Raw genomic sequence first — 57,671 nt, 5'->3', positions numbered from 1 at the left:
CCATTCTCGGATCGCCTTGTTCTGCTCGCGGTCCACTGTCGCGCGGGGTGCGGTAGCGCGGATGGGTCCGCGGCCGGTGCCGAGGCTGTAGCGACCCAGCCGGGTTCCGGCCTCCTGGAACTTCACCAGCGCATCACGCAGTTCCTTGGCATGCGCGGCAGAGAGGTCGATCTCGTAGGCGTTCCCGTCGATCGCGAACTTGACCGTCTCGTCGGCATTGCCCCCGTCGATGTCATCGACCAGCAGGACCCGGGTTTTCTTGGCCATTACGAACTCCTTGGCATCGGGGACAATATATGCGTGCATGCTAGCGCACCACAATTCCGTCGAGGATATTCCCTCGGTCTCCTGAATCATGCGTCCTATTCCGAAGGCTGCGGCGTCACACATTTCCAACGGCAGTGCTGCCACTCTTCGCATTCAGGATGCTCCCGAGACGAGGCCTCAAAGTGCAGTGCTGACTGGTTGCGCATGAGAACTCCCGAGCTGCGACCGGTCTGGTATGGCTTCGAGTTCAGTCGGCGTGAGGTGTCACGGTGGCGTCCATGGTGACCTCGTACACCTCAATTTTGAGCATCTGGCGGATCCGGGGGGCACGTTGCGCGGCCCGGAATGTGTCGGTGAGAACGATGAGGGCGTATCGAGTCTGGGCAGAGTGTGTGGTCATGCGGTGCAGGAGTTAGCCGTAGCCGGTGTCGATGTCCAAGCCCGCGTTTGCCATGTGGCCCTCGGCTGCCCCGATGACCCCTATCCTCCTCAGACGGCTTCGATGTCAATCCGATGGTCGGCCGGTGCCATGATTGTCTGCCCGCGATGGACAAGCCACTGCTTGAACGTCGCGATCACCTGCGTTTCACTGCGAACCGCGACGGGCGGCAGCTCGGCGACCGGGTCGAGAAGGCGACGGATGGCAGCGAAGTCGTCCTCCTGTTCCGGCGAAGCCGCTCTCAGGCATCGACGGCGAGGTCCGGGAAGGCGTCGCTCATGCTCCAAGGAGTCGTTGCTTGTGCCGATCGAAGTCGTCTCGAGTGATGAGCCCGCGGTCCAATAGGTCCGCAAGTTTGGAAAGCTCGTCTATGTTCGAGGACTCGGTGTTGCCGTTCGGAGTCGAGCTTGAATCGGAGCCTAGCCCTGAGCGGGCCACTGCTCGACGCAGCTCAACTTGTTCTTTGCGGCCGAATGTGGCCCGAAATTGCACGACTTCCCAGCCTTGCGCCGTGTATTGACGGATGGCCTGTTCGCGCTTGCGGTAATCAAGCCCACCGGTCCACTTCGTAGTAGGTTTGGGGACCATGACGGTTTTGTGTTCATATGTCGGAGAATTCATGTTAACTCACCTCGGGACGCATGAGGCTTTCGTCGCTAATTCAAATGATAGATAGATTTCTCCGGAGTGCGAGGTTTTCTAGTGAATGCGGGGCCGATCGGAATAGCGCTAAGGGTTGTCCCGTAAGCGGTGGGTGGGGCCTTGGTCAGTGCGCTTCTGGGGGGCTTCCGGTGGCGCCAGCATCGCGCAGCGACTTCCCCAGCGGTCCGGTGAGGATGCGGGGATACCGGCGCCACCACCACCAGTCGGGCTCGCGGAGCTTATGGAACTGGGAGAGCGCTGCGCCGTCGTCGGCGATGGTCGCGGCCGTGAAGCGGTTGTCCAGGGCCATCAGCCGTGGTGTCCAATCCTGGACGACGAAGTCGTGGAGCAGCCCGGATGCCTCCCGGAGCCAGTTCCGGCTGTAGAGGTCGTTGGTGTACTCGTGGATGGTGTGGCGGTAGCCCTGTTCGACCTCGCCCACCAGCCGCTCCCACTTGTCGACCATCTCAGCGACGGTGAACGCCTTCCGCCAGCCGCGCTGATGCAGTTGCTCGCCCACCTCAACCTCGCTATACGTACTCATCGCGACAGGTTCTCACAGACATCCTGCAGATCGAACGGGTATCTCGCCTGGTGAGCGTGCGACCGCTCGCTCATCTCGAACCTCCCGAATCGGATGCCGTTGGAACGCAATAGATCATGATGTTGTGTCAGGAGTGATCGCGGCGAGGGACGAATCGATGGTGCTTCTGTTCAGCGGGCTGAGTCCTGGCCGGTTCGCCAAGCTGGTCCGCCAGCTTCGCCGCGATGGCGCCGATCCTGCGCTCCGGGGCCGACCTTGGAAACTCACCTTCGAGGATCGAGTGCTGCTGGTCGCGGCTTACTGGCGTACCAACCTCACGATGCGCCAGATCGCGGCGTTGTTCGGCACGTCGAAGTCGGCTGCCGACCGGATCATCGATGACCTTGCGCCGAAACTCGCGCTCCGACCCCGGCAGCGGTATGCGCCGGAGACGGTGTTGATCGTCGACGGCACTCTGGTTCCGACCAACCTTCGCGAAGATGAAGGTCTGGAAAGTGCTGCGCGACTGCCGACTGCGCGGTCATGGATCCGCCGATGCGATGGCCGGCATCGCACGGCTCCACAACCTCATCCTCGAAGACTGACAGCCGCGAGCACTGCAACGGAACAGGCAGACAGTCAATTTACGGGACAACGCCTAGTCACAACCAGGTGAAGAAATTAGGTCTTACCAGTTGCGGCCATCGGGACGCCGGTCTAGATCGGTCTCAGTGACCCAAACGATTGAGCGTTCGGCGGCGTCTTTGAGCGACGTATAGAAGCGTTCCTCGGGCGAGCCGGGTTCAAGTGAGGCAATGATTGCACTGGCGCGGTCTCGGATTTCGATGTCCTCGGAGTCCGGCTTTCCAGTGGTTCGGATTCGAGCCTCACCGTGGAGGGAGGACTGTAGGCTTCCTGCCGCTGTCCGGAATAGCTCGTCGGACAATCGTGCCGCCGTACGCAGTGACTCGACCACGAAGGGAACGGCCGACCAGACCAGGTCCTTATCAGCAGCTCGAAGAAGAATGCAAGCCGCTCGTTGTTCAGCATCATTCCCGTTGTGCAACCAGCGAATAAGGAGGTCTTGCACGTCGTGGTCGAAGGGACCGGCAGCGAGCTTAAAAATGTCCGGGCCGTAGAAGGAGCGATGTGCTGCTGATCGCGTGTTATATTCGGCCTCTGCCACCCATCCATGGATCTCAGTCAGCAACTCTATCCGTGAAGAATGGGTCTCCCGGTCCATCGGAACGCTCCAATGGAAGGGGATGGGAGTGTACGCTGACCGGTCCTGAACGCCTTCCCAGTGTTCAACTCGACGAATCAGCAATCGCAATACATCTGCGCTGTCGTGGACTCCGATTTCTCTCAGCAACTGTTGAATGGTGAAGTCTTCGAAGTGGGGAACTTCAACCAGCTGAGAGAGGACTCGCTGAGACTGGTTTGGCGTAAGCTCTGACCAGTTCAGCCAGCCGAACAACGTCACTGCTCGAGCCAACTCTTTTGCAACAACGATCGATCCGTGCAGCGGGATCGTAGAAACAAGTTTGATGGCCTCCGAGCGGTCGCTGGATGCCAAGTTCCGGGCAGCTCGCGCAACAAGCTGTCGTACGACCGGATCTGAATGGTCGGCCAGCCCGTGGCAGAGTTCAGCCAATACCGCTGGAGGAATCAAGGGGCCAACCTTGGAATCGGCGAGCGTAGCGGCCACTGCTCGTGCCATGCCTGCCTGACGAGACGCAATCAGGTCCCTTGCTTGAATGCGACCTTCTTCGGGGTGCTTTCGTAGCAAGACGGCAAGGCAGGACGGTAGCATGATTTCTATTGCTCGTGATGAGGCTGACGTTCCTCGTGCGCACACGTACTCGGCAAATGATGTATTGCTCTCAGTCAATTTACTGATAAATGGCGAAGCGTGCTCCGCCCCCTGATCGAATACAGCACAACCTACCTCTAGCAAGGCCTCAATTTCGTGATAGAGGTCTTCCGTACGCCATTGAGTCACCTCGGCAGCAACGCGAGTGAGTTCGCCGTCCCAGTGTGCTTGTGCTTCCTCCTGGGCAGCGCCGTCCCGATCGTCTTCTACCAGGGACCACCAACTGCTGTGGAGTACGCGGGCAAGGTCGTATACCTCGGTTTGAGGAAGGGCCTCAAGGACTTCGTGTACCAGCGCTTTTGCCGTCACAGAGCCGAAACTGCGGAGGAAGTACAGAGCATGTTGGATCCCGAGGGCGGTGAGCGGGTCGGGGGAGGTCTGACCGACCTGGTCGCGAAGTTCCTCCAGCATCTCGAGGGTGTACTGCTCGCTGATCGCTCGGGATCGCCGAAGCGCTTCCTCGAGTGTGCCGGCGGCAGGGACCGAACGATATGGGTCACCCGATCCCAGCTCGGAGAAAACCAGGTCTAGGGCCTTCCGTCGAAGCTGTTGCACCTGTGTGTGGGGAACGGGGTGCTGCGAGATGACCAGGCGCCATCCGTCCTGGGTTACCTGTTCTGCCTTGGCGTCGAAGATCGGATCAAGCAACTCCAACGGCATCCGGCGATGTACCGAGCTCGACCTGTCTGCAGCAATCCAGCGCTGTACCGCGCTGATCACCGCGTCCTGATGCGCCAGCGGTTTGTCGAGCTTGTAGGAGGCAAGGTTGGTGAGTGCCCGCAAGGGGTGTTCGGGGGCCGAGTTGAGAGGTCGCTTGTCGTCCCGGCCTAGTTCCCACAGTAGGTCGCACACATCATCGATATTCGCGTTGCCGTAGGTCACAGCTTCTAGGACGGGCGCCAGTTCCAGTCGAGGAGCACCGCTCGGCTGGCTCGTATGGAGCCAGTACAGCAGGCGGAACACGCGTTCAGGTTGGAAGGGCGCGATTCGGCGAAGCATCGGGAGAAGCTCAGCCTGAACCGAGGCTTCGGCCGACTTGAAAGTCGATTCGAGCGACTCCCAAAGACCATCAATCAACGAAGGTGCCCTGGGTTCGTCAATCTTCCACTGCCACTCGACTCGGCTGGCGTTTGCGAGCGCGTTGAGGAGTGGTTCCCCGTGGCCGACGGCCGTGTATGCCTCCTCCAGGAAGCCGGTGGAAGCGACTGCTGAGTGCAGGATTGCTGCGTCAGACAGGATGATGTCGCCAAGGAGATCGGGGACGATCCGGAGTGCTGTCCCTCGGCGAAGCAGAACACCATCGTCTTCCAGGGCTTTCAGGTGTGGTGTCAGGGTGTGGAACCTCTGCCGTGTCAACGCGGCGATCGCCTGCTGGAACGTTGGTACGTTCTCGCGAAACGGTTGCAGCAGCGAAATTGCGCGAAGCACCTCGATGACGGTGGGATCTTCGTTCACACGACCCGCGGTTGCTGACCGCAAAAACGCGTCAACAACGAGCCGACGGATCTCGTTGTCGGACCCCAAGCTGTGAGTGCTTAGGCGCCCTTCTCTGATCTGAACCGCACCGGCAACCAGCAGGAGTGGGCAGTCTCGAACAGCCTGAGCCAGACGTGCTGCAATCGGCTGATGCCCGCCGCCAAGTGCCTCCGTCGCGAGGGCAGTGGCCTCGGTTTGCGACAGTTCTGACAGTTCCCATGTGGGTACGGTCGCGTCGTCGACCCCGAGCTTGCGGAGCACGGTCCGAATCTCTGGCAACGCGTAGCGTCGTGTCGCGAGGACTACCTTGGCGTCGGGGTGCTCACCTAGTACTCCGGTCAGAAGCGGACGGAGGCCGGCGCCGTGCTCGTGCGCGTCCTCAACGATCAGAACCAGGCGTCCCGATGCCGGGAGTAGGGCAAAGTCTTCAGGACGTACCGGTTCGCGTGGCGCGACCCGGATGGTGAACGTCGGATCGTTGCTGAGGTTCTCGCTGAGGGCCTTCAACAGTCGACTCTTGCCGACTCCGGCCGCTCCGACGATCATGCCAAGTTGGCCCAGCTCGCCGTCATTGACCATGAACTCCGTGATCTCCCGCAGTTCGCTCGACCGCCCGACGAGGGTCCACCGGTGGGAGAATCGGTCGCCTTGTGTGAAGCGGTCGAAGGCGTCTGCAGGCTGCTCCCAAGGGCTTGGTTTGCTGATGCCCAGGAACGGTTCTCGAAGCCCAGGGAAGTAGCGGTCGACGATTCGGAGAGCGGCTTCCTTCGGGAGGCCGTGCACCTTCCGGGCCAGTACATCCCCGTCCCAGATCTGCCAATCAGGGAACGAAGCGGCCCGCTGCTGAACCCGGACGGTTGCGGATGAGGAAAGGAACAGGAGACACCGGTCGATCCCGGCCCCGTCGCGATCGAGTTCTGATAGCGCCTTATCGAAGCTCGCCGGGTGGAACTTGCGCATGTGCTTGCACTGCACCCCGATGCGTTCGCCCGAATCGGTGACTACGCGGACGTCGATGCCATGTTGTGTCTCGCCGCGACCCCCGAACCGGTTGACCGCCGCGCGCGGATAGAGCTCAGCGATCAAGTCGGCGGAGAACGACTCGAACTGATACTCGTCCAGGTTCTCGAACGGCAACCGGGTCACCCGGGGGAGTCCAAGCTCAGACTCGGGAGTGCGGGCCGCGACGGACTCGAGCCCGAGCAGCACGGCGACGCGCTCCAACATCTCGCCGTCCGGGGTACGCCCTCGCTCCCAGCCACTGACAGCCTGCTGTCCGACACCTGCACGCCGGGCGAGCTCTCCCTGTGACCAGCCCAAAGTCGTGCGCGCGGCCCTGACGCGCGCCCCGAAGTCCTCCATGGGTATAATATTACGCACCCCCGGCGTGAAAGTTCAATCGCCGGGCTTCTGGCCCGTCGCTACGGGCAAGCCTAAAGGAGAGACCGAGCTCATGAACCGCCAATCCCTCCCCATGTGGGTCGCGCTGAGCGCGATCATCGCCCTGCTGGTGGGCACCGCTGCGGGCTTCCTCACCCACGTGGATGACGCCTCTCCTGCGCAAGCCCTGCTGACCGCCGGGGCCTGGGCGGGCGGCTGCTTCCTGGGGGCGGTGGCCCTCATCACGCTTCTCCTCCCCAAGGGCTGAGGGATGCTTAACAAGTGACACGCGACAGGGGGTGACGGGCTTCCCTCTCGGGTCTGGATGGGCGTCAGTGTTCAGTCTTGGTTGCGGGGGCATGCCGGGAACTGGTCAGAAACCTCAAGTCTGCCGACGATCTTTGGTCGCGCTGGTTTGGTGGTATTCCGCCCGGGGGCACTCTGCCTCGGCCCGCCGGAGAGCGGAGCTCCTTCACCATCACGAGGGGGCGCCGTGCGCCTCGGGGCCATGACCGCCGCGCCTCGCGCGGCGGTCTTTCATTGGCTGATACTTTCCGAAAGTTTCGATATTTCAGAGGGTCCCCGTTTGCCAAATATCGGCGATCGGCGGTGGCGCGATTTGCGAAAGGTCGGATACGCACGCCTGTGATCAGCGTATTTGCCCCAATTGTCGCTCGCGGGAAAACCGATAAAGTTCCGATAGTTTTCCGAAAGTTATTGACACCCCTTCCTTTGCGGTCCACGATGGTGTCATCGCAAGAGATAGACGTCTCTCGATGCGGTCCGTCGCTTCGCGGACCGGTCCTCACCCCCTCAGAAGGAGGAAGGATGTCCAAGGACAATTCGTCCGGTCCGTTCAGCCGCCGGAGCATGCTGCTCGGCGGCGGCGCCGCCCTGGTGTTCACCGGCGCCGGACTGCTGGCGCCCGGCACCGCCAACGCGCAGCAGACCATCACCACGAACCAGGAGGGCACCCACAACGGGTACTACTACTCGTTCTGGACCGACACCCAGGGCGCGGCCTCGATGACCCTGGGCTCGGGCGGCAACTACAGCTCCCAGTGGAACAACGTCAACAACTGGGTCGGCGGCAAGGGCTGGGCCAACGGCGGGCGCCGCACCGTGGACTACAACGGCTGGGTCAACCACGGCAGCAACGGCTACCTCGCCCTCTACGGCTGGACCGCGAACCCGCTGGTGGAGTACTACATCGTCGAATCCCACGGCCCGTACAACCCCAGCAGTGGCGCTACGAACCGCGGCACGGCCAACATCAACGGCGGCACTTACAACCTCCTGCACTCCATGCGCTACGACAAGCCGTCGGTGGAGGGCACCAGGACGTTCGCGCAGTACTGGAGCGTCCGCCAGGGCGCCCGCAGTTCCGGCACCATCGACACCGGCGCCCACTTCGACGCGTGGGCCCGGGCCGGCATGAACCTCGGCAGCTTCAACTACTACATGGTCATGGCCACCGAGGGCTACCAGTCCAGCGGCAGCTCCAACATCACCGTCGGCAGCACCGGCGGCGGTGACGACGGCGGAGGCGACGACGGCGGTGGCGACGACGGTGGCGGCGGCGCCTGCACGGCGGCCCTGTCGGCCGGCCAGCGCTGGGGCGACCGGTACAACCTCAACGTGAACGTCTCGGGCTCCAGCGACTGGAGGGTCGTCCTGAACCTCCAGGGCGGCTCGCGCGTCAGCAGCTACTGGAACTGCAACGCCAACTGGCCGACCGCGACGCAGATGGTCTGCACGCCGAACGGCAGCGGCAACAACTTCGGCATCACCGTCATGGCCAACGGCAACTGGAACTGGCCGACGGTCTCCTGCGGCTGACCCCGGCAGACCCCCCTTCGCGGCCCCGGCATAGGATCGCCTCATGCGATCGCTGCCCCTGGTGCTCAGTGCACTCGTCCTCGTCGCCGCCGGAGCCTGCTCCGGCGAGGAGACCCCGCCCGCCGAGGACGTCATCCCCGAGGCCGCCGAGGCCATGGCCGAACTCGAGTCCCTCCGCTTCGACCTCGCCGTCGAAGGCGACGTGGAGGGCCTGTCGGTCAAGACCGCCGAGGGGGTCGTCACCGCCGACTCCGCCGCCGAGGGCACCGGCACCATCACCGCCCTCGGCATGGACCTCGAGGTCGAGTACGTGATCCTCGGCCCGGACGCCTACGTCAAGGGCCCCACCGGCGGCCACCAGCGCATCCCCGTCGGCGACGAGATGCTCCCGTACGACCCGACGATCCTGCTCGCCCCCGACCGCGGCATCCCGGCGCTGCTCGAAGCGGTCGACTCGGCCGAGCCCCAGGACACCGACGTGGTCAGCGGCTTCGACACCTACCGGTACGCGGTCGTGTTCGAACCCAGCGTGTTCGCCGACTTCATCCCCGCCGAGGGGAACTGGAACGAGGCGACCGTCTGGTTCGACCAGGAGACCGCCCGCGTCGTCAAGGCCGAGTTCACCCAAGGCGACGCGGTCATCACGATGCTCCTGTCCGACTTCGACGACCAGGTGACGATTGAAGCCCCCTGAGCCGGCCCCCCGGCGCCGGCTCGCGATCGGCGCCGCGGGCGCCGCCGTCCTCCTCGGCGCGATCGACGCCTACGTCCTCGTCTCGGTCCTGGTCGACATGGTCCAGGAGTTCGAGATCCCCGTGAACCACCTGGAGCGGGCGACGCCCCTCGTCACCGGCTACCTCCTCGGCTACACCGCCGGGATGCCGCTCCTGGGGCGCCTCTCGGACCGCTTCGGCCGCAAGCCCGTCATCCAGCTCTGCCTGGCCGCCTTCGCGGTCGGCTCGATCATCAGCGCCGTCGCGACCGACCTGGCCCCGCTCGTCGTCGGGCGCGCCCTCCAGGGCCTCGCGGGCGGCGCCCTGCTGCCGGTGACCATGGCCCTGGCCGCCGACCTGTTCGCCGCCGAGCGCCGCCCGGTCGTCCTCGGCTGGGTCGGCGCCGCCCAGGAGCTCGGCGCGGTCCTCGGCCCCCTGTTCGGCGCGGGCGTCGCGGCCCTCATCGGCTGGCGCGGCATCTTCTGGATCAACCTCCCGCTGGCGCTGCTCGCGGCCCTGGCCGTCCACTACGCGCTGCCGCCGAGCACCGCGAGGCGCGACGCCGGACGCGTCGACGTCGTCGGCGGCCTGCTCCTCGCGGCCGCCCTGGGGCTGTTCACCATCGGCCTCTACAACCCCGACCCCGAACGCGCGGTCCTGCCCTCCTGGGGCCCTGCCGCGATCGCCGCCGGTCTCGCCGCGCTCGTCGCGTTCGCCCTCCAGCAGCGCCGCTCCCCGGTCCGCCTGCTCGACCCCGCCGGGGTCCGCTGGCGGCCCTTCGCGGCCGGGCTCGCCGCGAGCCTCGCCGCGGGCGCGGTCCTCATGGTCACCCTCGTCGACGTGCAGCTGCTCGCCCAGACCCTCCTCGGCCGCGACTCGGCCGGCGGCGCGCTCCTGCTCCTGTGGTTCCTGGCCGGGCTTCCCGTCGGCGCCCTCGCGGGCGGCGCCCTCGCCTCCCGCTACGGCGAGCGCCTCCCGGCCCTGGCCGGCTTCGCCGCCGCGGCCGCCGCCTACGTCTGGATCGCCCGGTCCCTGCCCGAGGTCGCCCCCGGCGGCCTCGCGCTCGCCGGGGCCGCGCTCGGCGCCACGATCGCGCCCCTGTCCTCGGCGGCCCTGCGCACCACTCCCGAAGGCAGCCACGGCACCGCGTCGGCGGCGGTCGTCGTCGCCCGCATGATGGGGATGCTCGTCGGCGTCGCCGCCCTCACCTCCTGGAGCCTCCACCGCTTCCAGGAGTCCACCGCCCACCTCGACACGCCGCTGCCCTTCGGCGTCTCGGAGTCCCAGTACGCCGAGCGGCTCGCGGTCTACCAGGAGGCCCTGAGCGCCGCCCTCGCCGCCCAGTACGCAGACGTGTTCAACGCCGCCGCGCTCATCTGCGTCGGCGCCGCGGCCGTCTCGGCCGCGCTGCCGGGGCGCGTCCGGGCGCGCGCGCCCCGCGCCGCCTGAACGTGTGCGAGAGCGCACTCCGAACCTCGCTGGCGGCGCCCCGGACTGGATATGGTTGCGCCATGGCGGATCTTTCTGTGGTCGAGAATGTCGACGAGCACCGGTACGAGCTGCGGGACCAGTCCGGGACCGTGCTCGGCTACCTGGAGTACCTGAGCCGCGAGGACTTCGCGGTCCTGCCCCACACCGAGGTCGACCGGTCCCTGCGCGGCAAGGGCTGGGGCGACCGGCTCGTGCGCCACGCCCTCGACGACCTGCGCGCCAAGGGCGTCAAGGCCTACCCGACCTGCCCGTTCGTCGACCGCTGGATCCAGCGCCACGAGGAGTACGAGGACCTCCGCTACCAGCCGTAGCCCGAGCCCCGGGCCGGGGTGGTTCCTGAGCGGCGATCGCGCGAACAGGCCCCGTCCCGATCCTGGGGCATCCGGACGCTGCGACCCTCTGAAGGACAGCGGGACTCCGACTCGGCGGGTGGTGTCCGGCGCCGCTCGCGCGGTCCGCCCGGAGCCGGTGGACGGAGCCCCGGGCCCGTCTGCCGCGGATTGTTCACCTCCGCTCCAACTCCGGGTTCACTTGTCGTTCACCTATGGATGAAGCATCTTCAATATGCGTCTCCCGGCTGCCCGCACTCGGTCTCCCCACCGCCCCTTCGCGAACGGGGGCCGCTGATGCTGTCCGCGCTCATCCTCCTGCGCCACGTGTCCGAAACCGTTCACGTCCCCGAGACCTCCACGGACGCAAGGCCGTCCGACTCGCCTGTCCGGCCGTCCGGCGCGCGCCTCACGGACGCCCAGTCCCGCCGCGCCTGGGCCCTCGCCGACTTCCTCCAGCTCTACAACCCGACCGAGCTCCTCGCCGGCCCCGGCGCCTGCTGCGCCGAGACCCTCGCGCCGCTCGCGGGCCGCCTCGATCTGCGCGTCACCGTCGCCGACGACCTCGGCGCCGCCGCCCCGAAGCTCCCCGGCCCCGCCCACGCGGCCGTCTGGACCGCCGCCCGCGCCCTGCGCGCCCTGCCCGACCCGCGCCGCACCACCGTCGTCTGCGCCGAGAGCGCCGTGCTCGCCGCCCTCCTGGTCGCCGTCGCCGCCTGCGACGGCCACGACCTCTCCCGCTACGAGCACCCGATCCCGCTCGGCCCCGACGACCCCGCGGCGCTGCGCCCCGGCGCCGGCTGGGTCCTCCACCGCGACGACGGCCTCCTCATCGACGTCAAGCCCCTGGCCGTGCGATAGTCCGCCGCATCGAGATCTCGGCGGGGCGTGACGTCAAGCCCCCGGCCGTGCGGTGACCCGCCGCATCCGCGAGGCCGCAGAGCAGGAAGCGGCGCCTGATCCACCGCTCCGGCCACACCCCCGCGACGGCGGCGCCCCCGCGGTAATTCGGTTGCCTCCGCGGGCCCGCTCCGCGTACGCTCGACGGCTCGCCCGCTTCCTGCACCGATCCACCGGGAGAGCACTGTGCCCGCCGACAGCACCGCCGAAGCCGAACTCCAAGCCGAGAAGGACCACCACGAGCGGGCCCGCCGCCACATGGCCGCCATGCGCGAGACCACGCTCGCCATCCACCGCACCTACGCCGGGGAGCTCGACGAGTCGGGCAGGAACCTCGGCATCGGCGACGTCGGCATCGACCAGCACTTCGGCTGGGTCATGGCCAACTACACCGTGCCGCGCCTGGCCGACCTCACCGACCGCGACATCGCCCTGTTCTTCGGCCGCATCTGGATGGACGACGGCGAGGACTTCCACATCGGCCGCCGCCACATCCGCGACGAGCGGGGCGATCCCCTCGTCCTCGACTGGCGCGCACCGCTCTCCGAGCAGTACTACCGGGCCTCCCCGCACGACCGGCGCGACGTCGCCAGGCGCCGCCGCTTCGGCTTCCAGGGCGCCCGCATCACCGGCTTCGAGGACGAGGACCTCCTCGCCGGCGAGGACTTCGGCTCCGACATCCTCACCGCCGAGATCGAGCGCCCCCGCACCGGGCCCATGCGCGACATCGCCGCCACCATCCAGCCCGAGCAGGACGAGCTCATCCGCCGCGGTGCCGCCGCCAACCTCTGCGTGCAGGGCGCCCCCGGCACCGGCAAGACCGCCGTCGGCCTCCACCGGGCCGCCTGGCTCCTCTACAACTACACCGAGAAGCTCGACAAGTCCGGCGTCCTCGTCGTCGGCCCCAACGAGGGCTTCCTCAACTACATCGCCAACGTCCTCCCCACCCTCGGCGAGACCTCCGTCTGGCAGGTCACCGTCCACCAGCTCACCGGCGCCCACACCGCCACCGCCGCCGACTCCCACGAGGCCGCCCTGCTCAAGCACGACGCCCGCATCGCCGACGTCTGCGAGCGGGCCGTCTGGGGCCACGTCGGCACGGCTGCCGCGGCGGGCGTCACCGCCGAGGAAGGGCTGCTCATCGCCGACGGCGGCTGGCGCTGGCGGCTCGGCCTCGCCTACCTCGACGACGCGGTCGCCAACGCCCGCAAGCACACCCGCACCTACACGGCCGGTCGCAAAGCGGTCGAGGACGCCATCGTCCAAGGCGTCCGCCGCCAGGCCGAGATCCGCTCGGGGCACTCCCCGGACAACAAGTGGGCCACCGCGATCAAGCGCACCCCGGCCGTCCGTGGCTTCCTCGACCGCGTGTGGCCCAAGCTCAACGCCAAGACCGTCATGAAGAAGCTCTACAGCGACGCGGCCTTCCGCGCCGACGCCACCAGGGGCATCCTGTCGGAGGACGAGGCCGCGCTGCTGACCGGGAAGCCCGCGAAGCCCACCGCCGCCGACCTGCTCATCACCGACGAGGTCGAGTCCCACCTGAAACTGCGCGACCCCTCGGCCTCCTTCGGCCACATCGTCATCGACGAGGCCCAGGACCTCTCCCCGATGCAGTGCCGCGCCATCGCCCGCCGCTCCGGCAAGGGCTCGGTGACCGTCCTCGGCGACCTCGCCCAGGGCACCACCCCGTGGGCCGCCGCCTCCTGGACCGACCAGATGCGCCACCTCGGGAAGGACACCTCGACCGGGAGGACCCCCCTCGAAGGCGGCACCGCTCTTGAAAACGGTTCTGTCGAGTACACCGAGCTGACCACCGGCTTCCGCGTCCCGGCGGTCATCATCGGGCTCGCCAACCGGCTCCTGCCCCATCTCGGCGTCGACGTCGCCCCCGCCCGCTCCCTCCGCTCCGACGGCTCCCTCGACCGGGTCGAGGCCGCCGACCTCGCCGCGGGCACCGCCGCGGCGGTCGACCGGGCCCTCGCCGAGGAGGGCCTGGTGGGCGTCATCGCCGCCGACGGCCGCGCCGACGCGCTGCGCGAGCGCTTCGAGGGGACCGACCGCGTCGAGGTGGTCGCCGCGAGCCTCGCCAAGGGCCTCGAGTTCGACCACGTGGTGGTCGTCGAGCCCGCCGAGATCGTCGAGGCCCCTGCCACCGCGGCCGACGGCACGTCCGGCGGCGGCGCCGCGGTCGACCGGGTCGGCCTGCGCCACCTGTACGTCGCCCTCACCCGCGCCGTCTCGGGCCTCACCCTCGTCCACGCCCGCCCGCTCCCGCACGAGCTGGGGGAGTGAACCGGCGGCGGGGACCGGGCCTCTAGGGCGCCTTTCCTCCGTTTTCATATCGATTCGATCACGAATTTCGAACACCGAGGTGAACGTCGAGAATGTCGGCGAACGCCCGGAATCGCATACTTCCCTTACGGAACATCCGCAATCCACCCGCTACCAGCGGGAACATCCGCCCCATATGCCACATCCGTGCCCTGTGGACGGTCAATGAGGACAGTTCGGGCGTGTTGGCATCACATGCTCATATTCGCTCAGAGCCATGCGAATCATTTCGCGCAGCGCTCCGCGAACCCTTCGCGCCGAGCCTCGCGAAACGTTTGCACCGCGCGAATCATGAGGAGAACGATGTTGCAAGGCAGACGACCGGCGGCCGCCGCGATCGGCGTGGGCGCGGCCCTGGTCATGGTCGCCGGCGGGACCACCGCCTGCGGGACGGGCGACGAGCCGGGCAGCCCCGGCTTCCAGGAGTGCACGACCGACCCGGTCGCCTGCAACTCCGGCGAACGTGCCGACGGCGGCGAGATCACCTGGGGCATGGACGGCTCCTGGACCGGCTGGAACCCGAACACCAGCGCCGAGTACACCACGTACACGCTCCAGGTCACCGCCCCCTACTGGCCCGCGGTCGGCCAGTTCGACCAGAACGGCGAGTTCATGCTCAACCGCGGCGTCTTCGCCGAGGAGCCCCGGCTCGTCAACGAGAGCCCCATGCAGGTCGAGTACACCCTCGAACCCGGCGCCAACTGGGGCGACGGCACCGCGATCGACGTCGACGACTTCGTCTACAACTGGTACGCCCGCTCCGGCAGCGAGGCGCTCTGCCAGGGCTGCACCCCCGCGGCCGCCACCGCCGCCCAGGTCGCCTCCATCGAGGAGGGCTCCGGCGCCGACAAGATCGTCGTCACCTACGAGGACGGCTACTCCTCCTCCGAATGGAAGTACGAGCCGGTCCTGTCCAACCCGGCGCACATCGCCGAAGCGGCCGGCTTCGACTGGAGGAACGACCCCGCGGCCATGGCCGCGGCCGAGACCCACTTCTCCAAGACCGTCCCCACCTGGTCCACCGGCCCGTTCAAGGTCACCGCCGCCGACACCGGCGACTACGTCGTCTACGAGCCCAACGGCGACTGGAGCGGCACCACCGAGGTCACCCTCGACAAGGTCACCATCCGGTCCTTCGACTCGGTCGACTCGATCATCACCGAACTGCGGCAGGGCACCGTCGACGGCGCCAGCCCCAGCGCCGTCAGCGCGGAGAACGTCGCCCAGCTCGCCGGCGAGCGGTCGATCGCCTTCCACATCGCGCCCGGACCCGGCTGGGGCCACATCGACCTCAACACCAAGAACGAGTTCCTCGCCGACAAGTCCCTGCGGACCGCCGTGTTCCAGGCCATCGACGTCGAGGAGCTCATCGCGCGCACCTACGCCAACGTCCAGTCCGACGCCGCGCGCAAGCTCAACCACCTCTTCCGCAACGACGACGCCGACTTCGAGGACCACCTGACCACGACCGGCCAGGGCGCCGGCGACACCGAGCTGGCCCGCAGCACGCTCGAGGCGGCCGGCTACGAGTGGGACGGCGACGGGACCCTCCGCAGCCCCGAAGGCGAGAAGGTCGCGCTCGACTACCGGTACGCCGACGGCAGCAACGACCGGCAGACCATGGCCGACCTCATCGCGTTCAACCTCGACGGCCTCGGCATCGAGGTCGAGCTCAAGCCGTTCCCCGTCACCGACCTGGGGCCCACGCTCGCCGGGTCCGACTTCGACATCATCAACTACGGCTGGACCTCCCAGCCGGTGTTCGTCTCCAGCGCGACCCAGTGGTGGGACTCGGGCTCGTCCACGAACTTCGGCCAGAACGAGGACCCCGAGCTCGACGCCCTGCTCGCCGAGCTCGGCTCCGAGAGCGACCCCGAGAAGGCCGCCGAGATCGCCAACGAGGCCGTCGCCCGCGTCGTCGACGACGCCTACGTGCTGCCCACCGTGGACACCCCGGTGGCCGTCATGATCGGCGAGGACCTCGTCAACGTCCGCGACAACTGGGCCTCCCAGCAGCGCGCCCTCTACAACATCGCCGAATGGGGCCTCCGGGCCGAGAGCTGACCAGAGAGGCCCGTGGCCACGGCCGAACGGGGCCTCCGGGCCGAGGGCCGGCCGGAGACCGCGGCGCCGGGCCCCGGCGGAAAGGCGGCCCGCGCAGCGGGACGGACCCGGTCCGTCCCGCTGTTTGTCCGAATCTGCCTTGAATCGACCGTTCCAGGTGTAACGATGTTCCAGTCGCGGGTCCGCCGCAACGCGGTCCGACGGGATGCCTACACGGGGGGAGTGGTCATATGCGACCTGGACAAGCGAGGGCGTGCGCCCTCGCCGGGACTGCCGCGCTGGCCGCGGCGGCGCTCGGCGCCTGCGGCGGAGGCGGCGACTCGGGCGGCGGCGACGGCGACGTCACCTGGGCGATCAGCTCGGGCTGGGAGTCGTGGAACGAGAACACCGCCGACGGCAACAACTCGTACCTGCACCAGGTGCTCACGCCCGGCGCCACCACCCTCGGGGACTTCGACCCGGACGGCAAGTGGGTCTACAACGACGCCCTCCTCGCCAAGGCCCCCGAGCTCACCGGCGAGTCGCCGATGACCGTCGAGTACACGCTCAACGACAACGCCCAGTGGTCCGACGGCGAGGCCTTCGGCGTCGACGACTTCACCTACGTCTGGTACCAGATGTCGGGCGACGCCGAGCGGTGCGACCAGGACGCCTGCACCCCCGCCTCCACCGACTGGGGCGCCAACGTCGCCTCCATCGAGGCCACCGCCGACGACGTCGTCACCATGACCTACGTGGACGGCTACCTCGACCCCGAGTGGGAGTTCTTCTCCTCGCCGATGTACCCGGCCCACATCGCCGCCGACAACGGCTTCGCCGACTGGAAGACCGACCCGGCCGTCATGGGCGAGAGCGCCACCTGGTTCGCCCAGAACGCGCCCACCTGGTCCACCGGGCCGTACACGCCCGTCGACGCCGTGCTCGGCGACTACGTCGTCTACGAGCCCAACGAGAACTACCAGGGCTCGACCGAGCCCGGCCTCGAGAAGCTCACCCTCAAGGTCGTCGAGGGCACCGAGGCGATCGTCACCGAGCTGCGCCAGGGCTCCATCGACGGCGCCTGGCCCTCCGAGTTCAGCCAGGAGGAGCTCGACAAGGTCGAGGGCGACGACGCCATCACGACCGAGGTGTACGAGGGCTCGATCTGGCTCCACATCGACACCAACACCAACAACGAGTTCCTCGCCGACCAGGTCCTGCGCCAGGCCGTGTTCACCGCGATCGACAACGCGGACGTCATCGCCAAGGCCTACCCGGACACCGAGGTCGAGGCGCGCCGCAACCACTTCTTCAACACCGGGTCCGAGTTCTTCACGGACACCCTCGGCCAGACCGACCCGGAGCAGGGCACCGGCGACGCCGACGCGGCCAACGCGCTCCTGGAGGGCGCCGGGTACACGACCGGCGACACGCTCACCACGCCCGACGGGGAGCCGGTGACGCTGACCCTCCGCTACGGCGAGGGCGACGCGACCCGCACCCTGGCCGGCGAGCTCGTCCAGTCCTACCTGGCCGAGATCGGCATCGACGTGAAGCTCACGGCGATCCCCGACGGCGAGCTGGGCACCGTGCTCGCCGAGGCCGACTTCGACCTGGTCATCTTCGGCTGGTCGGGCACGCCCGCGTTCACCACCGCGCCGCAGCAGTACTTCGGCTCGGAGTCGTCCTCGAACTTCGGCAGCTACACGCTCGACGGGCTCGACGAGGCCATCGCGAAGGTCCGCTCGACCACGGACATCGCCGAGTCGGCGCAGTTCGCCAACGACGTCGACGCCATGGTCATGCCCGCGGCGTTCACCCTGCCGCTGTTCGACGAGCCGCAGTCGACGATCTACAACGGCAACCTGCTCGCCGGGATCACGGTCAACGGCAACAGCCAGGCCGGCCCGCTGTGGAACGTGCGGGAGTGGAAACCCGCGTAGCATCGGGAGCCAACCGGGGGCGGCCGACGGGCCGCCCCCGCTGTTGCGTATCGGTCGGGTAACAATGATTCGCCAGTTTCGTACCGAGCCGTTCCGCAACCCACTGCGACGTGGAAACGTTTGACCCAGCACTGCCGAGGCGGCTTCCCAGCCCCTCTGCGACCCCGGTGCGGCGACGAGCCCCCCGCGGCCAGCAAACGGGCGGCCCGCCCTCGGCCGGACCCTATGGAGGAGACACAGCAATGGCTCTGACTCGTAGAGCACTCGGCGGCCTGACCATCGGCGGGTCGTCCGCCCTCATGCTGGCCGCCTGCGGCGGCGACGAAGAAGGCGGCGGCGAGGCCAGCGGCGAACTCGTGTGGGCGGTCTCCTACCCCTGGGAGTCCTGGAACGAGAACACCAGCACCGGCAACAACTCCGCCGGGCACATCGCCATGACGCCGATGATCCCGCTCGGCCAGGTCGGCTACGACTTCGACCCCGAGGGCAACGTCGTCTACGACGACGCGATCTTCGAGGGCGAGCCGCAGCTCATCGGCGAGGCGCCGATGCAGATCCAGCTGACGCTCAAAGAGGGCGCCCAGTGGTCCGACGGCAAGCCCGTCCGCGTCGAGGACTTCGTCTTCCACTGGTACAGCGTCTCGGGCCGGGACGACCACGCCAACCAGGAGCTGGCCATGCCGGCGGGCACCGCCTGGGGCGAGACGATCGAGAAGATCGAGGCGGGCGAGGGCAACACGGTCGTCATCACGTTCATCGAGGGCCGGACCAGCCCCGAGTGGCCCTTCACCGGCGGCGTCTACCTGCCCAGCCACTACGCCGAGGAGAACGGCTACGAGAACTGGGCGTCCGACCCCGAGGTCATGGGCCAGGCCATCAAGTGGTTCAACGAGAACCTGTGGACGGTCGTCACCGGCCCGTACAAGCCGGTCGACAACAAGCTCGGCGAGTACATCGTCTACGAGCCCAACGAGAAGTACCAGGGCTCCAAGAAGGCCAAGTTCACCAAGCTCACGATGAAGCCCGTCACCGGCATCGAGGCCGAGGTCACCGAGCTGCGCCAGGGCACCATCGCCGGGTGCTGGCCGAACGACTTCAGCCTCGAGGTCCTCCAGGAGCTCGACGAGAACCCCGAGGCGTGGAAGTACGAGACCTACGCCGGGGCGACCTGGTCGCACCTCGACTTCAACGTCGGCAACGCGTTCCTCAAGGACGCGGCCCTGCGCCAGGCGGTCTTCACGACCATCAACGTCGAGGAGATCAAGGAGCGGGCCTTCCCCGGCACCGAGGTGCCGTGGCTGGGCAACCACTTCTTCACCGAGGACAGCTCCTACTACCAGGACTACCTGACCCCGGCCAACTACGGCAAGGGCGACATCGACGCCGCGAAGGCCATCCTCACCGAGGCGGGCTACACCTGGAACGGCGAGGGCAAGCTGGAGAAGGACGGCGAGCTGGTCGTCTTCAACTTCCGGTTCGCCACCTCCAACGAGATCCGCAAGCTCACCGGCGAGGTCATCCAGGCCCAGCTGGTGGAGCTCGGCATCGACCTGGAGCTCAAGGGCTTCGGCGACGAGGACTTCGCGGGGACGCTCGACAGCGGCGACTTCGACATGATCGTCTTCTCCTGGGTCGGCAGCCCGGAGTTCACCTCGTCCCCGAGCCAGTTCTTCTTCAAGGACTCCTCGTCGAACTACGGCGGCTTCGAGGACGACGTCATCGAGGGGCTGCTCCCGCAGATCACCTCCACGTTCGACCTGGACGAGGCGGCCGACTACGCCAACCAGATCTCCGAGCAGGCCGTCGCCCAGGCGTACACCCTCCCGCTGTACTCCAGCCCGCTGTCCATCATCTGGAACGCGGAACTGGTGACGGGCCCGGCCGTGAACCCCAACAGCCAGGCCGCCTCGCTGTGGAACATCCGCGAGTGGGACAAGCCGTAGGCGGCGCCCCTCCGAGCGGGCGGGAATCCGCCTTGCGGCGGCGGTCGATACGCCACCTTCCGTCCCGATAATTCAGTGAATTCCCCCGTGGGGCCGATGCCGCATCGGCCCCACGGTCCATTCAGACCACATGCCGCAAGGCGCAAAGTCACGAATACATCACGAATAAACCCCAGTTGGTGACTCGGCCATGTCAATCGCCTCACGTCTGTGCCAGTGTTTGTCACAACACCGCCGAGGGCTGCAACGCCTTCCCCACGCCCGTCAGTCGGGTCGCGAGGCATCGGCGCCCATCGCGCCCGCGCGGAGGCCCCTCGGCATCGATATCTGGAGGAGAACGACTCATGGCTCTGACTCGTAGAGCTCTCGGCGGCCTGACCATCGGCGGTTCCGCCGCCCTGACCCTCGCCGCCTGCGGCGGCAACGACGGCGAAGGCTCCGGCTCCGGCAAGAAGGAGATCATCTGGGCGATCTCCTCTGGTTGGTCTTCCTGGAACGAGAACACCCAGTCGGGCAACAACTCCTACGGGCACCAGGCGATGACGCCGATGACCCCGTGGGGCCAGACCGGCGGCGAGTTCGCCCCCGACGGCGAGTACCACTACGACGACGCGATCTTCGCCGCCGCCCCCGAGCTGGTCTCGGAAGCCCCGATGCAGATCAAGTACGTCCTCAACGAGAACGCCCAGTGGTCCGACGGCGAGCCCGTCCGCCTGGAGGACTTCATCTTCCAGTGGTACTCGGTGTCCGGCAACGCCGACCACGCCAACCAGGAGAAGGCCCTCCCGGCCTCCACCGACTGGGGCTCGCAGATCGCCTCCATCGAGCAGGCCGAGGACGGCTCGATCCTCGTGAGCTACGTCGAGGGCTACTCCGACCCCGAGTGGCTGTTCTCGTCCACCGTCTACCTGCCCAGCCACATCGCCGAGGCGAACGGCTTCGCCGACTGGCAGACCGACCCCGAGGTCATGGGCGACGCGATCCAGTACTTCGAGACCACCCCGCCGACCGTCGGCACCGGCCCGTACAAGCCGACCGACAGCAAGCTCGGCGAGTACATGGTCTACGAGATCAACGAGAACTACCAGGGCTCGGTCAAGCCGACCATCGAGAAGCTCACCCTCAAGGTCATCGAGGGCACCGAGGCGATCGTCACCGAGATGCGCCAGGGCACCATCGACGGCGCCTGGCCGAGCGAGTTCTCCGAGGAGGAGAACGCCAAGATCGCGGAGAACCCCGACTTCCAGATCGAGACCTACGCGGGCGCGGTGTGGCAGCACTTCGACGCCAACACCCAGAACGAGTTCCTCTCGGACGTCGAGCTGCGCAAGGCGGTCTTCACCGCCATCAACGTGCAGGACATCTGCGACAAGAACTACCCCGAGACCGGCGTCAAGCAGAAGCTCAGCCACTTCTTCCTGGCCGACAGCCCCTACTGGGTCGACCACGTGGGCCCGACCGGCCAGGGCTCGGGCGACGTCGAGGCCGCCAAGGGCATCCTCACCGCCGCGGGTTACGAGGTCGGCGACGTCCTCAAGACCCCGGACGGCAAGGAAGTCAAGTTCAACATGCGCTACGCGGACACCAACCCGGTTCGCAAGCTCGCCGCCGAGCTGGCCCAGGCCAGCCTGGAGCAGATCGGCATCGAGCTCGAGATGGTCGCCATCCCCGACGGCGAGCTCGGCAACGTCCTCGCCGAGGCCGACTTCGACCTGATCATCTTCGGCTGGATCGGCTCCGCCGCGTTCACCGTGCAGCCGAGCCAGTACTTCGAGTCGACCTCCGGCTCGAACTACGGCAAGTACAGCAACCCGGTCGCCGACGAGGCCATCGCCAAGGTCCGCTCGACCTTCGACATCGACGAGGCCGCCCAGTTCGCGAACGACGTCGACGCGATCGTCACGCCCGACGCCTACACGCTGCCCCTGTTCGATGAGCCGCAGGTGTTCTACTCGAACCCCGCCGTCCTCGAGGGCCCGGTCACCAACCCGGCCAGCCAGGCCGGCCCGCTGTGGAACATCCGCGAGTGGAAGATCGTCTAAGGGCTCGGTAAGCGCAGCTCACCGAGCGAAGCGGCGGGGCCCCCGGGGTCCCGCCGCTTCCCGCGTTCAGCGCCCGGTTCCAGGGTGCGACCGGGCCGTCGCCGAGCGCCACCGCGCTCCCGGACCCCACCCCCGCTCCCACCCCGACGTGTCCGGTCGCAGCGTTGCGACCCCGAGCCGAATCACGGCGGAAGGCCGCGGCCCGCCGGCCGAGGCCTCCCGGGTTTTCGCTGGCAGACAGTGAAAATTCCGTCTTTCGCCGCCATTCCGGGAATGAACGTCACGGGAACATAACGAACGAAACTCATCTCTGGTTCGTTCGTTCGAAACCCCCGATTCCCGTGGAAGGCTGTACCTCGCGTCACCCGACCCGAAGGCCGGGGGCGAGGCCCAGCCGCCGACCCGACCAGTCGCGGCCCGACCTCGACCGGCCCCGCGCGCGGAGGCCCGCCGCCCACCCGGCGCCCCCGACCGCCCGGTCCCGCGACGCACACCCACGAGAGGAACCATGAAGCGACACCACATGGCGGCCGTCGCCGCCTCAGCCTGCACCGCCCTGGTACTCGCCGGCTGCGGACAGGGCGGCGAGGCCTCGGCCGCCGGCCTGGACGACTGCCTCACCGACCCCACCGGCTGCAACGCCGGTGAGCGCGGCGACGGCGGCGAGATCACCTGGGCCCTCGACGGCTCGTGGGGCTCCTGGAACCAGAACACCTCCGAAGGCAACAACGCGTACGTGAGCGTGGCCCTCGTGGGCATGTGGCCCTACACCGGCCAGTTCGACCCCGCCGGCGACTTCATCGTCAACGAGGGCCTCTTCGCGGCCGAACCCGAACTCGTCAGCGAGGACCCCGTCACCGTCGAGTACACCCTCAAATCCGGCGCGAACTGGGGCGACGGCACCGACGTCACGGTCGACGACTTCATCTACCACTGGTACGCCACCTCCGGGAACGCCGACCTGTGCGACGGCTGCGACCCCGCCAACACCACCCGCGGCTCCCAGGTCGAGTCCATCACCGGCGAGGGCTCCACCGTCACCGTGACCTACGGCGAGGACTACCACTCCGCCGAGTGGCAGTACGAGGAAGTGCTCTCCCAGCCCTCCCACATCGCCGAGGACCAGGGCTTCGACTGGCAGAACGACCCGAAGGCCATGGCCGCGGCCGAGGACTACTTCGCCGAGACCGTCCCGACCTGGTCGACCGGCCCGTTCACGATCGAGCAGGCCGTCCCGGGCGACTACGTCATCTACGTCCGCAACGACGACTGGGCCGGCGACACCGAGGTCACCCTCGACAAGATCACCTTCCGGGTCTTCGACGGCCTCGACAACATCGTCACCGCCCTGCGCAACGGCGAGATCGACGGCGCCTCCCCCTTCTCGGTCACCTCCGAGGCGATCACCCAGCTCGAAGGCGCCGACGGCACCTCCTACGCGGTCGCAGGCGGGCCCTCCTGGGAGCACATCGACCTCAACACGCACAACGAGTTCCTCTCCGACCCGGCGCTGCGCAGGGCCGTCCTGACGGCCATCGACCTCGAGAACATCATCGAGCGCACCTACGCGTTCGTGCAGTCCGACATCGAGCGCAAGAACAACCACCTCTTCCGCAACGGCTCGGAGTACTACGCCGACTACCTCTCCGCCACCGGCCAGGGCTCCGGCGACATCGAGATGGCCCGCGGCGACCTCGAAGAGGCCGGGTACGAATGGGACTCCGACGGCTCCCTCCTCACCCCCGGCGGCGAGCAGGTCACCCTGAACTTCCGCTACTCGGAGTCCAAGGAGAACCGCAAGATCACCGGCGAGCTGACCCAGGCGACCCTCGCCGACCTCGGCATCGACGTCGAGATGCGCGCCATCCCCGACGCCGACCTCGGCAGCGTCCTCGCCGAGGCCGACTTCGACATGATCAGCTACGGCTGGAGCTCCGACCCGCTCTTCGTCGGCTCCGCCTCCCAGTACTGGGCCTCCGACTCCGGCTCGAACTTCGGCGGGCTCGAGGACGACGAACTCGACGCGCTCATCGCCGACATCAACGGCACCCTCGACTACGAGGAGGCCGCCGACCGCGCCAACCTCGCGGTCCAGCGGGTCATCGAGGACGCCTACGTCCTGCCGATCGTGGACACACCGGTCGTGGTCATGGTCTCCGATAGGTTGGTCAACGTCCGCGACAATTGGGCGTCGCAGCAGCGCGCCGCGTACAACATCGCTGAATGGGGGATCGTCGATGAATGAGCAGACCGCCGGCGGGCCGCCGTTCTACGGTGGCACCACTGAACGGGGAACCGGCCGAAGAGCGGACAGGCCATCGGACGGACCCCGCCCCGCGGCGGCGCGCGCAGCGGCGGAACGGGGGGAACAGTGATCGCACAGTGCCAGGCGGCTCGCCGGCCAGGCCCCGGAACGGGGGGCCAGTGAGCCGTAGGAGAGGCCCCGCAGCAGCGGGGCCGGACCGGTCGGCAGGCGAACCGGTCCACAGCAGAGAAACCGTTAACGAGGCATTATGGTTGTATTCATAATCCGGCGAGTCCTGATGATGATCCCGGTGCTCCTGGGGGCCACCATCCTGTGCTTTGTCCTGGTGGACATCCCGAACGACCCCGTCCAGGACCGGGTCTTCGAGATCGAGCAGTCCACCGGCGAGCCGGTCCCCCAGTCGACCATCGACGCCCTCGAGGCGACCTGGTACTACGACCGGTCCATCCCCGAGCGCTATTGGATCTGGCTCACCGGCGTCGGTGACACCAACGACGACATCGGCCTGATCCAGGGCGAATGGGGGCCGTCCATCGAGGGCACCGCCATGCCCATCGGCGACGAGGTCTCCGACAGGTTCTGGATCACGCTCAGACTCGTCCTGTTCGCGACCATCGCCTCCATCGGCATCGCCATTCTCGCCGGTGTCGTCAGCGCGGTCAAGCAGTATTCACGAGTCGACTACACGCTGACGTTCCTCGGCTTCCTGTTCCTGGCCATGCCCATCTTCTGGCTCGGCCAGCTGTTCAAGGAGGGCGCGGTCCAGCTGAACAAGATCCTGGGCTCGACGGTCTTCCAGACGTACGGGTCCGGCACCACCGGCTTCCAAGGCAACGGGTGGGCGGTCTTCGTCGACTCCCTGCCCTACCTGATCGTGCCCACCCTGGTGCTCATGCTCGGCGGCTACGCGGCGATCTCCCGCTACCAGCGCGCCAGCATGCTGGAGGTCATGAACTCCGACTACGTCCGGCTCGCCCGCGCCAAGGGCGTCCGGAACGGGACCGTCATGCGCCGCCACGCGCTGCGGACCGCGCTCATCCCGGTCGCCACCTTCGCACCCCTGTCGCTGTCCGCGGCCATGGGCGGCGCGATGGTCACCGAGCGCATCTTCGGCTGGCGGGGGCTCGGCGTCTACTCGCTCGACGCCATCAACGCCGGCGACACCTTCGCCGTCATGGCCTACGTGCTCATCTCGGGCATCGTGGTCCTCATCGGCGTCCTGATCTCCGACATCCTGTACGGCGTGCTCGACCCGAGGATCCGCTTTGAGTAACACAGCTGCCTCCGACCGCCTCGAATCCGAGGCCCTCTCCACCAAGGAACGCGGCCAGTGGGAGATGGTGTTCCGCCGCTTCTTCCGCCACCGCGCCGCCGTGATCAGCATGGTCATCTTCCTGCTCATCGTGCTGTTCGCCTATGTCGGCCCCTTCCTGTGGAAGTGGGACTACAAGATCCACTCGGAGATCCCCTCGTGGGCCGCCCCGAGCATGGACCACCCGTTCGGCACCGACAAGGCCGGGCGCGACATGCTCGGCGCCATGATGCAGGCGACCAAGCAGTCGCTGAACGTCGCGCTCGTCGTCGCCATCGGCTCGACCGTGATCGGCGCGCTCTACGGCGCCATCGCCGGGTTCTACCGCGGCTGGGTCGACGCGGTGCTCATGCGCTTCCTCGACATCATGTTCGTGATCCCGTTCCTGGTCATCACCGGCGCGCTCGCCGGCGCGATCGACACCAGCGTCCGCTGGTACCACATGGCGATCATCCTGGCCGTCTTCGGCTGGACCTCGATCGCCCGCGCCGTCCGCGCCGAGGTGCTGTCCCTGCGCGAGAAGGAGTTCATCGAGGCCGCCCGCTCGGCCGGCGGCTCCGACTGGCACATCATCGTCAAGCACCTCATCCCGAACACGATGAGCGTCATCATCGTCTCGGTGACGCTCCAGATCGCGTTCGCGATCCTGTCCGAGACGACCCTGTCGTTCCTCGGCCTCGGCATCCAGAGCCCCGACACGTCACTGGGCCTGCTCATCGACGCGGCGGGAGCCTCCGCGTTCAACGAGCACTGGTACCTGTTCTACATCCCGGGTGTCATGATCATCCTGATCGCGCTGACCATCAACTTCATCGGTGACGGCCTGCGCGACGCGATGGACCCGCGACAGACGATGGTGAGGCGATAGCGATGTCGAACATCTCAGTCAGCGCCGGGAACGGCAAGAACCGCGCCGTCGGCGCCAAGGGCGACGTCGTCCTCCAGGTCGAGGACCTCAACGTGTCCTTCCCGACCGAGGACGGCCTCGTCCACGCCGTCCGCGGCGTGTCCTACGAGCTGCGCCGGGGCCAGAGCCTCGGCATCGTCGGCGAGTCGGGCTCGGGCAAGTCGGTCACCTCGATGGCGGTCATGGGCCTGCTGCCCAAGACCGCCCAGATCACCGGCTCGGCGAAGTTCGAGGGCGAGGAGCTCCTCGGCCTCGGCGACCCCGAGCTCTCCAAGATCCGCGGCAAGAAGATCTCCATGATCTTCCAGGACCCGCTGACCAGCCTCAACCCGGTCTACACGGTCGGCTACCAGCTGGCCGAGGCCATCCGCGTCCACTACCCGGACGTGAACAAGGCCGAGGCCCGCAAGCGCTGCATCGACCTGCTCGACTCGGTCGGCATCCCCAACCCGCAGCAGCGGGTGGACGCCTACCCGCACGAGCTCTCCGGCGGCATGCGCCAGCGCGTGGTCATCGCCATCGCCATGGCGAACAACCCGGACGTGATCATCGCCGACGAGCCCACCACGGCCCTCGACGTGACCGTCCAGGCCCAGGTCCTCGAGGCCCTGGAGAAGGCCCGCGAAGAGGTCAACGCGGCGCTCATCCTCATCACCCACGACCTGGGCGTCATCGCCGGGCACACCGACGAGGTCCTGGTCATGTACGCCGGGCGCCCCGTCGAGCAGGGCAGTGTGGACGAGATCTTCTACGAGCCGCGCATGCCCTACACGCTGGGCCTGATCGGCTCGCTCCCGCGCATGGACGAGGACCGGGGCCACCGCCTCACCCCCGTCCACGGCACGCCGCCGTCGATGCTGAACCTGCCGCCGGGCTGCCCGTTCCGGCCGCGCTGCCCCATGAGCCAGGACATCTGCGCCGAGGTGGAGCCGGCCCTGCTGCCGATCAACGGCTCCGGACACGTGGCGGCCTGCCACTTCCAGGAGCAGCTCGAAGGCAAGGCGCCCGACGACGTGTTCGCCGCCGACGCCACCGACCTGTCCGTCGAGGCGGAGATCGAGGCCTCCGAGGCCGAGGCCGTCGTGAACACTGAGGAGGACGACAAGTGAACGCCATGCTCGACACTCCGCAGAACGCGGCCGAACCGGTCATCGCCGGCCGGAACCTCGTCAAGGAGTTCCCGGTCCGCTCGAAGGGCATCCTGCGGCGCAAGGTCGGCGCGGTCCACGCCGTGTCCGGCGTGAGCCTGGACATCGGCGCGACCGAGACCCTCGCCCTCGTGGGCGAGTCCGGCTGCGGCAAGTCCACGACCGCGCGGCTGATGATGAACCTCATCCCGCCGACCTCCGGCGAGGTCCTGTACGACGGCCGGGACCTGACCAAGCTGTCGCGCAACCAGATGCGGCCCATGCGCCGGGACATCCAGCTGGTGTTCCAGGACCCGATGGCGTCGCTGGACCCGCGCATGACGGTCTTCGAGATCATCGCCGAGCCCCTGCGGGTGCACGGCCTGTTCAAGAACGGCGGCCGCGCGCGGGTCAACAGCCTCATCGAGATCGTCGGTCTGAACCCCGAGCACCGCAACCGGTACCCGCACGAGTTCTCGGGCGGCCAGCGCCAGCGCATCGGCATCGCCCGCGCGCTCGCGCTCCAGCCGCGCGTGCTCATGCTCGACGAGCCGGTCTCGGCGCTGGACGTCTCGATCCAGGCCGGCGTCATCAACCTCCTGGAGGACCTCCAGGACGAGCTGGGGCTGTCGTACCTGTTCGTGTCGCACGACCTGTCGGTGGTGCGCCACATCGCCGACAAGGTCGCGGTCATGTACCTGGGCAAGATCGTCGAGGAGGGCACCACGGACCAGCTGTTCGCCGGTCCGGCCCACCCGTACACGCAGGCGCTCATGTCGGCCATCCCGCTGCCGGACCCGCGCAAGGAGCGGACCCGCGAGCGGATCGTCCTCCAGGGCGACGTGCCGAGCCCGTCGAACCCGCCCTCGGGCTGCCGCTTCCGCACCCGCTGCCCGCTGTTCAAGGAGCTGGGCGCGAACGAGCAGTCCAAGTGCATCGAGGTGGAGCCGCTGCTGCACTCCGACCACGACGGCCTGACCCGCGCGGCCTGCCACTACGCGAAGAAGAAGCAGCTGGTCTAACCGCAGAAGACGCAAGCCCCCGGTCGCACGCCGACCGGGGGCTTCGCTTCGCCCGGGCGGCCGCCTTCGACCCGGACGTCCCACCCGACTGGAACCCGCTTGCCTCCCACCGGGGGCGGTGCGAGACTGCCGGGATGACTGCGACCGACGCGACCGTGACCGCCCTCCTCGCCGAACTCGGCGACACCTGGGAGACCGTCGAGAAGATCACCACCGCGAGGGAACGGCTCATCGCCGCCCTCCCCGACTGGCGGCTCCCGGCCGCCTACGGGTTCGCGACGGTCGACGCGGAGGACCGCGTCCGCTTCGCCCGCACCAACATCGGCGTGCACCCGCTCCCGGCGGTGGCGATGGCGACCGTCCTCGGCCACCGGGCCGGCCCGGCCTCCTACCGCCTCGACGCCGAGACGCTGGCCCGCGCGATCCGCCTCCTCGCCCCGGCCGAGGCCTGCACGGCCTACGAGCACCCGAACCTGGCGACCTGGCGCGAACTCCGGAAGACCGTCGACGGCGGCGGTACCGCGCTCGCCGTGTTCCTCGACGACCTGGACTACCAGGGCGACGACCGGGCCGTCGCGGCCCTGCGCGACCTCGCCTGAAGGGCCGGTCGGATCATGGTGGCAAGGACCCGGGCGCGGATCGTCTGCTTATGCGAAGGGGTCGTCTCTCTCGTCGATGCAACCCCACACCTCATCGTCCTCGATCAGCTGCACTCGGGAAGCATCGCCGTCCATCTTGACGGTCACGTGGACTTCGTTGCCCTCCGCATTAATGTGGACCTTCACATCCGTCTGTAGCTGCGGTGTCTCCTGCTCTCGGCCCTGCTCCGCCGGAACGCGCTTTTTGAATTGGCGCACGAACGCCTGCGGGTCCTCGAAAATGGGGGGAAACCCGTCCTGACCGTAAACCATTGCAACTCCTCGCCGCAGGGTCGCCGACCTCGGAATCAGTGACATCCGTAAGCGCAAGTATACCGTTCGAGAGAAGATCGCACCCTCCTCGAATCGATCGATTAATTTGCGTTATTAGTACTCTTTGGGGCCTGATATTTTGGGGCACAGCCTATCGGCCGGGTATGGATCGCGACTGCCGTCGACGATCAGGACCGTCCGGTCACTGGCCCCATCACCGAGCCGGTGGATGCCGTCCTAGATCTCGAGCAGCTGGGCTCACCGCCGTATCGGTGGCCGCCTGGCCGACCGCACCGCTGAGCACGCTGCCGCTGCGGGCTCGGCGGGGTCATTGACGAACCGGTTATCGAGGGTGGCGTCCGACCGGCGGAAATCGTGGTCGGGGGGAACCTCGAGTACTGCATCAGGGACAGCGGTTCTGCGGCCGCGGCGGGACCCCGTAAGACGCATGTCCACTGGTCCAGGTAGGGGGCGAGGTCGCGCAGCGGCGTCGGCGCCTCGCGCCGATCGCCTCCAGCGGGCCAGGGTGATAGCGGGGTCGAGTCGGCGAGAGCCGGAACCGAGCTCCCCGGCCGCCCGGTCCGAGGACGGTCAGAGTCAGGACGGCGGCGAGGAGCCTGTTTCACGCTCCGCGGAGCCAGAGGTCGAGGGCGTCGAAGTCGCGATGAGTGATGCCCTGCGAGGCGTCGACGGGGTGGAGCAGTGCGCGGCCGCGGTGACGGGCGGCGACCCAATCGATGTCGGCGCCGGTGATCTCATCGTCGAGCCAGGCGAATGGACGTCCATCGGTCCAAGCGACCAGTGTGCGCGTCTTCCAATGCAGGTTGAACCACCGGTCTTCGAGCCGGTCTTCGCTTGATGGTTCCGGCCAGCGCACCACCGGCAACGGAGGCAGCCCCAGCCGGGGCGCCACGTCGGTGTTGGCGTCGTCTTCCCAAGTGGTGGCCCAGACCAGTTCACACGGGAGTGCGGCCAGCCGATGACCCAGCTCGGCATCGATCCCAGCGAGGTACGGCTCAGTAGCGGCCGCCGCCGAGCCGTTTCCGTGTCGTCGGCTGAAAGGGATCACGGTCCCGTCGACATCGAGAAAGAGGAGCGGTTGTTCGGTCATCGCCCGCTCAGCATAGGTGCCCGACTGTGAGCGCTTCACGTCATCTCGCGGCCGCCATCGCGACCGAGCGACCTCGCCGTGACAGGGAGTGACAAGGGGATGATCGCGCACGGGATGGGGCCTCGGCCTTGGGGTAGCGATGGCGCGAGGTCAGGGCGGGCAGTGACAAGGGAATGATCGTGCACGAGGCAGGGATTTCAGCTTCGGGGTGGTGATGTCGTGCGGTCAGGGCGGTCGGCGACGGAGGGGTGGTCTTTCTCGGGGTGGGTCCTGCGACCCCGGGCCGGGGGATGTTTGCGGTGAGAGCGGTCGGCGACAACGAGGCAGCTGCTGCTCCGGGTGGGCTCTGCGGCTTTGAGGCGGTGGAGGGTCGCTCTCAGCGCGGGTAGCGGTGGAGGGGCGCTCTCAGCGTGGGCAGTGACGGAGGGGTGGGAGTGAGTCGGTGGTTTTCCGCCCTTGGACATGCTGAGGGGCCCGGCCCCGTGGGGGTTCGGGCTGCGGGCCGTGCGTGTGGTGCGGTGGGCCTCGCGTCCCCCAGCAGTCGCCTGCTGGGGCGGGGTAAGAAGGGTGGTTCGCCGTAGTCGATGGGCCCGATCGGGACCACTGGCCTGACCGGCCTGGCCGTGGTGGCGGTTCCCGCGAGGGCGGGCGCTTTTGGTGATGATGCTTCGGATTCGGCTGTCGGTGCGGCCGGAGGCGTCGGCGTGGCGGCCGGGGCCTGCTCACTGTGATCGCTGCGGTCGGCACTGCTGCCGGTGGTGTCGGCGCTGTTGGTGGTCCTGGTGGTGAAGCGTGCTCGTGCTTTGGCGCGGGCTTCGCGCATGGCGGTCCGGGCGCGTTCGCTTTCGATGATGGCGGCGTGGCCGTCGAGGTCGGGTGTGAGGGTCTGGGACCATTCGGTCCGGTAGAGGCCGGTGGGGAACAGATCCCAGCCCGAATTCTGATGCTCGGTGTCCATGTCGGCGTCGGTGCGCCAGTCCGCGCACCCGCACCCGGTGGTGTCGCTTTCGCTGTTGTCGCTCTGGTGGTCGTGGTGGGTGATGACCGCCGTACCCGGGCCGGTCTTGGTGACGGTCCAGCCGAGGGTGTGGAGGCGGCCGTGGTGGAACCGGCACACCAGGATCAGGTTCGCGGCCGTGGTCTCGCCGCCGTCGGCCCAGTGCACGATGTGGTGGGCTTCGGTCCAGGCGACGGGCCGGGAGCAGCCGTGCCAAACACACCCTGCGGGCTGTTCGAGTTCGAGCTTGCGCCGCAGGGCCACATTCGGGAGGCGTAGGGCGCGGCCGAGTTCGACCGCTTCGCCGGACTCGTAGTCGAACACGCTCGGGATGGTCAGGGCTTCGCAGGCCAGGAGCCGGGCCTGGGCGAGGGAGATCGGGTCGCCGTCCAGCAGGGGCACCCGCCCGGTGTCCTCCCCGCGCAAGGTCGCGATGTCCACGGTCAGGTTCAGGGTCGCGGTGTGTCCGTGCCGGGTGGCGGCCTCGGGCGAGGACCCATAGCCCGCGAGGAGCTGGTGCAGGGCTTCGGCGTGGCGGTTCGCCTGCGGCGGCAGCACCCCGTCAGTGTCGGTCTCGTCCTGGCGGGGCGGCGGGCAGGCGGTCTTCAAATACTTGTCGAGGAGCCTGCCGGTGGTCTCGGTCAACTCGGCTTCGAGGTGCCACATGCCGTTGCCGGTCTCGACCAGGTCGAGGCGCTGGAGGGACTGCTCGCCGAGCGCATCCAGCAGTTCCGATTCTGCGGCGATGGTCGCCCACAGCCCCTCGAGGTGCCGCTGAAGGTCGGCGAAGGAAGCGTGCTGGCAGTACTGGGCCACCATCGCCTCAGGCGTCGCGCAGAGGACCGCGTCATCGAAAGGGGAGGGCACGGGCGCCCGGAAGGGGGTGCGGGCGAACAGGCGCATCGCCGGGGTCTGGTCCAGCTGCCGGACCGCGTAGGCGACCTGATCGATCCGCGCCCGGCCTGATGTAGCAGCCTCGGTGAGGATCCGGAACTTGCCCGAGAGGCGGGCGATCGCGGCGATCGCTCCGGCGGTGTTGAACGTGAAGTCGAACTGGGACAGCAGCAGATCCCGCAGCGCGGAGAACCCGAAGGCCGAGCGGTGGAGGTTCCGTTCTTTCATCGCAATGACTGTGGAAAGCACCTGGGCGTGATGGGCGTTGATCGCCGAAGCAGCAGAATCAAGGGCCGAGCGGATGGCCTCGGCCTGAGTGTTCCGATCTGATTCGGTGAAGGCCTTCATCTTGCTCACCCCCTGGGGAGTTATCCGGTTCTGGTGCTGATTGTGATCGCTGGTGCGATAAGACAATGATGACACTTATTGGGGGGATTGGCATCACTCGAAAGGGTGAAAGTTGCGGCATAGTGGATCTTTATCGGCGGCGCAGCCTCGCCAAACGCACTCGGATCCCGCGGTCGGACAGGGGAAGTCGACCACCCTTCCGTGTCGCTGATTCAAGCGCCTCCACCAAGGCGATCCGCAAAGTCGAAGAACAGTGAGGGGATCTCCCCGCCTCTTTGTCGCCGCCGCCCTGACCTTTCCTGACCTCGGCTGCAAACTGAGCCTGTCAACCCTACTCAAATCACTACATCAACCTTCAAAACGGACATATCTGAGCGTCTCAATCACCTCGAGTGCCGCATGATTCCTCATTCGCCCCTCCGGTCCTCGATGGAGTGACCTGCTTCGGGCAAGATCCTTTTTGGAATCAGGCTTGTGTCGGGAAGCTGACACTTCGGAGTCTCGGGAGGTGCGGGGGCCTCCGCGGGGAAATCGGGGTGACCACGCCGGCGGAAATCCCGCTAGCGTGGCAGCATACGGGCCCGAGTGGTGGAATCTGGTAGACACAGTCGGCTTAAAACCGGCCGTCGGGAGACTTGCGGGTTCAAGTCCCGTCTCGGGCACCAGCGCGGAAACGAATTGCCCGGCAATGGGATCGGACGGAGCGGCGCCGTCCGGTCCTGAAGTGTCGTTCCTCGCAATCCCGACGCTCCTCCCGATCGGGTGATGAATCCTCCGTCCCCCGGGACTCTCCGCGTCTCGTGTCCACGAGCTCGCTGACCTGCTGTGACGGGCCTGTGAACGGCCTGTTTCGCGTCACCGTCCGATTGCATCTCCAGGTTGACTGGACAGGGCAGCCATGCTATCCAGAGAACTGAGCGCTGATACCATTCTGTCGAAACAGCCGGTGGGGACAAGGCATTCCCTTCTGCTGCAACGACTTTGTCACTTCCCGGTATCGCGGAAGCCGATAGGCCAGTGTCGTGAGGATGGCGATGCCCGAAACACCTCGGTCCACAACTCATACTTTCCAACCCTCCGGGCCAGCGCCCCACCCCTCCGGCTCCAGCGCCGCTGAGGACTCCGGCGCCCCGGCCGATCTCAAGTCCCGCCTCCTGCGCGCGGCGCTGCTGCCCCTCGGCGCGGCCGTCGTCATCGGCGCAGGCGTGGCGGTCTACCTGCTCCAGGCCCCGGTCGACCGACCCGGGTGGATGACCCCCGCCGTGCTCGGCTCCGCCGCGGTCCTGGCGGCCCTGGTCGCCTACCTCGCGGCCGCTTCGGCCTCGAAGACGGACGCCCAGCTCAACCGCCGCGTCACGGTGGTCCGCAGGTCTACGGTGGAGACCCACTACAAGGTCTGGCAGGTCCTCGACGACCTCCAGCGGCACCTCCCCGCCGACCAGCGCTGGTCCGTGCCGCTCCCCAACCCCGGCGCGAGCGCCCCGACCACCGACGAGGCCCTGCGCCTGCTCGCAGCGGAGGCCCGGCACCTGCGTGCGGCCGCCGAGGCGGTCGCCGCCCGCGGCGTGCGCCCGCCCGCCCCGCAGGCCGCCCCCGTCGCCGCCCCCGCGGCCCCGATGATCACCTCGGGCCCGATCGACGCGGTCAACGTCAACTCCCGCGTGGGCATCTTCGTGAACCTGGCCCGCCGCCTGCAATCGCTGGTGCACCGGGAGATCGAGCAGCTCGACGAGCTGGAGAACCAGGTCGAGGACCCCGACCTGCTCAAGGGCCTGTTCTCGGTCGACCACCTGGCCACGCGGATCCGCCGCCACGCGGAGAACCTCGCGGTCCTGGGCGGCGCGACCTCGCACCGGCAGTGGTCGCGCCCGGTCAACGTCTACGAGGCGCTGCGCAGCGCCGTGGCGGAGGTGGAGCAGTACGCCCGCGTGAAGCTGGTGCGCCCCATCGACGGCACCCTCAAGGGCCACGCGGTCGCCGACATCATCCACCTGGTCGCCGAGCTGGTCGAGAACGCGACGACGTTCTCGGCCCCGAACACGCAGGTGCTCATCCGGGTCGCCCGGGTCCGCACGGGCCTGGCGGTCGAGGTCGAGGACCGCGGCCTGGGCATGGAGCCGCACGAGCGCGACCGGTTCAACAAGATGCTGGCCACGCCCGACCAGGTCGACCTGGACGAGCTCCTGGCCGACGGCCGCATCGGCCTGTACGTCGTCTCCTCGCTGGCGCACCGCCACGAGCTGACGGTCCAGTTGCAGTCCAACATCTTCGGCGGCACCCAGGCGGTCCTGGTCGTGCCCGAGGAGCTCCTGGGCGACGACACGCCCGCGCCGAAGGCCGCGCCGCGCGAGATCCCGGCGGCCCCGCAGCAGATGCCGGTCCGCCAGCCGGGCGCGGCGACCCCGCCGCAGCTGCCGTCGGTGCAGCTGCGCCCCCTCCCGACGGCCGGCACCGGCCACTACAGCGCCCCCGCCCCTCCGCCCCGTATGGACGCCACGGCGTACGCGCCCTCGTACGCCCCTGCCAGCGGCTCTCCGAGCGTCGACACCGGTGCCCTGCCGGTGACGGCTGAGCTCCAGGTCGTGACCGATTTCCCGGAGGACCGCATGAACGGTTCCGGCGGCGCGCACGCCTTCGAGCCGGACGGACGTCCGGCGCTGCCGAAGCGCAACAAGCAGACGCACCTGGCCCCGCAGCTGCGGGACGCCCCGCAGTCGGGCGCCCGCGGTGCGGAGGCCGGCCACGACCCGGGCCTGATGCGGGCGTTCCAGCAGGGCCAGCAGCGCGCGGACGCCGGTCCGCAGATCCCCACATCCGATGGTTCCGTTTCTCCGTACAGGAATGAGGAGTTCTAATGGCAGGCGACGAGGCAGGCGCGCAAACGGATCTCAGCTGGCTGCTGGCGGGGCTCGTGCGGAAGGTCCCGCACACCCGCAGCGCCCTCCTGCTGTCCTCGGACGGCATGAAGAAGGCCTTCCACGGGCTGGGGGTCGACCAGGCCGACCAGCTCTCCGCGATCGCGTCGGGCATGTTCTCGCTGGCGCGGTCGGCGGGCGCCCAGTTCGGCTCGACCGGCTCGGTCCGCCAGGTCGTGGCGGAGCTGGACGACACGCTGCTGTTCGTCTCGACGGCGGGCCAGGGCGCGGTCCTGGCCGTGACCGCCGGTCGTGAGGCGGACGCGGGCGTGCTCGGCTACGAGATGTCCATTCTGGTCAAGAGCGTGCGTCCGTACCTGGAGACGCCCGTTCGCAGGCCCGCCACGACGAGTGGAGAAATGGTGGGCTGATGTCCGACTTCGAGCACCGGCCGCTGCTCGACGAGGACGCGGGGCCCCTGGTCCGGCCGTACACCGTCAGCAATGGGCGCACTGCCCCCACCGCGAAGTTGGACCTCTTGTCACTGGTCCGGTCGACCGGTCAGCTGCGTCCCTCGCAGCTGGAGGCCGAGCACGCCGAGGCGCTGATCCTCTGCCACGAGCCGATCTCGGTGGCGGAGGTGTCGGCGCACCTCCGGCTCCCCGCAATGGTCATCAAGGTCCTGCTGTCCGACCTGGTGGACTGCGGAGCCGTCATCGCCCACGCACCCGATCCCGCCGTCGACCCCACCGACAAAACCGTATTGGAGGCACTCCTCAATGGCCTACAACGGCGACTCTGACCGATCGCCCGCACAACAATCAGCCCTGCCCACCGCCATCAAGCTGCTCGTCGCGGGCGGTTTCGGGGTCGGCAAGACGACCTTCGTCGGGGCGGTCTCGGAGATCGAGCCGCTGAGCACCGAGGAGACGATCACCACCGCCTCGATCGGCGTCGACGACCTGACCGGCGTGGGGGACAAGGTGACCACCACGGTGGCCCTGGACTTCGGCCGGATCACGCTCGACCCGCAGCACATCCTGTACCTGTTCGGCACCCCCGGGCAGGACCGGTTCTGGTTCATGTGGAACGAGCTGTCCGACGGGGCGTTCGGCGCGGTCGTGCTCGCCGACACGCGGCGCCTGGAGGACTGCTTCCCGGCGCTGGACTTCTTCGAGCGCCGCGGGACGTCGTTCATCGTCGCGGTCAACGAGTTCGAGTCGGGCTACCACTACGAGCCGGAGGAAGTCCGGTCCGCCCTGGACCTCAAACCGAATATCCCGATCGTCTGCTGCGACGCACGCGATCCACGTTCCGCAACGTTGGTGCTGGTCACCTTGACCAAGCACCTGATGTCGGCCGCTGCTTCGAGCGTCCGCTAAGGAGCCCAGCATGTCCATTCCCGAGAACGAGTTCCGCCTCACCATCACGCCCGACGACCCGGGCGCCCCCGAACGGGTCAAACGCCTGCGCGCGCTCGGGATCGGCGACCTGCCCGACCCCGAGTTCGACGAGTTCGCGCGCGAGCTGACCGAGTTGACGGGCGCGCCGTACGCGATGGTCAACTTCATCGACGAGGACCGCCAGTACTTCGCGGGCCTCGCGGCCCCGGCCCCCGGCGGGGCCAACCAGGCGATGGCGGGGGTCGAGGAGCCCCCCGAGGTCGGCCGCGAGATGGACCGCGACCACGGGTACTGCCCGCACGTCGTGGTGCGCGGCAAGGCGCTCGTGCTGGGCGACGTGTGCGACTACCCGCGTTTCGCGGGCAATCCGGTGGTCGACAAGATCGGCATCCGCTCCTACCTGGGGGCGCCGCTGATCGACGACCAGGGGAACACGCTGGGCACGGTGTGCGTGGTCGACACGGAGACGCACGACTGGGGCCGGCCGGGCCTGGACATCATCAAGGGCATGGCGGCCAAGGTGATGGACCGGATCAGGGAGCGCAACGCGTCCGAGCGGGGCGAGGGCCCGCTGCAGGGGTAGCGAAAAGGAGGAGGCCGCGAAAGCCGCCTCCTCATTTCGTCTCGGGCCGTGTTCAGATGGGGTGCGATGCTCCGGCCGATCCTCCGGATATCGCGCTTCAGTTCAGTGCACGCCGACCGGTTCGCCGTTGACGATGCGGGCGGACCACTGGCCCTTGCTCCGCCCCATCGCCGCCTCGGCGAGCCGCAGGCGCTGGATGTCGGAGGTGCCCGCGGGCGCGAAGATGTGGTAGGCGTCGCGCAGGAACCGCTCGATCGGCCGGTCGGTGGAGAGTCCGGCGGCCGCGTGGATCTCCATGGCCTCCCTCGCGGAGTCCATGGCGGACTCGACGTTCACGAGTTTGGCGTTCATCAGCTCGATGTCGCAGGGCTGGCCCTGGTCGAGCAGGTGCACCGCGTGGTAGGCGGTGATCCTGGCGGTCATGAGCCGCGAGGTGATCTGGCCGATCTTCTGCTTGATGTTGTCGAGCTCCGCGATCGGCTTGCCGTACAGCTCCCTTTCGGAGGCGTACGCGACCGTGGCGTCCAGGATGGCCTGGTGGATGCCGAGGGACACCGCGGTGAGGTTGCTGCGCCCGTAGAGGATCGAGGACGAGTAGGCGACGGCGAGGCCGTCGCCCTCGTTCCCGAGCCGGTTGGACGCGGGGATGCGGCAGTTCTCGAAGAGGAGCTCGCCGAAGCTGAAGCCGTGGAGGCCCATCGTGGACTGCTGGGGGGCGAGTGCGAACCCGGGCCGGTCCGACTCGACGAGGAACGCGGTCAGGCCCTTGGGGCCCAGGCCGGTCCGGACGACGACCCCGTGGACGTCGCCGACATGGCTGTTGCCGACGAAGACCTTGTGGCCGTTGAGGATGTAGTCGTCGCCGTCGCGGACGGCCCTGGCGCGCATGCCGAGCACGTGTCCGCCGGAGGCGGACTCGGTCACGGCGATGGTGGGCAGGCACGTGCCGTCGGCGACCTTGGGGAGCCAGGTCTTCCTCTGCTCGTCGGATCCGAAGTGGAGGATCTTGGCGACGCCGAGCTGCGAGGCCTGGACCATGGCGCCCATGGCCCCGGAGACCCGCGAGAGCTCTTCGATGACGATGGTCTTCGCCAAGTGCCCCATGCCCATGCCGCCGTGCTCGGCGGGGATGGTGACGCCGAGCCACCCCTGGGCGGCGATGAGGCGGGACAGTTCGTGATGGACGGTCTTCCGGGTTTCCATCTCGGGGACGCGCGGGGCGATCTCGCGTTCGGCGAAGGCCCTGACCTCGGATCTGAGGGCGTCGTGCTGTTCAGTCGTGAAGTAACCGGTCAACGGGTAACCCCCTGTGGGCGTGGGTGCTTGCCTATGACCGCTCCGCAGCAGTCCCCACCAGTGACAAGCTGTATATGCGAGTTGTTCTCGCAGTGACTGTAGCAACCGTTATCGCATGGGGCAAGGGACGGCATTGTGGACATTGGGTTGTTACGCAGCGGTAACAAGCTGTTGCAACGCAATGGATCACGTGCGTATTCACTCGTCCCATATCCCGGGAGTGAGGGTGTGCTCACGGTAGCGCTGTGCTACATCGGGCGGAGGTCCCGGACGGTTCCCCGTACGCGGTGAAGGCGTTATGCTGCGTTGACTCGGGCGCAATCGTCCCATGATCGGCTCAGGCCGCGCCGCGCGGCCGCCTCCGGTCGGCGCGCGCCCAACCCATCGACGCCCAACGGAGAGCCATGTTCACCTTCAGACGCAAGCGCCGCGCGGTCGCCGCCGTCGTCGGCGCGGCCGCCCTCGCGGCCGCCACGCTGGCCGTCGGCGCCTGGTCCGCCGACGGCCGCCCCGGCCACGGCCACGGCCGCCAGGTCGACCTGCAACTGCTGGCCATCAACGACTTCCACGGCAACATCGAGGCCGCCTCGAGCCTCACCTACCCGGGCGTCGACGGCCCCGTGGGCGGCGCCGAGTACCTCGCGACCCATCTCGAACAGGCCCGCGAAGGCGAGCGCTACTCGACCACCGTCGCCGCCGGCGACCTCATCGGCGCCAGCCCCTTCCTCTCGGCCGTCTTCGACGACGAGCCCACCATCGAGTCGCTCAACGAGATGGGCGTCGAGGTCTCCTCCGTCGGCAACCACGAGTTCGACGCCGGCTTCGACGAGCTGAACCGCATCATCGAGGGGGACGAGGACTTCGAGGGCGCCGACTTCCCCTACCTCGGCGCGAACGTCGTCGACGAGGCCACCGGCGAACCCGTCCTGGACCCGTACTGGATCAAGCGCTTCAAGGGCGGCGTCAAGGTCGGCTTCATCGGCATGACCCTCGAGGGCACCGGCGACATCGTCTCCCAGTCCGGCATCGAGGGCCTGGAGTTCCTCGACGAGGTCGAGACCGCCGACCAGTACGCCCGGGAGCTCGAGCGCAAGGGCGTCAACGCGATCGTGGTCCTCCTCCACGAGGGCGGCGTGCCCGTCGCCGAGGACACCGGCCACGACTGCGAGTCCCTCGACGGCACCGGCACCGGCATGTCCGGCCCCATCGTCGACATCGCCGAGACCATGAGCCCCCTCGTCGACGTCGTCATCACCGGCCACACCCACAACGAGTACGTGTGCTCGGTGCCCGACCCCGCCGGCAACCCGCGCATGGTCACCTCGGCCTCCTCCTACGGGAAGGTCTTCACCCAGATCGACGCGACCTACGACAAGCGCACCAAGGACATCGTCCGCTCCACCGTGACCGGCTCCAACACCGTCGTCACCCGCGACGTCGAGGCCGACGGGGACCAGACCGACATCCTCGAGGAGTACGGCCCCCTCGCCGAGGAGGCCGGGAGCCGCGTCGTCGGGCACATCGCCGAGGACATCACCCGCGGCGCGACCCGCGCCGAGGAGTTCCCGCTCGGCTCGCTCATCGCCGACGCCCAGCTGTGGAACACCGCGGGCGCCGACGAGGGCGGCGCCGAGATCGCGTTCATGAACCCCGGCGGCGTCAGAGCCGACCTGCTCTACGACCAGGGCACCCCCGGCGAGGCCACCTACGGGGAGGTCTTCACCGTGCAGCCGTTCGCGAACTACGTCGTCACCCTGGACCTGACCGGCGCGCAGATCCTCGCCGCGCTCCAGCAGCAGCTGCCGAGCGAGGACCGCGAGACGACACTCGTGCTCCAGGTCTCCGAGGGCTTCACCTACACCTGGGACGAGACGCGGGAGGGCACCGACCAGATCGTCGCCGACTCGCTGGAGCTGAACGGCGAGCCGATCGTCGCCGACCAGGTGTACCGGGTCACGGTGAACTCGTTCCTCGCCGACGGCGGCGACTCCTTCGCCGCGTTCGCCGAGGGCCGGAACCTCCTCTACGGCGAGCTCGACGTCGACGCGTTCGAGGACTACATCGCCGAGTTCGGGACGGCCGACGCCCCGCTGGAGGCCCCCGAGCTGGGCCGCATCACCGTCGTCTCCTAGTTTCCTGAGCGTATTCACAGGCGACGGGGCCCTCCGGGGCCCCGTCGCCTGTCGTGTTTCAGGCGCGGACCGGATACGCTGTTACCACCCTTGAACATTCAACGGAGGACCGCAGGTCATGGCAATGCAGAGCAGGAACTCATCCCTTCGAAATATGGTGAAGACCCAGTACAACGAGCAGCACATGGGTGCCGCGTACGGGCCTTACGGACAGATGACGCAAGCCCCGCAGGCCCAGACCATGCGGATCGACGACGTCATCGTGCGCACCGTCGCGCTCGTCGCCGCGACCTTCGTCGCGGCGATCTTCACGTTCTCGATGGTCAACGACGCCATCGGCACCGACATGCTCGGCAACCCCGTCGTCGTCGACGAAGGCGCCTTCGGCACCGCCATGGCGCTCGGCACCGTCGGCATGCTCATCGGCCTCGGCGTCATCATCTTCTCGATGTTCAAGCCGGTCACCAACCCGATCGTGGCGTTCGTCTACGCCATCGGGCAGGGCCTCCTCCTCGGCGGCGTCTCCGCGTACTTCGACGCCATGTGGCCCGGCATCGTCGTGAACGCCCTCCTCGCGACCATCCTCGTCTTCGGCGGCATGCTCGCGCTCTACAAGTTCCGCATCCTGCGCAACTCGCCGATGTTCACCAAGGTCATGGTCGGCGCCGGCTTCGGCATCTTCGCCCTCATGGCCGTCAACCTGGTCGCGGGCCTCTTCGGCCTCGACCTCGGCCTGTTCGCGAGCGACGGCAACGCCAACGCGCTCCAGTGGATCATCGCGATCGTGCTCACCCTCTGGGCCGCGTTCTCGTTCATCCTCGACTTCGACATGATCGAGTACTCCGCGCAGAACGGCGCCCCGAAGAAGTACGCGTGGGCCGGCGCCTTCGGCCTCACCGCGGGCCTGATCTTCCTGTACTGGAACCTGCTGCGCCTGCTGTCCTACTTCCAGAGCAACTAGCCGGTTGAGCACCGAACTCGAGCGGGCGATCGGGCGCGTCGTCGAAGGCACGCGCCACTGGTCGCCCGCTCGCTGGGCTTCCCGGGCCGGTGCGATGCACGCGCTCGTCCAGGACCTCGCCGACGTGGGCGCCGAAGCCGAAGGCCGGCCGAGACGCGAGGTCCCCCGGCTCCCGAACGACACCCACCTGCCCGACCAGCTCCAGGTCATCGGCCTGGACCTCCTCGAATTCGAGTCGGTGCTCACCCCCGGGCAGCGCGAACGCGCCCTGGCCGCGATCGGCCGGGCGCGCGCGGTGCTGTTCTAAGCGCCGATGTCGATGACCTGGCCGTCCGGGAAAGCGATCGAAGTGATCAAGGCACCGCCCAACGCCCGCGCGTATCGAGCGAGCACTTCAGTGCCGGAGTTGTCCCCCTGTTCGATCTGGGACACGCGGCCTTTGGTGATTCCCATGCGTTCGGCCACTTCTTTCTGCGTGAGGTCCCGGGAGCGCCTGATCTCAGCGAGCCGGGCGCCGCGGTTCTCCTGAAGCGACTCCTTGGAACGCTTCGCAACCGCTTCCTCGCCGCCCGCGCGGTCCACGAGTTCGTCACGGACGTCCTTCCAGTCGACGTAACCTTTCATCGCGTCTCCCCTGCTTCGCGGTCCTTGACATATCGCCGGTACCGGTCCTCCGCCAGCGGGATGGCGTCCTCGTACCAGACCTTCCATCTGTTCGCTTTGTCGCCTGCGACGAGCAGGATGCAGGATCTCCATGGATCGAAGGCGAACGGTATGCGAACGGTGCCTTGTCGGAGCTCCTCGAGGTTTTTGAGCATTGAGCCTTTGATGGTGTCGACCATCGGCCGACCCAGTCCCGGCCCGTGCTCGCGGAGCAGGTCGATGGCGTCGAAAATGCGCTCGAAGTCGTCCTGTTCGAGTGCCTCGGTCCACTCGCGCACCTCGTCGACCATCTGGATTTTCCACTCCGGGGAGGTTCTTCCATGTCCGCGGGTCTAGGAATAACTAGGCCTAAATTTTCGGCGGCACGCCAACGCGAAATCCGTTTATTGCCAATCGGCCATCAGCAGCGCCACGTCGTCGAGGGCCTCGACCATGTTGTCCGACTCCCAGCGCAGCACGTTGCGCCTGGTGCGCGTGTCCCGGTCCTCGACCGCCGACAGGCGCAGGTCCAGGCGGTGCACCGCCTGGCTCAGGTCCACGCCGCCCGGCGGGGCCGCGCCCCGCGCCAGCGCCGCCAGCCGCAGGTAGGCCGCGTCCACCGCGTCCGCGAACGCGTCCACCCCCGCCAGGCCCGTCGCCTCCTCCTCGCCCCTGCCGAGGGTCGCGTTCACCGCCACCAGCGCCCGCCCCGCCCGCGACAGCGCGGCCTCGGCGCCCAGCACGTCCGCCGACAGCGGGCCCGGCCCGGTGATCGGCTCGGCCTTCGCCTGGTCCGCCGCGGTGGCGAGCGCGGCGCGCCGGGTCCGGATCCGGTCGATCGCGGCGTGCATGACCTTCCGGTCGTAGTCCGCCGGGTGCGCCTGCCGGTCCAGGGAGAGCCGCGCGTAGTCCCGGTAGGCGTCCACCAGGTCGCCGAGGAGGTCGCCGAGGCGCCGGGTCTGCCAGGTCGGCACCAGGACGTAGAAGCCGATCGCCAGCACCGCCCCCGCCAGCGTGCACACGCCCCGGTCGACGGCCGCCAGCAGCGGGCTCTCGCCCGACAGGTCGATCTGGAACACCGTGAAGCCCGAGACGGCCGCGATGAACACCAGCATCGACACCGGCCGCGCCAGGTACGCGACGAGCGCGCACGCGAGCACGGCCAGGCTCAGCCACAGCAGGTCGGTGGGCAGCAGGAGCCCCAGGAGCGAGGCGAGGACGACGCCGCCGGTGGTGCCGACCGCGCGGGTCGTGCCGCGGGTGAGCGTCCCCGCGAAGTCGGCCTGGAGCACCACCCACGCCGTCAAGGGGATCCAGTAGCCGTGCTCGGTGGGCCACAGCAGGCCGACGATCATGGCCACGGCGATGACGCCCGCGCGGCGCAGCGCGTGGTGGACGACGGGGTCCCGGCGGTGCAGCCGGGCCCGGAGCTGGCCCATCGCCTGCCGGACGGTGCTGGTGGCGTGCGCCAGCGCGGGGTCGGCCACGACCTGCTCGCCCCCGGCGGTGATGCGCTCGGCGAACCCGCCGGTCTCGTGCAGGGTGCGCAGGAGCCCGCCGATCTCGGTGGGCATGGTGCCGGTGGCGGTCGCCATCGGGTTCTGCGAGAGGCCGTCGAGCAGCGCGTCCCAGTCCAGCTCGGCGGGCTTGCGGGCGGTGATGCGCTCGGCGAAGGCGTGCAGCAGCCGCCCCGCGAGCTCGAGCGCCTCGGAGTAGAACGCGACGGTGTCGCGGTCCTGGGCGTCGGCCCGGGCCCGGGCCGAGGCGGTGCGCCCGATCGCGATCGACACCGCGTAGATCTGGCGGCGCGCCTCGAGGATCGCGGCGGGCAGGACCCGGCGGCCGTCGAGCTCCCGGGCGGCCTCGACGAGCGTCTCGGTCTGGAACGGCGCGTTGGGGTCGGCGGCGAGCGCGTCCGCCTCGGCCGCGAGCGCGAGCCAGGCGTCGGCGAGGGCGCGCCGGTCCTCGGCCCACCGGTAGTAGGGCGGCAGGAGCGCCATCCCGGCCTGGACCGCGCCGCCCGCGCAGACGGCGAGGGCCGCGAGCCACACGGTGGTGCCGACCGTGAGGTGGTCGGCGAGGAAGAACACTATCCCCGAGACGGTGAGGGTGACGCCCGCGACGTGGCTGATCGAGCCGACGAAGGTGAGCGTGAACGCGTAGGCGGTCGCCGCCGCGACGAGCAGGACCGGGTGCCCGATCGCGCCGAGGACGAGCCCGACGGCTCCGGCCGCGCCGATGAACAGGGGCATCACCGGGCCGGTGCGGGTGCCGGGGGTGAGGAGGACGACGCCGCCGAGCCAGGCGCCTATGACCGCGGCGGGCCCCCAGCCGGGGTCGCCGTCGAGGAGGACGACCACGCCCATGGCGAGGGCGACGCCGACTCCGGCGCGCACCGCGAGCACGGGCGCGGCCTCGCCGGGGGTCCACGACCGCAGGTCGGCGCCGACCCGGCGGAACGACTCGACCACACCGGGGTTGTTGAGCACGTCATCAGGGTAGCCGCGCCTTCCGGTGCGAGACCGACTACCGGTTACGCTGGTGTCATGCGACAAACGGTGCTGGTGGTCGACTTCGGGGCCCAATACGCGCAGCTCATCGCGCGGCGCGTGCGCGAGGCCCACGTCTACTCGGAGATCGTGCCCTCCTCGATGCCCGCGAGCGAGATGCTCGCCAAGGAGCCGGCCGCGATCATCCTCTCGGGCGGTCCTTCGAGCGTGTACGCCGAGGGCGCCCCGCAGGTGGACGCGGCCCTGTTCGAGGCCGGGGTGCCGGTGCTCGGCATCTGCTACGGCTTCCAGGCCATGGCCCGGGCCCTGGGCGGCACGGTCGCCAGGACCGGGGCGTCCGAGTACGGCGGGACCGAGCTCGACGTCGTGTGCCCCTCCAAGCTCCTCGCCGGGCTCCCCGAGCACCAGTCGGTGTGGATGAGCCACGGCGACTCGGTCACCGAGGCCCCCGAGGGCTTCACGGTCGTCGCGGGCACCGCGGGCGCGCCGGTCGCGGCGTTCGAGAACCTCGAGTCGCGCCTGGCCGGCGTCCAGTACCACCCCGAGGTGGCGCACACGCCCCACGGGCAGGCGGTCATCCGCCACTTCCTGCACGACATCGCCGGGATCAAGCCGAACTGGACGAACGCGGCGATCATCGACGAGCAGGTCGCCCTCATCCGCGAGCAGGTCGGCGACCGGCGGGTGCTGTGCGCCCTGTCCGGCGGCGTGGACTCCTCGGTCGCGGCGGCGCTCGTGCACCGCGCCGTGGGGGACCGGCTCACGTGCGTGTTCGTCGACCACGGGCTGCTGCGCGCCGGCGAGGCCGAGCAGGTCGAGAAGGACTACGCGCAGCTCACCGGCATCGACGTGCGCACCGTCGACGTCGCGGAGCAGTTCCTGGCGGCCCTCAAGGGCGTCACGGACCCCGAGGAGAAGCGCAAGATCATCGGCCGCGAGTTCATCCGGACCTTCGAGGCGGCCGCGCGCGAGATCGCCGAGGAGCAGTCCATCGACTTCCTCGTCCAGGGGACCCTGTACCCGGACGTGGTCGAGTCGGGCGGCGGCACCGGCACCGCGAACATCAAGAGCCACCACAACGTGGGCGGGCTCCCCGACGACCTCCAGTTCGACCTGGTGGAGCCGCTGCGGACCCTGTTCAAGGACGAGGTGCGCGCGATCGGCCTCGAGCTGGGGCTGCCCGAGGCGATGGTGTGGCGCCACCCGTTCCCGGGCCCGGGCCTCGGCATCCGCATCGTGGGCGAGGTCACGGGCGAGCGGCTCGACCTGCTCAAGGCCGCCGACGCGATCGCCCGCGCCGAGCTGACCGCCGCCGGGCTCGACCGCTCCGTGTGGCAGTTCCCGGTGGTGCTGCTCGCGGACGTGCGCAGCGTCGGCGTCCAGGGCGACGGCCGCACCTACGGGCACCCGATCGTGCTGCGCCCGGTCTCGTCCGAGGACGCGATGACCGCGGACTGGTCCCGCCTGCCGTACGAGCTGCTGGCGAAGATCTCCACGCGCATCACCAACGAGGTCGCCGGCGTCAACCGGGTCGTGCTGGACGTCACCAGCAAGCCCCCGGGCACCATCGAGTGGGAGTAGCCGCGGAGCTCGCGAGCTTCGCCGCGGTGCGCCGATCACGCCGTACAGTTGAGGGATGCAATTCCGGATAGCTGCGTACGGGGAGGTCCGTGACGAGAACGGCCGGGTGCTGCTGACCCGCAGGAGGCGGACGGGGCGCGAAGCGGGCCCCTGGCATCTGCCCGGCGGGGTCATCGACCACGGCGAGCCGCCGAAGCGGGCCGCCGAGCGCCTGGTCGGCGAGCACACCGGCTACGAGGTCGCCGTCGGCGCCGCCCGTGAAGCGGTGGCCGTCGCCAGGCGCGGCGTCCACACCAACGCGATCATCTACACCGCCGAAGTCGCCGGCGGGCCCGAGTTCGAGGCCGCCGGGGAGGACGCCGAGTGGGTCGACCCGGCCCGCGCCGCGGCCGAGCCGCACTCGCCGTTCGTCTCCGCGTGCCTGGGCCTGGCCGACGACCGGCTCGCCGGGCGCGTCGACAAGGCGCCGCAGGAGACGCGGCCCGTCCCGCCCTCGAAGGCGAAGAAGGGCCGGCGCCGGCGCGGCCAGCGCTTCGGCGCGTACGGGGTCGTCGCCGACGTGGGGGGCCGGGTCCTGCTCGCCCGGATCGCCGAGGGCTACCCCGGCGGCGGCACCTGGCACCTGCCCGGCGGCGGGGTCGACTTCGGGGAGTCGCCGCGCGCGGCCGTCTCCCGCGAGATCTACGAGGAGACCGGCCAGGAGGCCCTGGTCGGCGACCTGCTCAACGTGACGTCGTTCCGGCACCGCCGCGCGATCGGCCCCGAGGGGTACCCGCTGGACTGGCACGGGGTGCGCGCGATCTACTCCGCGACGGTGCCCGACCCGTCCGCGGCGCAGGTGGTCGAGGCCGCGGGCGGCTCCACCAGCGAGTCGCGCTGGTGGGACGCCGACGCGCTCGACGGCCTGCCCTTGTCGGCCGCGGTCGAGGACGCCCTCCAGGTCGTGGACCTGAAGAACCTCGCCGCCCAGGCCTGAGGGCCCGCCCGGCCCGTCCTGCCAGGGCCTTCAGTCGCGACACCGGTATCCGGAGGCCCTGCGGGCGAACGGGGGGACTCGGACACCGCCTCGCCCGGGGGCCTGCCGCAGGCCCTACCGCCAGCGGGCGATGACCGTCTCGCCGCCGCGCACCGGGTCGCCCGGGTCCACGACCGCTTCGGCGGCGCCCGCGGGCAGGTACACGTCGGTGCGCGAGCCGAACCTGATGAGGCCGTAGCGCTCGCCCTTGGCGACCGACGCGCCCGGCTTGGAGCGGTTGACGATGCGCCGCAGCACCGCGCCGGTCCGCTGGGCCGTGACGACGCGCCCGCGCGCGGTCGACACCACCGTGTAGCAGGCCGCGTTGTGCTCGGCCTCGGCCAGGCTCACCTTCGCGTAGCCGCCCTTCTCGGTGAACACGTCGACGACCTCGCCCGCGACCGGGGCGCGGTTGATGTGCACGTCGGTGAGCGAGAGTTGGACGGCGATCCGCAGCCACTCGGCGCCCGCGGCGCCGGTGGCCGCGCCGAAGCGCTCGTCCACGACGGTCTCGATCGCCATGACGCGCCCGTCGGAGGCGGCCAGGACCGCTTCGGGCTCGTCGTCCTCGCCGCGCAGGTCCGCCTCGCGCTGCGGGTCGCGGAAGAACGCGGCGACCGGCACGGCCGCCAGCGCGGGCAGCACCCACGCCTTCGAGGACGGCCGGAGCCGCTTCGCGGCCCAGGCGGTCCCGAGGAGGAGCCCGGCGGCGATGACGCCGTTGGAGTCGAGGTGCATCGCGGGGGTCACCGCGACCGAGGAGGCCCGCCAGGCGGGCGCGAGGTCCTCGGCGGGGGCGATCGCGCGCGGCTCGCCCTCGCGCTTGGACGCGGAGCCGATGCGGAGCTTGTGGATGCGCACGGGCGGGAGCGACCGGACGATGAGGTCGGTGCCGATGCCGTACTCGGCCACGAGCTCGGCGATCTCCTCGCGGGCCGGGGCGGTCAGGGTCGCGGCGAAGGAGAGCACGCCGCCGGGCTCGACCTTCTCGCGCAGCAGCTCGATGTCGGCGATGAACGCCTCGGCCTCCACAGTGACCGGCGCGGCGAGCATGACCTCCTCGGCGGGCTCGGCCTCGGCCAGGGACGGGACCGCGGTGACGTTCCCGGCGGTCCAGGAGCCCTCGGCGTCGAGGGCGGTGCGCAGGTCCCCGATGGACGCGGGATCGGCGACGACGGTGAGCCGGTCGGCGGGCATGAGCGCCTCGAGCGCGGCCGTGAGCACCGGGTGGCCCCAGGTCGCGCCCACGACCAGGCCGGACTTGGGACCCCTCCGGCGAGCGAATTCGTCGGTGATGCCGCGAGCGGCGGCTTTCGAGATCGGCATGACTCCGACTATAGAGCGCTCCGCGGCGGGCCCAGGGCCGCGCTCGCGTGTTGCCGAAGAGGTCGGTGTCCATCACTGACTGTTTTGGACCTCGTACTTTCGGAGGATTCTCCACATCGTTCGGCCCAGTGGCCGCGCCGCCGCGCGGGGTCCTCTCGTTTCCCCTCATGTCAGGCGCCTACCGCGGTCGCCTTTCTACCTCACGCACCTCACGTCCGCTCCCAGGAGGACCGAACCACGATGAGACTCAAGACGTTCCGCACCCCGCTCGCCGCGACCGCGGCGCTCGCCGCCGTCCTCACAGGAGGCCCGGCCCTCGCGCAGGAGGAGGCCGAGCCCGTCAGCGGCGACATCGTCACCGCGCCCGGCCTGGAGCTGCGCGGCCGCCTCGACGGGGAGCGGTTCGACGTGTGGGCCAACGTCCTCGGCCTCACGCCGCACGGCACCGAGGAGACCCTGGTGGTCTACTGCATCGACATCCGCACCCCGCTCGACACCGGCAGCCCCTACACCGAGGGCGACTGGGAGGAGTCGGGCGTCGCGAACCTCGAGGCGGTCCGCTGGGTCCTGTTCAACGGGTATCCGAACGCCGCCGCCGCGGACCTCGTCGAGGACGCCGGCGCCGAGGTCAACCCGGACTGGAGCGACGAGGAGGTCGCCGAGGTCGCCTACGCGGGCACCCAGGCCGCCGTCTGGCACTTCACCGACGGCTGGGAGCTCCTGGCCGACAACCCGGTCAAGGGCGGCAACGACGGCGAGGACGAGGCCGTGCTCGCCGTCTACGAGCACCTCACCGAGGACACCGGGCGCGTGCCCGACCCCTCGGAGTTCACCGTGGACCTCGAGGGCGCCGAGGAGGCCGGGTACGAGGACGGCCGGTTCGGGCCCTACACGGTCCGCTCCAACGCCGGGCCGGTCGAGCTGACCGCCGAGGGCGGGCGCCTGGAGACCGCGGACGGCGACGAGGCCGCGTCCCTCGAGGACGGCGAGGAGTTCTGGATCGTCCTCGACGAGGGCGCCGAGGACATCACCGTCAGGGGCACCGCGGCCTACGACCTCCCGGTCGGCCGGGTCTTCCTGGCCACCACCGACGAATCGCTCTCGGGCGACGCGGTCAACCCGATGACGTCCGGCGACTCCCAGAAGCTCATCCTCGCGCAGCCGCGCGAGGGCGAGGTCCCGGCCGAGTGGCGGTTCGCGCTCGACGCGCCGCCGAGCGAGCGGCCCTCCGAGTCGGGCCAGGCGCAGCTGCCGTCTACCGGCGCCAGCCTCACCGTGGCCTTCGCGGCCGGGCTCGCGCTGCTCATCGGCGGCCTGACGGTGATCGCGCTCGGCAGGCGCCGCAAGGCCTCCGCCCACTAGGACCTGAAGGACGCGGGCGCGCTCGACCGCCCGCTGCCGCAGGGGCGTTCCGGACCACGTCGAACGGTCCGGACCCGGGCGCGCCCCGGCGGCTCGAACGAAGGCCCGGCGCATGGTGCGGCCGGGACCGAGGCACGCGATCCGCCTCGGTCCCGGCCACTCGCGCACCATTGGCACCGAAACGCACCAGCACCGGTGCCGCGGCACAAGCCGATGCCGAATCGTTATAGTGGCGCGCCTCATGGAGGACGCGCCGTTTCCGTTGCCCCGCAGTCGAAGCCCAGTTCAAGGAAATACCGGCCCCTAATGCAACCTGCGGGCGGCCGCTAACGTGTCGGATGAAGATTCAACGCGTCAATCCCTCGGAAAAGCAAAGGGACTCTATTCAATGATGACCAAAGCCCTGAAAGGGACGATCGCCGCTGCCGCGGGGATCGCGCTCGGCCTCAGCGGCGTCGCCGCGGCCCAGGCCCAGGACGAGGCCGCAGGCGACGACGTCAGCACCCTCGCGTCCGGCAACGTCGTTCTCGAGGACGGCATCCGCCTCCACGGCCAGAGCCAGGACCCCGAGGCCACGATGATCGGACTCGACCTCGGCGACGGCGAGACCCGCACGGTCTACTGCATCCAGATCGAGGTCGGCCTCCTCGCCGGCAACCTCCACGAGGAGCGCCCGTGGGAGGACATCCCCGTCGAGCAGCTGCCGCTCGTGCTCGGCGTCCTCGTCAACGGCTATGACGGCCACAACGCCGCCGACCTGCTCGCCGCCGCCGGCGTCGACGCGGCGAACCTGGAGGGCTTCAGCGCCGACCAGGTCGCCTACGCGGGCACCCAGGCCGCCATCTGGACCCTGACCGACGGCTGGGTCCTCGAAGCGGACTCCACCGAGGGCGGGGACGCCCTCGACGCCGCCGTCACCACCATCAAGCAGTACCTGATCGACAACTCCGAGCCGGTCGACGAGCCCGACTTCGAGCCGTCCTTCGAGGTCGACGACTCCGCGGCCGTGGCCGAGGGCACCAAGGTCGGCCCCTTCACCGTGTCCACCAACTTCGACTCGGTGACCTTCGCGCAGCCCGAGGGCGCGACCGTCGTGGACGAGAACGGCGAGGAGGTCACCTCCTTCACCGACGGCCAGACCTTCTACGTCGAGTTCGCCGAGGAGAAGGACGCCACCGTCACCCTCGTGACCGACACGCTCACCTGGACGACCCAGGCCGGGCGCACCTTCGTGCCCGTCGACGAGAACGCCGAGGGCGTCGAAGGCCAGCGCCTCATCCTCGCCGAGGCCCACACCTCCGAGTACGCCGCCGAGATCGAGTTCGAGATCGCCGTCGAGGAGGCGCCCTCCGAGTCGCCCAAGCCCGAGCTGCCCGTCACCGGTTCGAGCCTGACCACCGTCGCCTCCGTCGGCGGCGCGGTCCTGCTCGCCGGCGTCGTCGCGCTGGTGCTCATGCGCCGCCGCCGCGCCGCCGCCAACTGGGGCTCGGACGCCTAACGGCAGACGAACACCGCGATGATCGCCACACGCCCGCTGGTCAGACCGGCGGGCGTGTGGCATACTTGGCCCGTGATTCGCAGCGCGCGATTTTACTTTTACTACGGCACGGATCGTCCGAGCCGTAGGTCTTCGCGCTGAACACAGACCTACAGCCCCGGGCGGACCGCCCGGGGTTTTTGCACGCCCAGGGCCACCGCCCGGAGTCCGATCCGCATCGCTCTTAGGAGAAGCCCTGATGACCACCACCAGCACCGAAACCGTTCCCGAGGAGCTCGCCGAGCTCCGCGTCGAGATCGACGCGCTCGACACCGAGATCCTGCGGCTGTGGCAGCGCCGCGCCGAGGTGTCGAAGCGGATCGGCCAGATCCGCATGGCCAACGGCGGCACCCGTCTGGTCCTCGACCGCGAGCGGGCCATCCTCGAGAAGTACCGCCAGGCACTCGGCGACGACGGCATCCAGATCGCGATGCTCGTGCTCCGAGCGGGCCGCGGGCCGCTGTAAGGGGGCACAGCGCCGCCGAGGCCCGGGTGGGCCGCCCGAGAGAAAATCTGAGCTGCGGCTGGACTCGTCGCAAGTACGCTCCGCAGAGCTCCGCCAACGTACTGGCTCCTCACCAGCCTTGTCAGATTTCCACTCGAACGGCCCCTATGGTCCGGACCCGCCCGGGTCCGCCGCGGTTCCGGCCGCGTCGGGGGCGAGGGGCATAATCGTCAGTGATGAACGACCTTCTGACCGGCCTCAATGAACCGCAACGCCAAGCCGTCGAGCACGCCGGGTCGCCGCTGCTCATCGTCGCGGGCGCGGGCTCGGGCAAGACCCGCGTCCTCACCCACCGCATCGCCCACCTGCTGGCCGAGCGGGGCGCCCACCCCGGCGAGATCCTCGCGATCACCTTCACGAACAAGGCCGCCGCCGAGATGCGCGAGCGCGTCGACGACCTCATCGGTCCGCGCTCTCGCGCCATGTGGGTCCTCACCTTCCACTCCGCGTGCCTGCGCATCCTGCGCCGCGAGGCCCACCGCCTCGGCTGGAAGTCCAGCTTCACGATCTACGACACCGACGACGCCCGCAGGCTCCTGACCCAGATCGTCAAGGACCTCGGCCTCGACTCGAAGAAGCACTCCCCGCGCTGGCTCGCCGCCGAGATCTCCCGGCTCAAGAACGAGCTCATCGGCCCCGACCAGGCCGCCTCGGCCGCCGACGACGCCCGCGCCCGGCTCGTCGCCGACGTCTACTCGCAGTACGACGAGCGGCTGCGCCTGGCCCAGGCCGTCGACTTCGACGACATCATCGGCTCCACCGTGCACCTGTTCCGGTCCTTCCCGGAGGTGGCCAAGTCCTACCGGATGCGGTTCCGGCACGTGATGGTCGACGAGTACCAGGACACCAACCACGCCCAGTACACGCTCGTGCGCGAACTGGTCGGCACCGGCGACGACCGGGCCGAGCTGTGCGTGGTCGGCGACGCCGACCAGTCGATCTACGCCTTCCGGGGCGCGACCATCCGCAACATCATCGAGTTCGAGCGGGACTTCCCGGACGCGAAGACGATCCTCCTGGAGCAGAACTACCGCTCCACGCAGACGATCCTCGACGCCGCCAACGGCGTCATCCGCAACAACACCGAGCGCGGGCGCGAGAAGCGGCTGTGGAGCGACGAGGGCCCCGGCGGGCGCATCCTCGGGCACACCGGCGACAACGAGCACGACGAGGCCGCGTGGGTCGCGGGCCGCATCGACGAGCTCGCCGACGCGGGGGAGACGAGCTTCGGCGACACCGCGATCTTCTACCGCACCAACGCCCAGTCGCGCGCCTTCGAAGAGGTGTTCGTGCGCCGCGGCATCCCGTACAAGGTCGTCGGCGGCGTCCGCTTCTACGAGCGCAAAGAGGTCCGCGACATGCTCGCCTACCTCAAGCTCACCGCGAACCCCGACGACACGGTCTCGGCCATGCGCGTCGTCAACGTGCCCAAGCGCGGCGTGGGCGACCGGGCCGTCGCCGAAGTCGAGGCGCTCGCGGCGCGGCTGCGGATCTCCTTCCCGGCGGCGCTGCACCGCGTCGACGAGGCCCCCGGGGTCTCCGGGCGCGCCCGCACCGGCATCAAGCGGTTCTGCGAGATCGTCGACGCCGCGACCGAGCTCGCCCGGACCGCGCCGCCCGAGGAGGTGCTCGACAAGCTGATCGCCGACACCGGGTACCTCGAAGGGCTCGAGCAGTCCAAAGACCCGCAGGACGAGGGGCGCATCGAGAACCTCCAGGAGCTCGTCGCGGTGGCCCACGAGTTCACCGAGCAGGTCGTGCGCGGCACCACCGATGACGACGAGGCGGACCTCGCCGCGGACGTGCCGTCCTTCCTGGAGCACGTCGCGCTCGTCTCCGACGCCGACTCGATCCCCGACCCCGAGTCGCAGGAGGGCGGGGTCGTCACCCTCATGACCCTCCACACCGCGAAGGGCCTGGAGTTCGACACGGTGTTCCTCACCGGCCTCGACGACGGCCTGTTCCCGCACGAGCGGTCCATGAGCAGGCCCGGCGACATGGAGGAGGAGCGGCGCCTCGCGTACGTCGGCCTCACCAGGGCCCGCAAGCACCTGCACCTGACGCGGGCCGGGACCCGGAACGTGTTCGGTCAGCCGCAGTACTACGCGGCCAGCCGGTTCCTCGCCGAGATCCCCGGGGACCTCGTCGAGTGGTCCGAGTCCGCGCCGCCGGCGCGGGTGGTGCGGTCGAAGCTGCCGGCCTCGTTCGGGCAGCAGATCGTGATGCGCAACGCCGCGGACGTCCCGTCGCTCGACGTCGGCGACCGGGTCTCCCACGACAAGTGGGGCCTCGGACGCGTGGTCGAGCTCAAGGGCTCGGGCCCGCGGGCCCAGGCGCGCATCGACTTCGGCGACGGCGAGCCCAAATGGGTGATCATGCGCCTGGCGCCGATCAGCAAGCTGTAGCACTCGCCCGGCGGACCGCGCGGTCCGCCGGGCGAACGCTAGCGCAGGTCCAGTCCGGACTCGGCGAGGTAGTTCAGGGGCTCGACCGGCTGCCCGCCCACGTGCACCTCGAAGTGCACGTGGGAGCCGAACGAGTGCCCGGTGTTCCCGGCGTTCGCGATCTGGCCGCCGCCCTCCACCTGATCGCCGGGGGCGACGACCACTTCGGAGTTGTGCGCGTAGTAGGTCTCGACGCCGTCGCCGTGGTCGATGACCACGAGGTTCCCGAAGCCGGACTCCCACCCGGCGTACACGACGGTGCCCGGGTAGGCGGCGTAGACCGGGTCGCCGGTCTCGGCGTCGAAGTCGACGCCGTTGTGGTTGCGGCCCCAGCGCTGGCCGAACAGGGACGTGATGGTGATCCGGTCGAGCATCGGCGTCCACTTGACCTGGGCGTCCTGCGCGGTGACCGGGGAGGTCCGGGCGGGCTCGACCGCCGGCGCGACCTCCCCCGGCCCGTCCGGCGCGGGCGCCGCGGCCGGATCGGCCGTCCCCGTCGCACCGGTCGTGCCCGGCGCGGCCTGCTCGGGGGCGCTCGCCTCGGCCGCGAGCGCCGCGATGTCGCTCACCGCCTGCGAGGCCCCCTCGCGGGGCTCCTCGGCGGGCAGGCCCGCGGTGGCGGCCATGGCGACGACGGACGCCCCGGCGACGGCCGACCCGACCACCGCGGTGTAGCGGCGCTGGGTCCCCGCCAGCAGCGGCGTGAGTTCTGCGGCCCACGAGGCGCGGTGCTGGCCCCTCGTGCGGTGCGGCCGGGCGGCGTGACGCCTGATCGTGTAGGCGGCCACCGGTCCGGTGTCGGACAATCTTGCCTCCGGGTCCGTGGCGTTGCCCATCGGAGGCGCCCCGGGGCCGGGCCGCGGTGCGGCCGGGACGCCGGGGGGCCGTCCGTGGACTTGGCAACCGGGACACCGTAACGCCGCGTGCGGCGGACGGGCGAGATGCGTCACCGACCGGCGTGTCGCGACAATCCGGACATCACGGGGCGGTAGTGGCCGGTCAGTCCGCCCGCCGCCCCTTCGACTCGGTGAAGAGGCGGACGATCTCGGGGCGGACCTCGGCGCGCTCGGACAGCGGTGCGGCCCAGGCGATGCGGACCGGGACCTCGGTCCCGCCGACGAGGGCGGCGAAGTCGGCGCCCTCGCCGTCGAAGCCGGTCATGCGGGCCGACCCGGCGTCCGGGACGCCGCCGGCGCCCTGGCAGATCACGAGCGTGTCGGCGGCGTGGTCGGTGTTCATGTGGTGGCAGATCGCTGCGATCACCTTGGGGGAGAAGGGGTTCTTGTCGAGGCGGGCGCCGAGCGCCGCGAGCACCGCGCCGTTGTGGTCGTAGGCCGCGAGGACCTCCGCGATGAGGCGCTCCCGGTCCTCGGGCGGCAGGTCGAGGGCGTCGAGGCGGGAGCGGTACTCGTCCTTGAAGGACTTCGGGCTGGCGATGCCCTCGAACGAGTAGAAGGACGCGCCCTCGCCGTCGAAGCCGAAGCTGCGGCGCGCGGCCCTGCCGAAGGCCTGCCCGCCGGAGAGGTCGCCGAGGTAGCGGGTGTAGGCGTGGGCGATGTAGCCGCCGGGGCCCTCGGCGCAGGCGGCGTTGATCCGGTCCACATAGGCGCGGGTCTCGGGGAGCGGCTCGATGCCGGAGCGCCACTTCGGCCCCATGAGGAAGGCCAGGTCCCGCTCGATCGCGCCCCGGCGCGCCAGTTCGCCGAAGACGAAGGGGCCGGCCACCGGATCGTCCGCGTAGCGCTCGGCCGCCGCCTCGATCGCCTCGTAGACGAAGAACTGCTGCGCGTGCCAGCGGGTGTAGTCGTCCACGCCGAGCGAGCCGTCGAAGAGCCGGTCGAACACGCCGGGGGAGCGGTCGGCCGCGTCGGCGGAGGGGTCCAGGCCCTGGTGGCGCGACCAGGAGGCCTCGCGGATGCGGGCGGAGAAGGGGGTGGCGGCGGTGCTCGCCGGCTCGTTCGCGGCGGCGGTGTCTGCAGGCATGCGCGGGTTCCTTGTCGAGCGGCGGTCGTGTTCAAGGGTAAGGCGAGCCTAACCTACAACGGCGAGGTGTGGCCCGTCGAGCGAAGGAGCGACCCGTGAGCGAACGCCGTCACCGCATCGGCGACAATGGTCGGGTCGCGCCCGCGCGCGCGGCAGATCCAGAAAGAGCACGAGAATCACGGTCGCAAGCCTTCCCTAGTGCGAGCCGACTGTGGCACCATGGGCTCAACTGGTCCCCTTGACAGAACGTTCCCACACCTCACGGGAGGCCTCGTGAAACCGGTCAGACTACTCAAGAAGCTCGGCGCCGCCCTCGCCGTGGGCTTTATCGCGCTCGGCCTGATCGCCGGAACCGCCTCCGCCGCAAGCGCCGACGGCGTCTCCGGTGAGATCTCCAGGGTCGCCGCGCCCGCCGACGAGCACGAGGACACCAACGGCGGGGTCTCGGGCGAGATCTCCGACGC

The 57,671-nt window shown here is 69.1% G+C and carries 48 protein-coding genes, 1 tRNA gene and 1 pseudogene (2 of these 50 running past the window's edge); 34 read left to right on the top strand and 16 right to left on the bottom strand.

Annotated elements, in window-relative coordinates:
- The 5 genes from LO763_RS18660 to LO763_RS18645 form a co-directional block, all read right to left on the bottom strand.
- Window positions 1-267: the 5' portion of a histone-like nucleoid-structuring protein Lsr2 gene (locus tag LO763_RS18660; protein WP_230787115.1), read on the bottom strand. Its footprint begins 84 nt before the window's first position; only the first 267 of its 351 coding nucleotides appear in the window; the start codon lies at window positions 265-267; its stop codon lies beyond the left edge, outside the window.
- A gap of 247 nt (window positions 268-514) precedes the next feature.
- Window positions 515-667 carry a hypothetical protein gene (locus tag LO763_RS18655; RefSeq protein WP_230787113.1) on the bottom strand — a complete coding sequence of 51 codons (153 nt, stop codon included), beginning with the start codon at window positions 665-667 and terminating at the stop codon, window positions 515-517.
- Between the two features lie 89 nt (window positions 668-756).
- Window positions 757-993 (bottom strand): hypothetical protein, encoded by a 237-nt coding sequence (locus LO763_RS18650; protein ID WP_230787111.1) that lies wholly within the window; start codon window positions 991-993, stop codon window positions 757-759.
- Window positions 983-1,294, bottom strand: coding sequence for an SHOCT domain-containing protein (locus LO763_RS29990; protein ID WP_369432030.1), 312 nt, complete (start codon window positions 1,292-1,294; stop codon window positions 983-985). The genes LO763_RS18650 and LO763_RS29990 overlap by 11 nt, the downstream gene beginning before the upstream one ends.
- A gap of 178 nt (window positions 1,295-1,472) precedes the next feature.
- Complete coding sequence (locus tag LO763_RS18645; protein WP_230787109.1) at window positions 1,473-1,868, bottom strand: hypothetical protein; 396 nt, start codon at window positions 1,866-1,868, stop codon at window positions 1,473-1,475.
- A 148-nt stretch (window positions 1,869-2,016) separates the two neighbouring features.
- On the opposite strand from LO763_RS18645, the pseudogene LO763_RS18640 reads away from it, so the two are divergent.
- Window positions 2,017-2,358, top strand: a pseudogene (locus LO763_RS18640) (helix-turn-helix domain-containing protein); the annotation flags it as partial.
- 201 nt (window positions 2,359-2,559) lie between these two features.
- Here LO763_RS18640 and LO763_RS18635 read toward each other — a convergent pair.
- Window positions 2,560-6,582 carry a helix-turn-helix domain-containing protein gene (locus LO763_RS18635; protein ID WP_230787107.1) on the bottom strand — a complete coding sequence of 1,341 codons (4,023 nt, stop codon included), beginning with the start codon at window positions 6,580-6,582 and terminating at the stop codon, window positions 2,560-2,562.
- 91 nt (window positions 6,583-6,673) lie between these two features.
- Between LO763_RS18635 and LO763_RS18630 the strand changes: the two genes are divergently transcribed.
- The 17 genes from LO763_RS18630 to LO763_RS18550 all read left to right on the top strand — a co-directional run bounded on the left by LO763_RS18630 (window position 6,674) and on the right by LO763_RS18550 (window position 29,410).
- Window positions 6,674-6,868 (top strand): hypothetical protein, encoded by a 195-nt coding sequence (locus tag LO763_RS18630; protein ID WP_230787105.1) that lies wholly within the window; start codon window positions 6,674-6,676, stop codon window positions 6,866-6,868.
- 560 nt (window positions 6,869-7,428) lie between these two features.
- A complete protein-coding gene (locus LO763_RS18625; protein ID WP_230787103.1) occupies window positions 7,429-8,439 on the top strand; it encodes a glycoside hydrolase family 11 protein in 1,011 nt (336 codons plus the stop codon).
- Window positions 8,440-8,482: 43 nt separating this feature from the next.
- Complete coding sequence (locus LO763_RS18620) at window positions 8,483-9,133, top strand: LppX_LprAFG lipoprotein (protein WP_230787102.1); 651 nt, start codon at window positions 8,483-8,485, stop codon at window positions 9,131-9,133.
- Entirely contained in the window at window positions 9,120-10,601 is a 1,482-nt protein-coding gene (locus LO763_RS18615; RefSeq protein WP_230787095.1) for an MFS transporter, read from the top strand. Before LO763_RS18620 ends, LO763_RS18615 begins: the two co-directional genes overlap by 14 nt.
- A gap of 62 nt (window positions 10,602-10,663) precedes the next feature.
- Window positions 10,664-10,954 carry a GNAT family N-acetyltransferase gene (locus LO763_RS18610; protein ID WP_230787093.1) on the top strand — a complete coding sequence of 97 codons (291 nt, stop codon included), beginning with the start codon at window positions 10,664-10,666 and terminating at the stop codon, window positions 10,952-10,954.
- A 315-nt stretch (window positions 10,955-11,269) separates the two neighbouring features.
- Window positions 11,270-11,833, top strand: a complete 564-nt coding sequence (locus tag LO763_RS18605; protein WP_230787091.1) for a hypothetical protein — start codon at window positions 11,270-11,272, stop codon at window positions 11,831-11,833.
- 225 nt (window positions 11,834-12,058) lie between these two features.
- Window positions 12,059-14,167: a HelD family protein gene (locus tag LO763_RS18600; protein WP_230787090.1), complete on the top strand. Its 2,109-nt coding sequence runs from the start codon at window positions 12,059-12,061 to the stop codon at window positions 14,165-14,167.
- Between the two features lie 342 nt (window positions 14,168-14,509).
- Complete coding sequence (locus tag LO763_RS18595) at window positions 14,510-16,270, top strand: ABC transporter family substrate-binding protein (protein WP_230787076.1); 1,761 nt, start codon at window positions 14,510-14,512, stop codon at window positions 16,268-16,270.
- Between the two features lie 230 nt (window positions 16,271-16,500).
- Window positions 16,501-18,192: an ABC transporter family substrate-binding protein gene (locus tag LO763_RS18590; RefSeq protein ID WP_230787074.1), complete on the top strand. Its 1,692-nt coding sequence runs from the start codon at window positions 16,501-16,503 to the stop codon at window positions 18,190-18,192.
- Window positions 18,193-18,434: 242 nt separating this feature from the next.
- On the top strand, window positions 18,435-20,135 hold the full coding sequence (locus LO763_RS18585; protein WP_230787072.1) for an ABC transporter substrate-binding protein: 1,701 nt from the start codon (window positions 18,435-18,437) through the stop codon (window positions 20,133-20,135).
- A 344-nt stretch (window positions 20,136-20,479) separates the two neighbouring features.
- Window positions 20,480-22,177 carry an ABC transporter family substrate-binding protein gene (locus LO763_RS18580; protein WP_230787069.1) on the top strand — a complete coding sequence of 566 codons (1,698 nt, stop codon included), beginning with the start codon at window positions 20,480-20,482 and terminating at the stop codon, window positions 22,175-22,177.
- 508 nt (window positions 22,178-22,685) lie between these two features.
- A complete protein-coding gene (locus tag LO763_RS18575; RefSeq protein WP_230787067.1) occupies window positions 22,686-24,422 on the top strand; it encodes an ABC transporter family substrate-binding protein in 1,737 nt (578 codons plus the stop codon).
- A gap of 298 nt (window positions 24,423-24,720) precedes the next feature.
- A complete protein-coding gene (locus LO763_RS18570) occupies window positions 24,721-25,716 on the top strand; it encodes an ABC transporter permease (protein ID WP_230787064.1) in 996 nt (331 codons plus the stop codon).
- Window positions 25,709-26,623 carry an ABC transporter permease gene (locus tag LO763_RS18565; protein WP_230787060.1) on the top strand — a complete coding sequence of 305 codons (915 nt, stop codon included), beginning with the start codon at window positions 25,709-25,711 and terminating at the stop codon, window positions 26,621-26,623. Before LO763_RS18570 ends, LO763_RS18565 begins: the two co-directional genes overlap by 8 nt.
- A 2-nt stretch (window positions 26,624-26,625) precedes the next feature.
- Window positions 26,626-27,771 carry an ABC transporter ATP-binding protein gene (locus LO763_RS18560; RefSeq protein WP_230787057.1) on the top strand — a complete coding sequence of 382 codons (1,146 nt, stop codon included), beginning with the start codon at window positions 26,626-26,628 and terminating at the stop codon, window positions 27,769-27,771.
- A gap of 5 nt (window positions 27,772-27,776) precedes the next feature.
- A complete protein-coding gene (locus LO763_RS18555; protein ID WP_230787126.1) occupies window positions 27,777-28,811 on the top strand; it encodes an ABC transporter ATP-binding protein in 1,035 nt (344 codons plus the stop codon).
- 134 nt (window positions 28,812-28,945) lie between these two features.
- Window positions 28,946-29,410, top strand: coding sequence for a hypothetical protein (locus LO763_RS18550; protein ID WP_230787056.1), 465 nt, complete (start codon window positions 28,946-28,948; stop codon window positions 29,408-29,410).
- A 48-nt stretch (window positions 29,411-29,458) separates the two neighbouring features.
- On the opposite strand, the gene LO763_RS18545 is transcribed toward LO763_RS18550, so the two are convergent.
- From LO763_RS18545 to LO763_RS18535, 3 genes are all read right to left on the bottom strand, one after another.
- Window positions 29,459-29,722: a hypothetical protein gene (locus tag LO763_RS18545; protein ID WP_230787050.1), complete on the bottom strand. Its 264-nt coding sequence runs from the start codon at window positions 29,720-29,722 to the stop codon at window positions 29,459-29,461.
- 622 nt (window positions 29,723-30,344) lie between these two features.
- Complete coding sequence (locus tag LO763_RS18540) at window positions 30,345-30,833, bottom strand: HAD domain-containing protein (RefSeq protein ID WP_230787048.1); 489 nt, start codon at window positions 30,831-30,833, stop codon at window positions 30,345-30,347.
- Window positions 30,834-31,209: 376 nt separating this feature from the next.
- Window positions 31,210-32,952, bottom strand: a complete 1,743-nt coding sequence (locus LO763_RS18535) for an HNH endonuclease signature motif containing protein (RefSeq protein WP_230787046.1) — start codon at window positions 32,950-32,952, stop codon at window positions 31,210-31,212.
- 699 nt (window positions 32,953-33,651) lie between these two features.
- Here LO763_RS18535 and LO763_RS18530 point away from each other — a divergent pair.
- The 6 genes from LO763_RS18530 to LO763_RS18505 all read left to right on the top strand — a co-directional run bounded on the left by LO763_RS18530 (window position 33,652) and on the right by LO763_RS18505 (window position 37,913).
- A tRNA-Leu gene (locus tag LO763_RS18530) sits at window positions 33,652-33,737 on the top strand.
- A gap of 369 nt (window positions 33,738-34,106) precedes the next feature.
- On the top strand, window positions 34,107-35,927 hold the full coding sequence (locus LO763_RS18525) for a sensor histidine kinase (protein ID WP_230787044.1): 1,821 nt from the start codon (window positions 34,107-34,109) through the stop codon (window positions 35,925-35,927).
- On the top strand, window positions 35,927-36,358 hold the full coding sequence (locus LO763_RS18520) for a roadblock/LC7 domain-containing protein (protein WP_230787043.1): 432 nt from the start codon (window positions 35,927-35,929) through the stop codon (window positions 36,356-36,358). The genes LO763_RS18525 and LO763_RS18520 overlap by 1 nt, the downstream gene beginning before the upstream one ends.
- Window positions 36,358-36,729, top strand: coding sequence for a DUF742 domain-containing protein (locus tag LO763_RS18515; RefSeq protein ID WP_230787041.1), 372 nt, complete (start codon window positions 36,358-36,360; stop codon window positions 36,727-36,729). The genes LO763_RS18520 and LO763_RS18515 overlap by 1 nt, the downstream gene beginning before the upstream one ends.
- Window positions 36,707-37,309, top strand: coding sequence for a GTP-binding protein (locus LO763_RS18510; RefSeq protein WP_230787039.1), 603 nt, complete (start codon window positions 36,707-36,709; stop codon window positions 37,307-37,309). The genes LO763_RS18515 and LO763_RS18510 overlap by 23 nt, the downstream gene beginning before the upstream one ends.
- A 10-nt stretch (window positions 37,310-37,319) precedes the next feature.
- Window positions 37,320-37,913 (top strand): GAF domain-containing protein, encoded by a 594-nt coding sequence (locus tag LO763_RS18505; RefSeq protein ID WP_230787038.1) that lies wholly within the window; start codon window positions 37,320-37,322, stop codon window positions 37,911-37,913.
- Window positions 37,914-38,015: 102 nt separating this feature from the next.
- Here LO763_RS18505 and LO763_RS18500 read toward each other — a convergent pair whose 3' ends face one another.
- Complete coding sequence (locus tag LO763_RS18500; RefSeq protein ID WP_230787036.1) at window positions 38,016-39,209, bottom strand: acyl-CoA dehydrogenase family protein; 1,194 nt, start codon at window positions 39,207-39,209, stop codon at window positions 38,016-38,018.
- A gap of 404 nt (window positions 39,210-39,613) precedes the next feature.
- On the opposite strand from LO763_RS18500, the gene LO763_RS18495 reads away from it, so the two are divergent.
- The 3 genes from LO763_RS18495 to LO763_RS18485 all read left to right on the top strand — a co-directional run bounded on the left by LO763_RS18495 (window position 39,614) and on the right by LO763_RS18485 (window position 42,609).
- Window positions 39,614-41,341 (top strand): bifunctional metallophosphatase/5'-nucleotidase, encoded by a 1,728-nt coding sequence (locus LO763_RS18495; protein ID WP_230787035.1) that lies wholly within the window; start codon window positions 39,614-39,616, stop codon window positions 41,339-41,341.
- Window positions 41,342-41,495: 154 nt separating this feature from the next.
- Entirely contained in the window at window positions 41,496-42,302 is an 807-nt protein-coding gene (locus LO763_RS18490; protein WP_230787033.1) for a Bax inhibitor-1/YccA family protein, read from the top strand.
- Between the two features lie 4 nt (window positions 42,303-42,306).
- Window positions 42,307-42,609, top strand: coding sequence for a hypothetical protein (locus LO763_RS18485; RefSeq protein WP_230787032.1), 303 nt, complete (start codon window positions 42,307-42,309; stop codon window positions 42,607-42,609).
- Here the strand turns inward: LO763_RS18485 and LO763_RS18480 are convergent.
- From LO763_RS18480 to LO763_RS29985, 3 genes are all read right to left on the bottom strand, one after another.
- On the bottom strand, window positions 42,606-42,926 hold the full coding sequence (locus LO763_RS18480) for a helix-turn-helix domain-containing protein (protein ID WP_230787030.1): 321 nt from the start codon (window positions 42,924-42,926) through the stop codon (window positions 42,606-42,608). The genes LO763_RS18485 and LO763_RS18480 overlap by 4 nt on opposite strands.
- Entirely contained in the window at window positions 42,923-43,255 is a 333-nt protein-coding gene (locus LO763_RS18475) for a type II toxin-antitoxin system RelE/ParE family toxin (RefSeq protein ID WP_230787026.1), read from the bottom strand. Before LO763_RS18475 ends, LO763_RS18480 begins: the two co-directional genes overlap by 4 nt.
- 93 nt (window positions 43,256-43,348) lie before the next feature.
- Complete coding sequence (locus tag LO763_RS29985; protein ID WP_230787024.1) at window positions 43,349-45,433, bottom strand: FUSC family protein; 2,085 nt, start codon at window positions 45,431-45,433, stop codon at window positions 43,349-43,351.
- A 57-nt stretch (window positions 45,434-45,490) separates the two neighbouring features.
- Here LO763_RS29985 and guaA point away from each other — a divergent pair, with 57 nt between their 5' ends.
- Together guaA and LO763_RS18460 are read left to right on the top strand one after the other, a co-directional pair.
- Window positions 45,491-47,035, top strand: coding sequence for a glutamine-hydrolyzing GMP synthase (gene guaA / locus LO763_RS18465; protein ID WP_230787022.1), 1,545 nt, complete (start codon window positions 45,491-45,493; stop codon window positions 47,033-47,035).
- A 55-nt stretch (window positions 47,036-47,090) separates the two neighbouring features.
- Window positions 47,091-48,011 (top strand): NUDIX domain-containing protein, encoded by a 921-nt coding sequence (locus LO763_RS18460; RefSeq protein ID WP_230787021.1) that lies wholly within the window; start codon window positions 47,091-47,093, stop codon window positions 48,009-48,011.
- Window positions 48,012-48,125: 114 nt separating this feature from the next.
- Here LO763_RS18460 and LO763_RS18455 read toward each other — a convergent pair whose 3' ends face one another.
- Window positions 48,126-49,376, bottom strand: a complete 1,251-nt coding sequence (locus tag LO763_RS18455) for a phosphatidylserine decarboxylase (RefSeq protein WP_230787020.1) — start codon at window positions 49,374-49,376, stop codon at window positions 48,126-48,128.
- A 240-nt stretch (window positions 49,377-49,616) separates the two neighbouring features.
- Here LO763_RS18455 and LO763_RS18450 point away from each other — a divergent pair, with 240 nt between their 5' ends.
- From LO763_RS18450 to pcrA, 4 genes are all read left to right on the top strand, one after another.
- Window positions 49,617-50,738 carry a Cys-Gln thioester bond-forming surface protein gene (locus tag LO763_RS18450; protein ID WP_230787018.1) on the top strand — a complete coding sequence of 374 codons (1,122 nt, stop codon included), beginning with the start codon at window positions 49,617-49,619 and terminating at the stop codon, window positions 50,736-50,738.
- A gap of 388 nt (window positions 50,739-51,126) precedes the next feature.
- Complete coding sequence (locus tag LO763_RS18445) at window positions 51,127-52,236, top strand: Cys-Gln thioester bond-forming surface protein (protein WP_230787014.1); 1,110 nt, start codon at window positions 51,127-51,129, stop codon at window positions 52,234-52,236.
- A gap of 238 nt (window positions 52,237-52,474) precedes the next feature.
- Complete coding sequence (locus tag LO763_RS18440; RefSeq protein ID WP_230787011.1) at window positions 52,475-52,741, top strand: chorismate mutase; 267 nt, start codon at window positions 52,475-52,477, stop codon at window positions 52,739-52,741.
- A 215-nt stretch (window positions 52,742-52,956) separates the two neighbouring features.
- A complete protein-coding gene (gene pcrA / locus LO763_RS18435) occupies window positions 52,957-55,185 on the top strand; it encodes a DNA helicase PcrA (RefSeq protein ID WP_230787010.1) in 2,229 nt (742 codons plus the stop codon).
- 38 nt (window positions 55,186-55,223) lie between these two features.
- Here pcrA and LO763_RS18430 read toward each other — a convergent pair whose 3' ends face one another.
- Window positions 55,224-56,030 carry a M23 family metallopeptidase gene (locus LO763_RS18430; protein WP_230787008.1) on the bottom strand — a complete coding sequence of 269 codons (807 nt, stop codon included), beginning with the start codon at window positions 56,028-56,030 and terminating at the stop codon, window positions 55,224-55,226.
- Between the two features lie 193 nt (window positions 56,031-56,223).
- Entirely contained in the window at window positions 56,224-57,207 is a 984-nt protein-coding gene (locus tag LO763_RS18425; RefSeq protein WP_230787007.1) for a biliverdin-producing heme oxygenase, read from the bottom strand.
- 273 nt (window positions 57,208-57,480) lie between these two features.
- On the opposite strand from LO763_RS18425, the gene LO763_RS18420 reads away from it, so the two are divergent.
- Window positions 57,481-57,671, top strand: partial view of a hypothetical protein gene (locus LO763_RS18420; RefSeq protein ID WP_230787005.1) — the 5' portion only. The gene runs 40 nt beyond the window's last position; 191 of the gene's 231 nt are visible here — the first part of the coding sequence; the start codon lies at window positions 57,481-57,483; the stop codon falls past the right edge of the window.

The sequence above is a fragment of the Glycomyces amatae genome, from assembly GCF_020991375.1.
GTDB classification, from domain to species: domain Bacteria; phylum Actinomycetota; class Actinomycetes; order Mycobacteriales; family Micromonosporaceae; genus Glycomyces; species Glycomyces amatae.
The sequence above is the reverse complement of the archived record's forward strand: the minus strand, read 5'-3'. Positions and strand labels throughout refer to the sequence as shown.

Coding starts and splice junctions, on each gene's coding strand:
- LO763_RS18655 (WP_230787113.1), bottom strand. CDS start 667: ATGACCACACACTCTGCCCAGACTCGATACGCCCTCATCGTTCTCACC.
- LO763_RS29990 (WP_369432030.1), bottom strand. CDS start 1,294: ATGGTCCCCAAACCTACTACGAAGTGGACCGGTGGGCTTGATTACCGC.
- LO763_RS18635 (WP_230787107.1), bottom strand. CDS start 6,582: ATGGAGGACTTCGGGGCGCGCGTCAGGGCCGCGCGCACGACTTTGGGC.
- LO763_RS18630 (WP_230787105.1), top strand. CDS start 6,674: ATGAACCGCCAATCCCTCCCCATGTGGGTCGCGCTGAGCGCGATCATC.
- LO763_RS18625 (WP_230787103.1), top strand. CDS start 7,429: ATGTCCAAGGACAATTCGTCCGGTCCGTTCAGCCGCCGGAGCATGCTG.
- LO763_RS18620 (WP_230787102.1), top strand. CDS start 8,483: ATGCGATCGCTGCCCCTGGTGCTCAGTGCACTCGTCCTCGTCGCCGCC.
- LO763_RS18610 (WP_230787093.1), top strand. CDS start 10,664: ATGGCGGATCTTTCTGTGGTCGAGAATGTCGACGAGCACCGGTACGAG.
- LO763_RS18605 (WP_230787091.1), top strand. CDS start 11,270: ATGCTGTCCGCGCTCATCCTCCTGCGCCACGTGTCCGAAACCGTTCAC.
- LO763_RS18595 (WP_230787076.1), top strand. CDS start 14,510: ATGTTGCAAGGCAGACGACCGGCGGCCGCCGCGATCGGCGTGGGCGCG.
- LO763_RS18590 (WP_230787074.1), top strand. CDS start 16,501: ATGCGACCTGGACAAGCGAGGGCGTGCGCCCTCGCCGGGACTGCCGCG.
- LO763_RS18585 (WP_230787072.1), top strand. CDS start 18,435: ATGGCTCTGACTCGTAGAGCACTCGGCGGCCTGACCATCGGCGGGTCG.
- LO763_RS18580 (WP_230787069.1), top strand. CDS start 20,480: ATGGCTCTGACTCGTAGAGCTCTCGGCGGCCTGACCATCGGCGGTTCC.
- LO763_RS18575 (WP_230787067.1), top strand. CDS start 22,686: ATGAAGCGACACCACATGGCGGCCGTCGCCGCCTCAGCCTGCACCGCC.
- LO763_RS18570 (WP_230787064.1), top strand. CDS start 24,721: ATGATGATCCCGGTGCTCCTGGGGGCCACCATCCTGTGCTTTGTCCTG.
- LO763_RS18560 (WP_230787057.1), top strand. CDS start 26,626: ATGTCGAACATCTCAGTCAGCGCCGGGAACGGCAAGAACCGCGCCGTC.
- LO763_RS18555 (WP_230787126.1), top strand. CDS start 27,777: ATGCTCGACACTCCGCAGAACGCGGCCGAACCGGTCATCGCCGGCCGG.
- LO763_RS18550 (WP_230787056.1), top strand. CDS start 28,946: ATGACTGCGACCGACGCGACCGTGACCGCCCTCCTCGCCGAACTCGGC.
- LO763_RS18545 (WP_230787050.1), bottom strand. CDS start 29,722: ATGGTTTACGGTCAGGACGGGTTTCCCCCCATTTTCGAGGACCCGCAG.
- LO763_RS18540 (WP_230787048.1), bottom strand. CDS start 30,833: ATGACCGAACAACCGCTCCTCTTTCTCGATGTCGACGGGACCGTGATC.
- LO763_RS18535 (WP_230787046.1), bottom strand. CDS start 32,952: ATGAAAGAACGGAACCTCCACCGCTCGGCCTTCGGGTTCTCCGCGCTG.
- LO763_RS18525 (WP_230787044.1), top strand. CDS start 34,107: ATGCCCGAAACACCTCGGTCCACAACTCATACTTTCCAACCCTCCGGG.
- LO763_RS18520 (WP_230787043.1), top strand. CDS start 35,927: ATGGCAGGCGACGAGGCAGGCGCGCAAACGGATCTCAGCTGGCTGCTG.
- LO763_RS18515 (WP_230787041.1), top strand. CDS start 36,358: ATGTCCGACTTCGAGCACCGGCCGCTGCTCGACGAGGACGCGGGGCCC.
- LO763_RS18510 (WP_230787039.1), top strand. CDS start 36,707: ATGGCCTACAACGGCGACTCTGACCGATCGCCCGCACAACAATCAGCC.
- LO763_RS18505 (WP_230787038.1), top strand. CDS start 37,320: ATGTCCATTCCCGAGAACGAGTTCCGCCTCACCATCACGCCCGACGAC.
- LO763_RS18495 (WP_230787035.1), top strand. CDS start 39,614: ATGTTCACCTTCAGACGCAAGCGCCGCGCGGTCGCCGCCGTCGTCGGC.
- LO763_RS18490 (WP_230787033.1), top strand. CDS start 41,496: ATGGTGAAGACCCAGTACAACGAGCAGCACATGGGTGCCGCGTACGGG.
- LO763_RS18480 (WP_230787030.1), bottom strand. CDS start 42,926: ATGAAAGGTTACGTCGACTGGAAGGACGTCCGTGACGAACTCGTGGAC.
- LO763_RS18475 (WP_230787026.1), bottom strand. CDS start 43,255: ATGGTCGACGAGGTGCGCGAGTGGACCGAGGCACTCGAACAGGACGAC.
- guaA (WP_230787022.1), top strand. CDS start 45,491: ATGCGACAAACGGTGCTGGTGGTCGACTTCGGGGCCCAATACGCGCAG.
- LO763_RS18460 (WP_230787021.1), top strand. CDS start 47,091: ATGCAATTCCGGATAGCTGCGTACGGGGAGGTCCGTGACGAGAACGGC.
- LO763_RS18455 (WP_230787020.1), bottom strand. CDS start 49,376: ATGCCGATCTCGAAAGCCGCCGCTCGCGGCATCACCGACGAATTCGCT.
- LO763_RS18450 (WP_230787018.1), top strand. CDS start 49,617: ATGAGACTCAAGACGTTCCGCACCCCGCTCGCCGCGACCGCGGCGCTC.
- LO763_RS18445 (WP_230787014.1), top strand. CDS start 51,127: ATGATGACCAAAGCCCTGAAAGGGACGATCGCCGCTGCCGCGGGGATC.
- LO763_RS18440 (WP_230787011.1), top strand. CDS start 52,475: ATGACCACCACCAGCACCGAAACCGTTCCCGAGGAGCTCGCCGAGCTC.
- pcrA (WP_230787010.1), top strand. CDS start 52,957: ATGAACGACCTTCTGACCGGCCTCAATGAACCGCAACGCCAAGCCGTC.
- LO763_RS18425 (WP_230787007.1), bottom strand. CDS start 57,207: ATGCCTGCAGACACCGCCGCCGCGAACGAGCCGGCGAGCACCGCCGCC.